Genomic DNA, 44,169 nt, shown 5'->3' with positions numbered 1-44,169 from the left:
CGCCATGCTCGGCGCACAAAGAAAAGGGGCTGATGAATCATCAGCCCCTTGTGCATTCTATAGTCTAATTACGAGTAGTATTAGATGCCGTATTGAGCGCGGTACGCTTTTACTGACTCTAGATGTGCTGCGTCTGTGCCTTTCTCTTCAAGGAAAGTCACCAAGTCAGTCAGGCTAACGATTGAGATAATCGCACAACCGAAGTCACGCTCAACTTCTTGAATCGCAGACAGTTCGCCTTTGCCCTTCTCTTGACGGTCGATAGCAACAAGCACGCCCGCTAAATCAGCGCCATTTGCTTGGATGATTTCCATCGACTCACGAATCGCAGTACCTGCAGTGATCACGTCGTCCACTAACATGATGCGACCTTCAAGCGCGCTACCGACAAGGTTGCCACCTTCACCGTGGTTTTTCGCTTCTTTGCGGTTGAAGCAGTAGGGCGTGTCTACATCGTGGTGATCCGCTAGTGCAACCGCTGTCGTCGTTGCAATTGGGATACCCTTGTATGCAGGGCCAAATAGTACATCGAACTCAATGCCAGAATCAGCCAATGCTGCTGCGTAGAAGCGACCTAAACGTGCTAGGTCACGACCTGTATTAAACAATCCAGCATTGAAGAAGTAAGGGCTCTTACGGCCAGACTTTAAAGTAAACTCACCAAACTTAAGTACTTCTTTCTCTAGTGCAAATTCAATAAATTCACGTTGATATGCTTTCATGTTTTTCCTCTACGTTTATTCAATAAAACTTAACTTACGCTCTGCACGACTCTTTCGAGTTTTACAGACAAAAAAATAGCCCCCAATGTGGGAGCTATTAAAAATGATTAGTCGGCCAACGCAGCTTTCTGCGCTTCGACGATATCAGCAATGCCCTTATTCGCCAGGGCTAAAAGCTGCATCAACTCTTCGTGGCTGAACGGTTCGCCTTCTGCGGTACCTTGAATCTCAATCATCTTACCGTCTTCCGTCATTACAACGTTCATGTCGGTATCGGCTGCTGAGTCTTCAACGTACTCAAGGTCACACAGTGCTTGTGCACCAACGATGCCCACTGAAACTGCCGCTACGTGGCCTTTCATTGGGTTCTTTTTCAGTTTGCCGCTTGCTAGTAGGCTGTTGATAGCATCAGCCATTGCAACGCTTGCACCTGAGATAGAAGCAGTACGAGTACCGCCGTCTGCTTGGATAACATCACAATCGACAGTGATCATAATTTCACCCATTACTTTCAGGTCAACAACAGCACGTAGGCTACGAGCGATCAGACGTTGGATTTCCATCGTACGACCACCTTGCTTGCCGCTCGCCGCTTCACGACGGTTACGAGTGTGCGTTGCACGTGGCAGCATGCCGTATTCAGCCGTTACCCAACCCTTTCCTTGGCCTTTTAACCAACGCGGTACGTTTTCTTCTACCGTCGCATTACATAGAACTTTAGTGTTGCCGAACTCAACTAATACAGAACCTTCAGCATAAGCTGTGTAGTTACGAGTAATTTTAATTGGACGAATTTGATCTACAGCGCGGTCATTTGGACGCATTGGTATCTACCTTATTAACAGTCTGAAGTGATTTACTATCGAAAGAGTGCATCACCTAAGAAAGGGGTGAGACAGTTTTGATTGGGGCAAGATTATATAGCAGTTTATCGTGCAAATCTATTTACCGTTCAAAGCTATTTATCACGAAAGGCTATTTACAGTGAAAAGCGACAGGCTTCGAGAGCACACCATATCGTGATACTATGCGTGCGCGTTATTTTCAGAATGATAAAAGACAGGAAAATTCGATGATTTATAGTATGACCGCGTACGCACGCAAAGAAGTAAAAGGCGATTGGGGCAGCGCAGTATGGGAAATCCGTAGTGTAAACCAACGCTACCTAGAAACTTACTTCCGTATGCCTGAACAGTTCCGTGGTTTAGAGCCAATCTTGCGTGAGCGTTTCCGTAAGCGTCTTGCACGCGGTAAGGTTGAATGTAACCTACGCTTTGAAGCAAACCCTGCTGCAAAGGGCGAACTAAGCATTAACGAAGGTTTGGCTCAGCAAGTAATCAATGCTGCGAACCAAGTAATGACAATGACAGGTGAAGACAGCCGTTTGAACCCATTCCAAGTCATGAATTGGCCTGGTGTGATGGAAACGCCAGAGCAAGACATGGATGCCATCAACAAAGACCTACTTGAAGCATTCAACGATGCTATCGCAGAGTTCATTGATGCTCGTGCTCGTGAAGGTGAGAACATGAAGGCGCTAATCGTAAAGCGCTTAGATGCAATCACTGAAGAAGTAGTGAAAGTTCGTGCACGCATGCCTGAGATCCTAGAGTGGCAACGTGAGCGTCTTCTTACCAAATTTGAAGATGCGAAAATCGAACTTGAAGGTTCTCGTGTTGAGCAAGAGCTTATCCTACTTGCGCAGAAGTCAGACGTAGCAGAAGAGCTAGACCGTCTAGATTCTCACGTGAAAGAAGCAAATGCAGTACTGAAGAAAGGTGGCGCTTGTGGCCGTAAGCTAGACTTCATGATGCAAGAGTTCAACCGTGAGTCAAACACGCTAGCGTCTAAGTCTATCAGCACAGACATCACAGCATCAGGCGTAGAGCTTAAGGTTCTTATCGAACAGATGCGTGAGCAGATCCAAAACATTGAATAACAGTCTGTAAGCTGTACACGATAAAGAATAATCAGCTTAATCAGTGTTGATTAGATCAAAATGAGCTCCTAATTTTAGGGGCTTTTTTTTATGGATACAGTAATGACAATCAGGATGCCTAAGTGAGCAGATTATTACGCAGGAGATTTACTTAGAGCAAAAGGTAGATACAGCGATAGTTAGAACGAGATAACGGACGTAAAACAGGATTTTTGAATATTTTGAGGAGGTATTGCTAGTGGAGAAGAGTGTTACGGTAAAACTGAGGGGAAAACAGATTTGAGAGAGAAAGTGACGCAAGTTGCTAATGCAACCTGCGCCGACTTAAAATCTTATAGAGCTACAACGTTTGCAGCTTGAAGACCTTTTTGGCCTTGCTCTACTTCGAAAGACACTTGTTGGCCTTCTTTAAGAGTCTTGAAACCTTCAGAAGCGATTGCACGGAAGTGTACGAATACGTCAGCGCCGCCGTTGTCTTGAGTTAGGAAACCGAAGCCTTTCTCTTCGTTAAACCATTTTACTACGCCGTTTACTTTGTTAGACATGATGTGTCCCTTATATAAAAATAAAAAATTAATCGCCAAAAGTGCGATGCGCTGAAAGCTTGAATTATTTAATGTATCTATGAAGCTAAGGGAAACACTGAGAATAACAATGAAGCAATACTAAGGGTTCTACTTTACAACTGGATGTTTCATTTAATAACCCTGAGAACAGAGCGAGGCCATTCTTGGTGATCTGAGCCTGCTTGTAAAGCGTTATTTGGACAATTTGATGTTTTTTTGTTCAACTGGCTTAAATTAAAAGCCCAACGATATCGTTGGGCTTCATTTATAAAACTTTAACCTTCAAAGTGTTACTCATCTGGCTGCTTGGTTCTAAGGTCTACATACGGCCAATAATGATGTCCAACACGAATCAACAATGTTGCCGCGGCCAAGATAAATGCCGCTAAAGATAACCAAACGATCAATACCGCATCGAGTTCTTTCATGCCCAAAGTGATGTAACGAGCAATCGCCATCATCGCGATATAGATCGGGTATCGCACTGGAATCTTACCGTTCATCACAAACTGCTGAACCATCGCCAACACTTCTAAATAGATGAACATCAGCAGAATGTCGGTCAATTGCACTCGGCGTTCAGCGAAGACATGCATGAACTCTTCGACCATCGCAAACAAGGTCGCGAGCGTGATCGCCACCAGCAATACCGCTTCCATAATGTGGAATACTTTTAAAAACGGCTTACTAAAAGATTTAGGTAAGTGAGAAGGCATAGTCACTCTTCAAAAAATAATTAATCCAGTCTCTACAATAGCATGCATCAATATAAGTCGCGTACTGTCAAAGCACCGACTTTAGGCTAACGCCATCAACTCATCGGTAACCAACATTAAGAAGCAACGGTAAAAAGCAACAAATACAAAAATGGCCCCGCATTCACTGCAGAGCCATCTGTTTGTCTTTTACTTAGCGACTTCTTAGTGGCTAATTAGCCTTAAAGCAGAATCAGGTAAGTTAAGAACACCACACACAGTCCGTAGATAAGCGGGTGTACTTCTTTGCGCTTACCTGCCACAACCATTGTGAATGCGTAGCTGATGAAGCCCATCGCCATACCGTTCGCTGGAGAGAAGCTTAGCACTGTGAACATGATGGTAAAGAAGGCTGCAATGCGTGACTCTTTCTTTTCCCAGTTGATCTGACCAAGACGACCTACCATGTAGATGCCGACTACTACCATCGCCGGTGCAACCATTGCAGCCGAGAAGATAGAGAAGATTGGGTATAGGAATAGCGAGATTAGGAACAGACCAGCCACCATGACTGCTGCCAAACCCGTTTTTGCACCTTGAGAAGAAGCGATGCCAGACTCAGAGAAAGCAGTGATCGATGTGGTACCAAGAATTGAACCAATCACAGTACCGCCCGCATCTGCTACTAGAGCCGATTTCGCGTTTGGCACCTTGCCGTCTTTATCGATGATGCCCGCATCACGGCCAACTCCGACAATCGTGCTCAAGCCATCAAAGAAATCGACAATCAGGAAGATAAGCACGATAAACAGTAGGTCGAACATTTTCTCTGGCGTGAAAGCAGAGAAATCAAAGATAGCGCCGAAGCTGCCAGCCATGCTTGGTGGCATAGCAATGAACTGCTCTGGGATTGGTGCGTTTGAAGTGCCCATGAAGACGTCAGCAAGAATCGTCAACACGATAGCAGAAACGAATGAGATGAACGTTGCTAGCTTGATGTCACGAACCATACAACCCAGTGCGATGAAGATGCTCACGTAAGCGATGATCACTTTTGGATCAGAAATGTCGCCTAAGCCTACCAATACGAATGGGTTAGAAACGATGATGCCCGCATTCTTAAGACCTAAGAAAGCAATGAACAGTCCGAGAGACACGGTAATCGCCAACTTCAAATCTTCAGGAATCGATTCAATCATCGATTTACGAATATTGGTCAATGAGAACGCAAGGTACAAAATACCAGATAGGAAGATACCGAACAGCGCTTCATTCCAAAGCACGGCAACAGATCCACTTAACAGCAGACCTTTGAAAAAGCCGTTCATACTCATGCCCGGCGCTAGCATTACAGGGTAGTTGCCCCAAATGCCCATAATTAGGGTTGCGATTGCCGCAGACAGAGCCGTTGCAGTAAACACGGCACCTTTGTCCATGCCTGGAATATCACCCAAAATTGCTGGGTTAACCGCCAGAATGTAACTCATCGCCAAGAAAGTAATGAAACCCGCATACAGCTCAGTGCCAATCGTGGTTTTTCTTTCAGTGATTTTAAACATCGAATCAAGCGAGCCAGAGGTGTTCTGGGCTTTCAGGGTGGAATCGGTACTCACAACAAAACCTATGCAATAAATTAAGAATTTGGTGATTCAAATGCTGTGAGAATAGAGAGGTCTCTACACTAAAAACTGTAGTCACCAAGGTAGGCTCGGTAGTAGAAACATCTAGTCTAGTAGGGTCTGTTGGCCCTTCGAGATGATTTTTGCAGCGAGTTGTTGGAGTTTTCTACAAGGCAGAGACTTTGATGTGTAGCTAGCCTACATAAGAAGTCGATAACGCAGTAGAAATCACCAACAAACGCTGCCCGAAGGGTTCGGCTAAAATCGTTTTATGCTTTGTTAAGGAGTCTTTACTTAGAATGCTAGGTTACAAACTCCTTGCCGCGCCTAAAACGATTTTTTCTCGAACAAAACTCCATCGCGAAAGGTCAACAGACCCTAGATATATACAGCATTTAATCGTTTGCGCGGATTGTAAGGATTGAGATTAAAACTTCAACAAATTTTGTCCAGATCACATAAAAAAGTACCGATGACGAGTCATTACATTTATACAAAGATCTTTGAGAAGATCATTTGCTGATAAATAACGATCAAGCCAGTTGTTCTCAATCATCTAAATATGCTACTCTTCGCCTCCATTTTTCTGACCTAATTTTCACCAGTTGCTTCTATTAGTTTTACTCGTTATCTCTTTATAGACGTAACCAACGGCACAATTAGTAGATGCGCCATCGGAACAAAAATTAGAGTCAGTGCTATCTTTTAAAGTGTAGGTTTATTGCCTTCACTCAATCCAACCAACAGTGGAAATATACAGATGGGCAAAGGTACTCTTTACATCGTATCTGCACCTAGTGGCGCAGGTAAGTCGAGCTTGATCTCAGCAATGCTAGAAACCAATCCAACCTACGCAATGAAGGTATCTGTTTCACACACCACTCGCGGTATGCGCCCTGGTGAAGAAAATGGTGTTCACTACCACTTCGTAGAGAAGCATCATTTTGAAGACCTTATTACTAAAGGTGAATTCCTAGAGTACGCTGAAGTGTTCGGCAACTACTACGGTACTTCACGCGTTTGGATTGAAGAAAACCTAAACCGCGGTATCGATGTATTCCTAGATATCGACTGGCAAGGTGCTCGTCAGATCCGTGAACAAATGCCTCAAGCGAAGAGTGTATTCATTCTTCCACCATCAAATGGTGAGCTAGAGCGTCGTTTGAATGTTCGCGGTCAAGACAGCGACGAAGTTATTGCGAAACGCATGAGCGAAGCAAAATCAGAGATTTCTCACTATGCAGAATATGATTATGTGATCGTGAATGACGACTTTGATGCAGCCCTAATGGACTTCAGAGCTATCATTCGTGCGGAACGCTTAAAAGAAGATAAGCAAGCAGCGAAATACAGCGGCATGCTTACTGCTTTATTAGCGGAATAATCTAGATCCCCTAGATTTTCTATTGAGATAAGTATACGGTGATCTAGAAAGTATCTAGTTAAACTTGTATACTTTCTCGTCATCAAAAATTTATTAGTTAATTACTATTTGGAGTCCTCATGGCACGCGTAACTGTTCAAGACGCTGTTGAAAAAGTTGGCAACCGTTTCGACCTAGTTCTTATTGCGGCTCGCCGCGCACGTCAAATGCAAACTGGCGGTAAAGATTCACTAGTGCCTGAAGAAAACGATAAGCCAACGGTTATCGCTCTTCGCGAAATCGAAGAAGGTCTTATCACTAAAGACGTACTAGATGCTCGTGAGCGTCAAGAGCAACAAGAGCAAGAAGCAGCTGAACTTGCAGCAGTAAGCAGCATCGCTCACACTCGTTAGCTCATATTCGCAAAAAGCGTCATTCGAACTAATTAACCTTCCGGGCCTTTAATTTGTATCTATTCGATAGCCTCAAAGACGTTGCCCAAGAATACCTAACAGAGCCTCAAATTGAGGCTCTGCGTCAATCTTATGTGGTAGCGAGAGACGCCCATGAAGGGCAAACCCGCTCAAGCGGTGAACCATACATTATCCACCCTGTAGCTGTTTCAAGAATCCTGGCAGAAATGCGTCTGGATATCGAAACCCTGCAAGCTGCTCTGCTTCATGATGTCATCGAAGACTGTGATGTCACTAAAGAAGATCTAGAGGAAAAATTTGGCAATACCGTTGCTGAATTGGTTGATGGTGTATCTAAGCTGGATAAGCTTAAATTTCGTGATCGCAAAGAAGCGCAAGCAGAGAACTTCCGCAAGATGGTTCTCGCCATGGTGCAAGACATCCGCGTTATCTTGATCAAATTAGCTGACCGTACTCACAACATGCGCACGCTTGGGGCACTTCGTCCTGACAAAAAGCGTCGTATTGCTCGTGAAACCCTAGAGATTTATTCTCCACTAGCTCACCGTCTTGGTATTCATAACATCAAGACCGAACTAGAAGAGCTGGGCTTTGAAGCCCTCTATCCTAACCGTTATCGCGTACTTAAAAACGTAGTGAAAGCTGCGCGTGGTAACCGTAAGGAAATGATCCAACGTATCCATAGCGAAATTGAAGGCCGCCTTGAAGAGGTCGGTTTGCCTGCTCGCGTACTTGGTCGTGAAAAAAACCTGTTCTCCATCTACAACAAGATGAAAACTAAAGAGCAGCGCTTCCACACCATTATGGACATCTACGCTTTCCGCGTCGTGGTTGATACCCCAGATACTTGTTATCGCGTACTTGGTCAGGCTCACAGCCTGTACAAGCCTCGCCCTGGCCGCATGAAAGATTACATTGCGGTACCAAAAGCCAACGGCTACCAATCTCTGCACACGTCAATGATCGGCCCTCACGGGGTGCCAGTTGAGGTTCAGATCCGTACTGAAGATATGGATCAAATGGCAGACAAAGGTGTCGCAGCGCACTGGTCTTACAAAGGCAACGGCTCACGCAGCAGTAATGGCACAACCGCACAGGTTAAAGCACAACGTTGGATGCAGAGCTTACTTGAGCTGCAACAAAGCGCGGGTAACTCATTCGAATTCATTGAAAACGTTAAGTCTGATCTGTTCCCAGATGAGATCTTCGTGTTCACGCCGAAGGGTCGCATTGTCGAGCTTCCGGCAGGCGCAACAGCGGTCGATTTTGCTTACGCGGTGCATACCGATGTCGGCAACATGTGTGTAGGTGCTCGTGTAGACATGAACCCTTACCCACTCAGCAAATCGCTGAAGAACGGTCAAACTATTGAGATCATCAGTGCTCCGGGCGCACGTCCGAATGCAGCATGGCTCAACTACGTAGTGACCTCACGCGCACGTACAAAGATCCGTCAGGTTCTAAAAACCATGCGTCGTGAAGAGTCGATCACGCTAGGCCGTCGTTTACTGAATCATGCACTTGGCGAACACTCTATTGCCGATATCGGCCAAGAGAATATCGACCATGTATTGTCTGACTTACGCCTAGAAAGCGTTGAAGACTTACTGGCGTCGATTGGTCTTGGTGAGCTGATGAGTATCGTAATTGCTCGTCGTCTGCTTGGTGATGCTGACGAACTGACTGAAGTAGAAAACAACAGTGACACACCGAGGAAGAAACTTCCGATCCGTGGTGCTGAAGGTCTACTACTGACGTTCGCTAACTGTTGTCACCCGATTCCAGATGATCACATCATTGCCCATGTCTCTCCAGGTCGTGGCCTTGTGGTTCACCGTGAAACGTGTCCAAACGTTCGTGGTTACCAAAAAGAACCAGACAAGTACATGGCGGTGGAATGGTCTGACGATTACGACCAAGAGTTCACAGCTGAACTTCAGGTTGATCTGCAGAACCACCAAGGTGCACTGGCTGAGTTAACTAACGTTATCTCGAAAACAGGCTCAAACATTCATGGTATTTCAACCGAAGAACGTGATGGACGCTTGTACACAGTGACAATCTTGCTGACGACCAAAGATCGTGTTCACCTTGCGAGTATTATGAAAAAGCTACGTGTGATGCCACACGCGCTGAAAGTAAGACGTCGTAAGAACTAACGTTTAAACTTGATAATAGTTTTGCCAAGAATTTAAATCCCCTTAATGCTTTATCGCTTAAGGGGATTTTTATAACCGTAATCCTAGTATTTACCGCGCTCCCTCCCATTCCTGCCTGTACAAAAATCCAGTAAAATGCTTGAATAGATTATCTCTCTTATGTTTATGAGCCTTGTTATGTCACAGCTTTTATCTGCTATCCCTCTCAACTCTTTATCTGGAGTCGGCGCAAAAGTCGCAGAGAAACTAGAGAAGGTTGGGCTTAACAATGTACAAGACCTGCTATTTCACCTGCCTTTGCGCTATGAAGATCGAACGCGTATCTATCCAATCGTAAAACTGCATGCTGGTTTATGGGCAGCAGTGCAAGGCAAGGTAATGCACGTCGATACCATTTTCGGTAAACGTAAGATGCTCGCAGTAAAGATCAGTGATGGTAATGGCACTATTACACTGCGTTTTTTCAACTTCACTGCAGGCATGAAGAATAACTTTGCCGAAGGCAAACAAGTGCATGCTTATGGTGAGATCAAGCGCGGCAATATGGGGCTTGAGATTGTCCATCCGGATTACAAATTCTTTGCTCCTAGGCAACAACCAGACGTTGAAGCCAACCTGACTCCGGTGTACCCAACCACCGAAGGGCTAAGACAAGTCACGCTGCGTAATCTTACCGATCAAGCCTTAGAGCTAATCGACAAGGCCGCAGTTAACGAGCTTCTCCCATCAGGTTTATACGACCACCAAATTACCCTCGCACAAGCACTGCATACCATTCACAGGCCGCCCCCGGGCATTGACCTAGAGCTGTTTGATGAAGGCAAGCACCCTGCGCAACTGCGCCTAATTATGGAAGAGTTACTGGCTCAAAACCTGTCTATGTTGTCTGTTCGTAGCAAAGGGCAGCAAGACAAGGCAATGCCTTTTCCTCCAGTAAACACCCTTAAAGATAAGCTACTGGCTCAGCTGCCGTTTTCACCAACCAATGCCCAAGCACGAGTGACCAAAGAGATCGAAGCTGACTTGGAAAAGCCGCATCCTATGATGCGTTTAGTGCAAGGTGATGTGGGCTCTGGTAAAACCTTAGTCGCTGCACTGGCGGCGGTTCGCGCATTGGAACACGGTCAACAAGTAGCACTTATGGCACCCACTGAACTACTCGCAGAACAACACGCGATTAACTTTGCCAACTGGTTTGAGGTAATGGGTATTCAAGTTGGATGGCTAGCAGGTAAGCTCAAAGGCAAAGCTCGTGAAACTGAACTAACACGTATTGCCAGTGGCGAAGCGCAAATGGTGGTCGGTACTCATGCCCTGTTCCAAGAGCATGTCGAGTTCAAAAACCTTGGTTTAGTGATCATTGATGAGCAACACCGATTTGGTGTCCACCAGCGATTAGAGCTACGTGAGAAAGGCGCAAAGCAAGGCTACTACCCCCATCAGTTGGTCATGACCGCTACCCCAATCCCACGAACGTTAGCAATGACGGCCTATGCCGACCTCGAAACTTCGATTATTGATGAACTGCCACCGGGACGAACCCCAATTCAAACCGTGGCAATTCCTGATACCAAGCGCGATGACATTGTTGAACGTGTGAAAAATGCGTGTCTCAATGAAGGCAAACAAGCCTACTGGGTATGTACGCTGATTGATGAATCGGAAGTACTGGAAGCTCAAGCTGCAGCTGATACAGCAGAAGAGCTACAACGCAAACTGCCTGACGTAAAAATTGGTTTAGTCCATGGCCGTATGAAACCCGCCGAGAAACAAGCGGTGATGCGCGAGTTCAAAGAGAACAAGCTGCATCTATTGGTTGCGACAACCGTGATTGAAGTGGGCGTGGATGTTCCGAATTCGAGCTTAATGATCATCGAGAACCCAGAACGTCTTGGCCTAGCGCAACTGCACCAACTGCGTGGCCGTGTCGGCCGAGGTTCGGTCGCAAGTCATTGTGTATTGTTGTATCACTCTCCGCTGTCTAAAACCGCTCAGAAACGCCTAGGTGTGCTACGTGAAAGTAACGATGGCTTTGTGATTGCACAGCGCGACTTAGAAATCCGTGGCCCCGGTGAATTGCTCGGTACCAAACAAACTGGCTTGGCTGATTTCAAGATCGCCGATCTAATTCGTGACCAACGTTTGATACCTGAAGTGCAGCGTATTGCGCGTCATATTCACGATAGCTACCCAGACAATGCTAAGGCGATCATCAACCGTTGGTTGGGTGAACGCGATGTTTACTCTAAGGCGTAGTTAACACTAAGGCATAGTTAACACTGAGACCGTATTCAAACGTAAAAAAGGCTTCCTCAAGGAAGCCTTTTTAGTGTGCGTTACTTTCATCAAGCAAGAGCGAGATTCCCTATTCGCTCGTTCCTCACGATAGGGAATGACGATCAAAGTAAACTTTCATCATCAAAGTCCATGGTTAGCAATTCGTCATCCTCGGAGAGGGAAGAATGACCGAGTCGGGGATCTCTTAACCGTTCCCCGAACCGAACTTATCGTCATCAAACGGACCGATGATAACTAGGGCTTAACCGGGAAACTGATCTGCGCTTTTAAGCCACCTTCACTACGATTATTCACGACTACCGCACCTTGATGTTGGCTGACAATACGTTTCACAATCGCTAAGCCTAAACCTGTTCCTTCGCTACCACGAGCCGTGTCACCACGCGTGAACGGTTCAAACAACTTCCCGATCTGATCCTGCGGGATACCTGGACCATTATCTTCTACCGTCACCCAAGCAAGCTTGTTATCCGCCGTCATACCAGTTGATACCTTGACCCAACCATTACCGTAACGCAGCGCATTCACCACCAAGTTGCTCACAGCACGCTTCATTGCGATCGGGTTGCCCAACGCAGGTTTCATGGTTTCTGGAATATCGGTTTCAATCTGGACCTCATAGCCACCTTCAGAGCTAGAGACTTCTCGCGCAATATCATCGACAAACACCGCTTGGAATGAGTCTCTGTCAACAGGCTTTAGGTAATCCATGAACTGACTGATGATCTCGTTACACTCTTCGGTATCACTGATGATGCCTTCCGCCAAATAGCTGTCTTCTGGCGACATCATCTCGGTTGCTAAGCGAATACGCGTTAACGGAGTACGTAAATCATGGCTGATACCCGCCATCAACAAGGCGCGGTCTTCTTCTAGCTCTTGGATGCCTTTCGACATCTGGTTAAAGGCTCGAGTTACCGAGCGAATCTCTTGTGCGCCTTGAACTGGCAATGGCGGTGGAATATCACCTCGCCCGACACCTTGCGCCGCTTTCTCTAGCGCTATCAACGGACGGTTTTGCAATCGGATAAACAGCCAACCACCTGCGACAATCAACAGCGCCATGATCAGACTGTTACGAAACAGTGGTGCAAAATCCTCTTCTTGCAGCTCTGATAACGGAATACGAATTAAAGAGTTGGGTAACTGCGCAATGTCCATCCAAAGCACATAGCTCTCTTTACCCAAGATCAGCCGCACTTCAGTTTCAGAACCCAGCTCCTTGGTCATCTCCTCACTCATCAGGTCGATTGCGACCGCATGGTAATACTCACCCGCCGCTTCGCTGTCCTTGGCGTGAACGGTTACCCCGAGCTGTTCAAGCACACGCTGACGCAATGGCGCATCGATCTCGATATCACTGCCTTGGTCCAATACCAGGTTTAGCTCGTGAGCCAAAATCTTATTAAACTGCTGCAAACTTGGCATCAACGCATAGTTAAACACCGCGTAATAAGAAAAAATTTGGCTAGCGACCAATAGCGTTAAGAAAAGCACTATCGACTGAGTAAAGGAGCTACGTATACGCATGGGGTACCCGAGATGTAGAAAGATAAAGAAAGTGTTATATGACTATAACTCTAAACCATTGTGCTGAATAGAAAACGGGCCATCGCATATTAATGAGATGACCCGTAAGATTCACAGAATCGATAAAGCTACTGTAGAGCTTATTAAGCTGAATTACACAGCTTTGCCATCTGGAACGAATACATAACCCAAGCCCCACACCGTTTGGATGTAGCGAGGTTTGCTTGGATCTTCTTCAACTAGACGACGCAGACGTGAAATCTGAACATCGATAGAACGTTCCATTGCTGAATACTCACGGCCACGAGCCATGTTCATTAGCTTATCGCGAGACATTGGCTCACGAGCATTCGTTACCAAGGACTTAAGAACCGCAAATTCACCCGAAGTAAGCGGCATTGGCTCTTCACCACGGAACATTTCACGTGTACCTAGGTTCAAGCGGAACTCACCAAAGGCAACCACAGATTCTTCTGTGCTTGGCGCTCCCGGAGCTTCAATCACTTGGCGGCGCAGTACCGCTTTGATACGAGCAAGCAGTTCACGCGGGTTAAATGGTTTTGGCAGGTAATCATCAGCACCCACTTCCAAGCCCACAATGCGATCCACTTCATCACCCTTTGCCGTCAACATAAGGATAGGCAGCGAGTTGTTTGCGTTTCGTAGACGACGACAGATCGATAGACCATCTTCGCCCGGCAACATTAAATCCAATACCATCAAGTGAAAATTTTCACGGGTTAACAGGCGGTCCATCTGCTCACTGTTTGCCACGCTACGCACTTGAAAGCCCTGCTCTGACAGATAGCGTTCTAACAGTGCACGTAAACGAGCATCGTCATCGACCACTAAAATTTTGTAGTTTTCTTGCATGTAATGGTTCCACCTATTAAAGCTTAAACCTAAGGTTAAGCATTCTTGGTAAATTGTATATTGGTATAAGACATTAAAAATGTAACATTATTGGAGAAAAAGTCGCCTAAATAATTGTTAACGTATGTTGCCTTTCTATATATTCTATCTTAGATCATCATTTCATTAAGTCAGATTTATGAAAACCAAACTTATCACCCGAGAAGGTTATAACAAACTCAAAGCAGAACATGACCACTTATGGCACGAGAAGCGTCCAGAGATCACCAAAATAGTCACTTGGGCTGCAAGCCTAGGAGATCGTTCAGAAAACGCAGATTACACCTTCAATAAGCGTCTACTTCGTCAGATCGATCGCCGAGTGCGTTTTTTAAGAAAGTTCCTACCTGATGTCACGATCGTTGATTACTCGCCACAACAAGAAGGTAAGGTATTTTTCGGTGCTTGGGTCGAAATTGAGAATGATGATGGGGAAATTAAGAAGTTTCGAATTGTCGGCCCAGAAGAGATCTACGGCGATGCTAAAGGCTATATCTCTATCGACTCACCAATGGCTAGAGCTCTGCTCAAGAAAGAAGTGGATGATGAGTTTACGGTAAAAACACCAGAAGGCGACAAAGAGTGGTTCATTAACTCAATTTGCTACGCAGACAACGAATAACCAAACCTAATAAACACCTAGCGATGAGCTGAGTGTTCAAGCAAACCCAAACTCCAGATAAAAGAAAACCCCGCAAGGCTTTCGCCTAGCGGGGTTAAGTCTCTATCGCAGCAATCCGGCTACTGTTTATCTCTTCGAGATAAGGTGCTCCCTGCATCTTTCCTTGATAGTGGCTAAATCCTTTAACCAATTTCCTTTTTGTTCATCGCCATCCTAGCGGTGTCCATTCTAGCCTGTCATCCTGACTGGCGAATCTCATCCAGAGATTATCACTTCCTTGCTGACCACTCATCCTAAGTAATCAAATCTTCATCCTGAAGATACCTAGTCCATTAGGCTTTTTCCTGTTCCTGCCAACTCCCTGTCGACAAGTTAAATATTACGGCAAATGGCCGTGTTTCCTAGATAGTCTTAAAAAACATTTCAGGTGAGAAATACGCCCACAAACACACAATCAAATAAAATCAGCAACTTAGTTTAACATCAAGACGATTTCATCGGTCTAAAGCGACTTAGTCTCACATCACTTGTAAGAGATCTCGCACAAAGCGGGTATCACAAACGGAAATTCGACTTCTGACAGGATAATTACACAGTCATAGCTAGAAAAAGCGTACGCTTACCCCCATGTATTTGTCACGATATTAAATAAGAGATTCATCGGATGAGCCAAGCTATCTGTCGACTGATTGCTGAAGAACTGAATGTTCGTTCAGAGCAAGTCATCGCCGCAGTCAACCTAATTGACGACGGTAACACCGTTCCCTTTATTGCCCGCTACCGTAAAGAAGTCACGGGTGGCTTAGACGATACCCAATTACGTAACCTTGATAGTCGCCTTTCTTACCTTCGTGAGCTTGATGATCGTCGCCAAACGATTCTTAAGTCGATTCAAGACCAAGGAAAACTCACGCCAGAACTCGAGCGTGATATCACTCAAGCCGACAGCAAGACTCGTTTAGAAGATTTATACCTACCATACAAACCAAAGCGCCGTACCAAAGGTCAGATCGCGATTGAAGCGGGCTTAGAACCACTTGCCGACACACTGTGGAATGAACCGCAGCACGATCCAGAAACGGAAGCGGCGAACTTCATCAGCAACGATAAAGGCATTGCCGATACCAAAGCTGCTCTCGATGGTGCTCGTGCGATCATCATGGAACGCATTGCGGAAGACGCAAACCTACTAGAAAAGATTCGCCAACACCTAACACGCAACTCAGAGCTAGTCGCTCGTGTAGTGACAGGTAAAGAGCAAGAAGGCGAGAAGTTCAAAGACTACTTCGAGCACAACGAAACACTCAGCAAAGTACCGTCTCACCGTGCACTTGCAATGCTACGAGGCCGAAATGAAGGCTTCCTAACACTGGCAATGAACGCAGACCCAGAGCAAGAAGAAGGTGTACGTGGTTCTTACTGCGAAAACATCATCTCTGATCACTACGGCATTACCCTAAGCAGCGCACCTGCGGATGCTTGGCGTAAGCAAGTGATTAGCTGGGCATGGCGCATCAAGGTTTCTATGCACATGGAAACTGAATTGATGGGCGCGATGAAAGAGCGTGCAGAGATCGAAGCGATTGAAGTATTCGCAACCAACCTAAAAGACCTACTCATGGCAGCGCCTGCTGGCCCTCGTGCAACTTTAGGCTTGGACCCGGGTTTACGTACCGGTTCGAAAATCGCTGTCGTGGATTCAACCGGTAAGGTTTTGGCAACAGAAACTATTTACCCTCACCCACCTCAAAAGCAATACGACAAATCGGCACACGTGGTTGAGCAGATGGTTCGTCAATTCAATGTTGATTTGATTGCGATTGGTAACGGTACGGCTTCACGCGAAACCGACAGCTTTGTCGCTGACGTAATTAAACGCGGCAACCTAAAAGCGCAAAAGATCATTGTTAGCGAAGCGGGCGCATCGGTGTATTCCGCGTCTGAACTAGCTGCAAAAGAGTTCCCGAACATGGATGTATCAATTCGTGGTGCGGTGTCTATTGCTCGTCGTCTGCAAGATCCACTGGCAGAGCTAGTGAAGATTGACCCTAAATCGATCGGTGTGGGCCAATACCAACACGATGTGAGCCAAACTATGCTCGCTAAGCGCCTAGATGCGATTGTCGAAGACTGTGTAAACGCCGTAGGCGTTGATGTGAATACAGCGTCTGCCGCGCTACTTACTCGCGTAGCCGGCCTTTCTAGCACCATCGCTCAGAACATCGTGGATTTCCGTGATGAGAATGGTCGCTTCGAAGCACGTACTACGCTAAAGAAAGTCGCTCGCTTAGGGCCAAAAGCCTTTGAACAGTGTGCTGGTTTCCTACGTATTATGGATGGTAAGAACCCGTTAGATGCATCATCGGTTCACCCAGAAGCTTACCCAGTAGTGAAAACCATTGCTGAGAAAAACCACAAAGACATCAAATCTCTGGTAGGTAACACCGACTTCTTACGTGGTTTGCACGCGGTTGATTACACCAATGAAAACTTTGGTGTTCCAACGGTCACCGACATCATCAAGGAGCTGGATAAGCCGGGACGCGACCCTCGCCCTGAGTTCAAGACTGCAACCTTCGCAGATGGCGTAAACAACGTTTCAGACCTAGAACCAGGCATGATTCTAGAAGGTGTGGTATCGAACGTGGCTAACTTTGGTGCCTTCGTTGATATTGGTGTTCACCAAGATGGCTTAGTTCATATTTCAGCACTCACCGATCGCTTTGTCTCTGACCCACGTGAAGTGGTTAAAGCGGGCGACATCGTGAAAGTGAAGGTGATGGAAGTGGATGTTCAGCGTAAACGTATTGCACTGAGCATGCGTATGAAGGACGAGCCTGGACAAGACAACCGTGCTCAACGTTCAAGTGCACCTCGTACACAAAACCGCTCGAATCAAAACTCGCAAGGTGGCCAACGCCGTCGTGAAGAGCCGCAACAAAACGCTGCAATGGGTGGAGCATTCGCTGCCGCTTTTGCTAAAGCGAAAAAGTAATCCGTTAGCTCACCTAAAAAACGGATTAGCTTAAAAACAGAAAACCTGCATCCCTTAGGGTATGCAGGTTTTTTTATTATGTGTTCAAAAAAGACATCGAAGCTTGGTTGTATTCTTCGTGTTTATACTCAAAATAATTGGAGTTGCAGCTAGGCAACCTTTTCCCTACAAAGGAATGAAGTTCAGCCCTATGAGCATAGGGGTTCTATGTGCTTAGGGCGGCCGGCGTTCCGGTGAACTTACGCAGTTAACAACGCTGCAGCTTCAAGTATGAAGAGTATAATTATAATACGACCAACATCTCTGACGGAGCATGAGGCGCAACAGCATGACCATAATGATACTTTATGACCTTACGTCGTTTCTCCATCTGTCCTTCCTGAATCGCCGCATCTAAAACATGCTTTGGCAGGCGGAAACGCATGGTATAGCCTTTGCCTTGATCAGCACTGTATGTTTTCAGTGCCAATAAGCTGAACAGCCGATCAAAAGGGTCTTGTGGCTCTTCTTGGCTAACCGAATTGGCCTCTGACTCGTTCTCCATTTCATAACCTGGATGGTCTGAAGGATCCCAAGCCGACTGCTGCCTTCGTTTATCGTCTGATTTTACCTTACGCTCTGCATTGGTTCTCGCCAATGCTACTGCGGGAGCAATAGGTTCTCGGACTCTATTATCACGCGCAACTTGCTCTGTTTGCACATTAACGGACGGGGCGATTAGTGGCACACTCACTGCAGTTGCAGGTGACACAATCATCGCGAACTCTCCTCAAGAATCGCCCATCAATATTGCCATAACACTGTTGTACCGAGAACGCACAACAGGCATAGCCCAACTTAGCGCAATCAGCTCTGGAGAGAGTTAGGTCTGAGTATCATGCAACACGTTGGTGTTATACCAATCGTAGTAAATAACTGATCATCCTAGCTTGTTAAAATGCTCGATAACGGCGTTAGATTTTTTGATTGTAGAATAACTACTTATCGAAACTACTTGTCAAAAAAAAGCTGCCTTGTTCTCAAGCCTTTTACCTACGCTATTTTTGAACACTTACTTACTGTGATTGGTATTAGCTTATATATCGACCAAGCCGGATATATATTTAGCAATTATTTTTGTGCGAAGCTGACAAGCTCACTGCAAAAGGCATCCGCTTCGGTCATAAACGGTGCATGGGACGACTGGGTAAATATGTATTGCTCGGTATGAGGCAAGGCTGTGCCTAAGTCTTTCGCAACCTTGATTGGCACCAATCCATCTAATCGACCATACAAGCGTAGCATTGGTACTGAAATCTCAGGCAGTTGTTCACGCAGATCGACATCCGACAGCATCTTTAATCCTGCCAATAATGAGTCAGGGTTCGGCAACGGGCGAGACAGCACCGCTTGCTTGAGTTGTTTTACATCTTGCCTTGCTGAAGGGCTGCCCATGGCTTGCAATGCCATAAAGCGTTCGATGGTGGTTTGGAAATCTTCAACCAGTTGCTCGGTGAATGCGCTTAATACGTTGGGCTGAATGCCTCGCCATAACACGGGCTCTTTTGCAGCGGCGAATTTGGGAGAACTGGCGACAGTCACCAGCTTGCTCACGTAATCTGAGTGATGGAGAGCCATGTGCGTTGCGACCAAGCCTCCAAGTGACCAACCCACCCAAATCGCTTGCTTTGGTGCTTCGGCCAAAAGCTGCTGAGCAATCTCTTCAAGATCTTGAGCGTGGCAGTGCGCGCTGTGTCCATACCCTGGTAAATCGACAACATGCACTCGAAAATCAGCTTGTAATGCATTAACGGTTTGTTGCCATACCGCACCGTTCATTCCCCAGCCGTGAACCAGTACTAAATCAGGCCCTTGCCCAGAAACATGCCAATATAACGCGTCACTCATTCTCAATATTCCCTACTTTTTCCATCAGCGATAATCCGCGCTTTTCAGTATGGTGAGCAAAAGGAACACCATAACCCAAAAGCATCACGAGCTATGTTATCCGATTGGCTACAAAAACACACACCACGTCTGGTCACACCTCAATGCCACCTGTGCAAACTTGATAAACTGCCCAGTGATACACATCCTCGATGGTGCAATTCTTGTCTCAAACTCTTTCAGCCAGTACCACGCTGCCAACGATGTGGTTTAAAAACACTGCTCACAGTAGAGCAGTGCGGACAGTGCTTATCTCAACCTCCACCTTGGCATCGCCTCTACTGTGTCGGCGATTACACCTTCCCTACAGCAGGTTACATTCAGCAAATAAAGTACGCTGATAAGTTTTGGTTTGCACGTGATCTATCTAAGCTATTGGCATCACGTATCGAATATCCTGCTCCGCTGATCACCAGCGTGCCGCTGCATTGGCGTCGATATACTCATCGCGGCTTTAATCAAAGTAAGCTGCTAGCCGACTACACGGCTCAAGAGCTTGGCGTTGAAAGTGATGTGCTCTTTCGTCGAATTCGCTCAACGGCTTCCCAGCAGGGGCTGACTAAATCCGTACGATTACACAATCTAAAGAGCGCTTTTGCGCTGCGAAAACAAGACGTTCAAGGAACTATCCCCTCTCACGTCGCGATAATTGATGATGTTGTAACCACCGGCAGTACTGTGTATCAATTATGCCAATTACTACTTGAAGTGGACGTTAAAAGGATTGATATTTACTGCATCTGCCGCACTCCTGAGCCCTCTGGATAAAAGCTGTGAATCACTACTTGTACAGCAATCCAACAAAAAAGGGCTGAATTACAAATCTGACAGGAGTAGAATGGCGCTAATAACCTACAAATCTACTCAGGTATTCGTCGTGTCAAATATTACTATTACAGAAACAGCTCAAACTCACTTTGCCAATCTGCTGTCACAGCAGCCTGAAGGTACAAACATTCGTGTGTTCGTGGTAAACCCAGGCACACAAAACGCTGAGTGTGGTGTTTCTTACTGCCCAACAGATGCTATCGAAGCGTCTGACACAGAGCTTAAATTCGAAGCTTTCTCTGCATACGTAGATGAGCTAAGCCTACCGTTCCTAGATGAAGCTGAAATTGACTTCGTTACTGACAAAATGGGCTCTCAGCTAACGCTTAAAGCACCAAACGCTAAGATGCGTAAAGTCGCAGACGATGCACCACTTCTAGAACGTGTTGAATACGCAATTCAAACACAAGTTAACCCACAACTTGCTGGTCACGGCGGTCACGTTAGCTTGGTAGAAATCACTGAAGACGGCGCAGCTATTGTAGCATTCGGTGGTGGTTGTAACGGTTGTTCTATGGTTGATGTAACGCTAAAAGAAGGCATCGAGAAAGAACTTCTTCAACAGTTTGAAGGTGAACTGACTGCTGTTCGTGATGCAACTGAGCACGATCGTGGTGAGCACTCTTACTACTAATCACTGATTTAGTGTTAGTTGTTATTTGAAAGGTTGATGCGCAAGCATCAACCTTTTTTGTTATGTGGATAAGCAAGTTAGGACTATCGCGTTCTCTCTATACTCTTTTGCTATACAACCATATTTTCACCTCGTTACCATCTTGAGTAAGGTATTCAAGTGATCGTAATCGATTCCTGCTTCAATAATTTTCGGATATGAAAACTCGGATCTAGGAACTCAAGGTCATTTCCCCTATATTAGAATGACTTTATAAGAAAGAATTCCAATGAGCTAAGGAGCGAGCGCAATGACGAAAAGGACCAAGCCAGAGATTTTGGCTAAACAAACTGTCGCTCAATCAAGACTATTCTCTATCGAGTCTCTCGACTTACGCTTTTCAAACGGCGAAGAGCGCACTTACGAACGCATGAAGCCCAGCGGGCGCAACGCAGTGATGATGGTTCCTATTACTGAGCAAGGCGATATTCTATTAGTACGTGAATATGCAGCGGGAACTGAACGCTACGAACTTGGCTTTCCAAAAGGGCTGATTGATCCAGGTGAGCAGCCAAACGAAGCCGCCGTTCGCGAACTCAAAGAAGAGATAGGCTTCGGTGCCAACAAGCTTACTCCGCTGAAGGAAGTGATCCTTGCACCCTCTTACTTCTCTAGCAAAATGACGCTGTTTATTGCAGAAGACCTCTACCCTGAAAAGCTAGAAGGTGATGAGCCAGAGCCTCTCGATATTGTGCGCTGGCCACTTGCTCAAGCCGAAGAACTGTTAACACATCTCGATTTCTGTGAGGCTCGGAGTATTACAGCCCTGCTTTTAAGCCTTCGTGTATTAAACAATAACTAGAACATTCAGGCTCGCTCTAAGAGTAAGAGAACATTTATGCCAATAACAAAAGATTTGTCTCACCTCCTACCCTCTGTCATTGAGATTGCTCGCTCTGCTGGTCAACTCATCTTAGAGATCTACGAGAAAAAGGATTACGAAGAGTTCATTAAGAGTGATGACACTCCAGTAACCAGTGCCGATCTTGCAGCACATAAGCTGATATTAAAAAAACTCAGTGAATTGACGCCTGATATTCCCGTATTATCCGAAGAAGACGCAGACATCAGCCTAGAGCAACGCTCTCAATGGGATCGCTACTGGTTAGTTGACCCACTGGACGGCACCCAGGAGTTCATCGCACGAAGTGGTGATTTCGCGACAATTATCGCCCTAATCGAGCATAACAAGCCAGTGATGGGCGTGGTATACGCACCCGTTTCAGGTGTGAGCTATTACGCTTACAGTGGCAAAGGCGCTTGGAAGATCCCAGACCTTAATGACAGCGTGAAAATCAAAACGCATCGTCACGAGCTGCTAAACCAGTCAATCGCCATGGCGATCAGCCGTCGCCAGGACATCAATCGCATCACTAGCCGTATGAGCTCAGCATGGAATTATGATTTGGTTCCTCTAGGCTCAGCAGCGCTTAAGGCCTGTTTAGTCGCAGAAGGCGCTGTGGATTGTTATCTGCGCCTTGGACCAACCGGAGAGTGGGATACCGCCGCAACGCAGTGCATTGTTGAAGAAGCTGGCGGACGTATCTTAAGTACTCAACTAGAACCGCTTTCGTACAATGAAAGAGAAACGCTAGAAAACCCGAACTTCATTGTACTCGGTGATGCAGATTTACCGTGGGTAGAAATTTTGCAAGGCAAAGACTAGGCGAGTTTGCTCCCTTTAACTGTCAGATATCCTCTAGATTCTCAGAACAAACAAAACGGGCACCTCAGTGAGGTGCCCGTTTTTTATATCTCGTAATTTAGTGACCCTTAGCCGTTTAGCTAAAAACGACCTTGATAAGTAAACTGGTACTTACCTTGGCTATCAGGATTACCCAACCATTTAAGCTGATTTTGCATCGTTGGCGGGAATTCAACACCCGGTTTAAACCACGCTGCAGATGTGTAGCGCTGGTTAGATGTTAGACTCGCTGAGAACTCACTGTCTACTTGAGTGCTCTTCTGAACGCCTTTGGCTGCAATTGTACTGTCTTCACAGGTTATGTCCGCAATCACAGGACCAAGGTCTAACGAACCAACAGGTGAATCGACTGCAGCACCAGACCAAGCCACAGTACCTTCACCAGACTGACACCAAGGTTGAGCATGAACCGCATGCTTGATCGTCAGCTCAACCTTTCCACCAATTGAAACCGGGACTGGAATGGCTGGGGCGTATTTCATCACGTTCATAGCAGGCATTGAGGCCACTAAGTTCTCTGCATACGCGCCACTCATGCTGTACCCGACACGCCCTTTACCTGACAAGTTCATGTCGCTGTTACGACCAAAACGAACCGCCAGTTCTGCTTTGGCTTGAAATAGCTTAGAAAACTGGAAGTCCCACTGCACTGAACCGTAATTAACACGCTGCCAGGCGATATTATTGGCGCTGCCCTGCCAAACCGTTCCTTCAACACCTTCAATATTCAAGCCACGCACAGCCGGTGCATGTTTGAGTACAAAAGAGGCCGGTAGATGCAGCAACAGACTAACCGAGAAAAAGACAATAAAGATGCCGCCAAAAAGTAAACCTAACTTCAAAGATAAACCGCGTTTCACATTAACCTCGTTTAAACTGTAGTCGGTTGACCTCAATAACCCCTGGGTTATCGGAGCGATCAATGTCCATAAACTCAACTTCGACACCCTGCTTCTCTTTCAAGTATGTCAGCCAATCTAAGAACTGATTAAAAGGCACAGGTTTCACCCAGACTTGCAGCATCTCGCCACGTGGTTGCACGCGTATTAGCTCGATATTAAAGCGACGCATAGAAGCTGGTACAGATTGATTCAGAGGCTGGCTCGCACTGATGCCACCACTGCCTCGCAACTCAACCACTTCATTGGCTTTATTGGTTACCCAAGCTAGAAGTTGCTTCTCACTTTGAATACGGCTCTGCGCAAGTTCAGCTCGCTGACTGAGTGGCTGGATTAGCCCCCAATAAACGACACCGACCACCAATAAAATTGAGCAACCAATCACTAATCGTTGCTCTCTTTGACTTATTGAAGTCCACCACGCTTGGAGTGGCTCAATCATATTTCTCATCACTGATCTCCTTACGCAGTTTATTGACGGGGTTTAAGGGTAAAGCTACCAAATACGGCATCACCATTACGATTCAATGGCCCTTGCTCAACGGTAAACTTCTCTTCAAGTTTCACTCGCGCAGTCTCGAAATATTGGAAGTCAGTACTTTTCGCTTCCAATCTCACCTCTGAGCGGTTGCCGTCGTAGCGAATACTATTCACTTCGATGGCTTTCACTTGTCCTAAAGTTTCTGGCAGTAACGCTAGCCATCCAAGTAAGGAATCACCATCACCCGAGCCACCATACTTCTTAGCTTCATCGTTCATCTGGCGCTTAAGGTAGCTGACCGTCGGAATACGTTGCTTGCCCGGAAGTACGCTTCTAAAAATACGTTCACTCTCCGTTCGGTACGCTTCGGCTTGTGCTTCGTACTGCTGAACCTTTAAGACTTGCTGAGTGACGATCACCGCCACCAGCAAACAAGCTGCGATCGCTACTTTTTGCCATACACGCCAGTACTTACTGAATGAAGATTTGGTTTTAAAGGTGCCAGTCAGTAAGTTTACGCCACTTGTAATGGCTTGTTGGCTCAGTAAAGACATCACCAGTTCAGCAGGTTTAGCTTGCCACTCAATGCCACTTTGCAGTTGAACGTCATCACTTGGCAGTGCGGTGTAGCTAAAAATCGTTGGTGATTGCTCTTCGTCATCTAAGGCAACCCAATCGCTTTGTAAGAACATCGCTAGCCACTCCTCATTGATCGACACTGCTTGATAGTTGCTTTGACGCAATAACCAATGTTGGTCGATCTGCAGCGCACTGATGCCCTGATCTTCTAAAGGCAACGCTAAGGTATCAGGCAATACTTTACGAAAGATAATGTTCGCTTCGCGGAAAGTATCCAGCGCCTGCTTAAGCCAATCACGTTCCACACCACACACTGTCGCGTGCGTTGCGTCTTTCTCTAAAATAGTCAGGTGTAAGTCTTCGATATCTTGTGCGACTTCGTCTTCTAATAAAAACGGCAGCATAGAATCGAACTGGCGAGCAGCACCTTTCGGGATCTCAACACGCTTAATTAAGCATTCATTTCCCGGCAATAAAGCGATACAGCTACGCTTTTCAGCGTAAGGCGTTAACTCATCCAGCTGCTCCCAGCTAGACAGTTCGCCACTTGCTATCACTTCTTGTTGGCTTGTCGACCAAACTAACCACTGCACAGGGCTTTGTGGTTCGCTACTCAGTCGAACGGTCAGAAACTCGCTCACTGATTCCTCCAAAACGACGGCGTACTACCGTCACTGTTTCTCGATTACTACTATAGAAAAGCGTCCGTATACGTACACGTGACTGCTCAACTAATACCTCTGCATCTAGCTCAAAATAGGCGCTATCTACAGTTAAATATGCTTTCGCTTTTTTGCTGACTTCGGCACTCACACCCACAATAGCAGGCTCAGCCATAAACGCATCCACCGTATCCCAACCATCGAATGGGCGTTTGTCTATCAGCTGTTTGGCATCCGATTCACTTAAGCCGGGGGCAAACATCGCTTCCAATAACGGCGCCTGCTTTTCCGTAAGAGTATTCACATTCAAACGGAAATCGTCGCTCGGCAGAGCACAAACAAAGGGGCGAACCTTATTCATCACCTCACCAGTGACTTGATAAACCGAGCGTAGCTCGGACTCATCGGCCATTAAGCCATTCGCTGCCAAATAAGATGGCTTCATCGCCTCATAAGTACTGTCTTCTACACCAGCTGAAGAGGTGGTTCGGGTATCACTATCAACAAATTCCCAGCTTGAATGTGCAATAACCTCGGCCTGATAAGGCTCAACATCTTGGTTTTCCAACAAGGTTTGCCAAACCGTAATTAAATAAGGTGTTTGGTTACTTGAAGTCGTCGCCACACCAGCCAACGCATTGAGATTAAAACATGCCTGAGCATCAACAATACGGCCTTTAACTTGACCATAATCCAACGGGTATACCTGTTCTTCTAACGCCCATGGTTGACTCAAGTTGACGGTATCACTGTCTTTGTAGCTTTGCCTAATGCCGTCTTGCACCAGCGCTTCGACACCAATGCTGTACCAGTAAGCCTGTTGGTAATTCAGTTGATTGCCCACGCGCTTAAATTGAGTAAACAGGCGTTCCGACATACTGCCTGCGATGGTTGCCATTATCGCCAGTAGCATCAGGATAATGATCAGCGCAACACCTCGCTGCTTGCGCCCCATGGCAGACCTTGTCAGTGCAAACTTATTAGTTCGATGAGTCATTATTCCCCTCATTACTACTTGAAGAGTCACTGTTTGAAGAATCATCGGCCTGATCTAGCGTGCCACCAGGGGTGAGATAAATACGCTCTATCTCACCATAATCTTTCAAGGTTAGCTTTAACCTTACCGCTTTCGGTAGCGATTTGTCGGCTTGCCACTCTTTCCCCCAGCGGCTTCCGTCATAAAACTCGAATTCCAAGCTTTCAACATCATCAAGCAAAGGCGTAATCACACCTTCTTGTCCTGCAGGAGTATCGGGGTAGCGCCACCACACACGCTCAAGCGTTTCTTCTTTAATGCGGTAACCCACTTTGGTGACTTCTCCGCGAGGAAACTGCTGCTGTGGGTTATGCCAGCCAAGGCGAGTAAACATGATGCCAACGCTGTCGGAATCCAGTAAATACTCTTTAATTAAGATCAGCTTAGATGATGCTTCTTCACCGTTGGTACGAAATTGTCGCACCGCCATCTGGCGAAAATCATTATCTAAAATGACTAAGCTACGTTGCAGTTGATTTAAACGAGCACTGCGCTCGATTGAAAGCTCGTTGCTGCGCTGAACCTGATTGACTACCTGATAAGCCGCCATGCTTAACGTGGCAAAGATAGCGATCGAGACCAAAACCTCAATTAAGGTAAAGCCTCTCCCTTTCGAAGATAGTCCTTGTTTACGAGGCACACGCTTATTGGCGGACATGCTCTTACTTAGCGACTTGCTCTGAGCTAACGACACGCTTTTACTTGACCACATAGCTGCGCACCGTGACCACTGGAGAAGCTTGTTTACTGGTTGCCACACTCACATCAAACGCCTTTAATAAATCATCGCTAGTATCGATTGGCGTGACCTTCCAAAACCACTCTCTCTCGGCCAACTCTTGTGTGCCCTGCGCTTTTTTTAGCTTCTCAGGATGCAGCATCACCAAAGCCATTTGATTATCAACGACCATAGCCGCGAAGGTTTTTTCTTCGAGATAACTGAGGGTATTGATGTGCTGAGTAACAGCACGAATCACACTGATCGCCGCAGTCGCAAAGATAGCGAGCGCAACCAATACCTCAAGCAGCGTCATTCCTCGAGAACCAAGGGGCATACCACGAAAACGATAAGGAGAACGGTTATTCCTCTTCATCTTCTTCTCCCGGTTCTAGCAGTCGAATCACACCATTGTCCAATACTCGAATACGCCAACCATCTTGTATGGTGTCTCCGGTATTTGGATAAAACGACAATACAAATGGCGTCATTTCAGCACTCGACAAGATGTAGATCTGTGGTGGTTTCGGCTTCTTTTCCTCTTCAAGATCAGCAAACATATCTTCATCAAACAAGCTTCCTGGGTTGAACAACCGATCATCGTCTTCCCATGCGCCACCACCTAAGGTCAGTGACAATGCGAGTTCTTCCGGTAGTTCAGTTAAAGAGGGGATTTTTTCAAAATCGACTTCTTGCCAGCCTTCAGACTTAAGCGCCATCAGTACATAGGTCGATTTCTTTTCATCAACTCGAACGCCAAAATCTAAGCCGCTCAAAATAGCCTCTTCATTGAGTAATTGAACTCGCTGATAAAAGCTTTGAGCGTATTTTTTAGCAACATCTTTGCTATTGGTAGGAATGGTCGCGATCACCGCAACCGCCGTTACTGACAGTAGTACCAACACCAAGAGAATCTCAATCAAGGTGAAACCTGGCTGTGTTTGCTTAGTTTTCACCTTTAGACTCCATCTGTTTACGTCCTACCATCAATAACGTATCAAGCATCAATAACGTATCAAGCATCAATAACGAATCAAACAATAAGCTGAAGCTTATTGGAAATCCTGCATGTTCCAGTTGCCGATATCCGCCGCAATACCTTCACCACCTTCTTGGCCATCAGCACCAAGAGTGAAAATATCAATAGTGCCGTTATCACCAGGGCTTAGGTATTGGTACTCGTTACCCCATGGGTCGTTTGGCAGACGCTTGATGTAGCCACCGTCGCGGTAGTTACGAGGCTCTGGGCTGCTTGGCTTAGAAACCAATGCATCAAGACCTTGATCCGTTGTTGGGTAAACGCTGTTATCCAGTTTGTACATATCTAGCGCGTTCTCTAGCGCCACAATATCAGTGATGGCTTTTTGTTGGTCAGCCTTCTCTTTGTTACCCAATAGGTTAGGTACAACAAAGCTCGCCAATACGCCAAGGATAACCACAACAACCATCACTTCTAATAGGGTAAAGCCTGATTGTTTCTTCATTCTGTTTTTCATTATTTTCTCCAAATTACAGACAGCGAGTTGAAGGTAATAATGTCCTTCTTCTCGTTAATCCAAAAACTAACGTCTTATGAGCAGTTGATTAACCACTCATCAAATTATTCATTTCAAGCATCGGCATCAGAGTCGCCATCACAATGAACAGTACTAAGCCTGCCATCAAAGCGATAAGTGCTGGCGTAAAGATACCTAATGCGATATTCACGGTAGATTCAAAGCTTTGGTCTTGGTTGTCCGCCGCTCTTGTCAGCATCTGTTCCAACTGACCACTCTGCTCACCACTGGCGATCATATGCAGCATCATTGGAGGGAAGAGTTTGGTTTGATCGAGCGCTTTACGCAGGCTTGCCCCTTCTCTAACACTGTCTGACGCCTGCAGTACTTGTTGCTTCACATGGTGATTCGACATTACATCAACCGCAACCTTCATCCCCTCAAGGATAGGAATCGCACTCGAGGTACAGATAGAGAGTGTTCGTGCAAAACGAGAGGTATTAATTCCTTTCGCGATCTTGCCGATCAGTGGAATGCTTAATAGCTTGCGATCCCAACTCATGCGAACACCCGGCTTTTTCAGAGCGGTCTTAATCAACACAATCACACCGATGATCAACAACAGTAATTGGATGCCCCAATTCTGGATAAATTCACTCGATGCCAATAAAAATTGTGTCGATTGAGGAAGTTCTTGGCCCATTTGGATAATCGGTTCAACGATCTTAGGTACCACGGTTGCCAGCAGGAACGAAACAATCGTCACCGCAAACACCACCAGCACCACAGGGTAGATCATCGCTTGCAGCAACTTAGAGCGCATCTTCTGACGGTTTTCTGCGTAATCAGCCAGTCGCTCCAATACCGCATCTAAGTGACCCGATTTCTCACCAGCCGCGACCATGGCTCTAAACAGTTCATCAAAGATATGTGGGTAATCAGCCAAGCTATCGGCTAGCGAATAACCTTCCGTTACCTTCGAACGAACCGCCAGTAACATGGTTCGAATACGTGGCTTTTCAGATTGCTCCGCCACGGCTTTCAAGCACTCTTCTAGCGGCATGCCTGATTGCACCAAGGTGGAAATTTGGCGAGTAATCAAAGCAAGGTCTGGCGTGCTGATACCACGCTTAAAGCTGGTCGAAGGCTGTGCACCTTTCGTCGTTTTAGCTTTAGCTTCGGTCATCTCAACCGGCATCAAGCCTTGTTCTTTGATTCTTTGGCGAGCCTGACGAGCATTATCTGCTTCAATTGAGCCCTTTTTGCTCTTACCCTTGGCATCCAGCGCTTTGTATTCAAATGCCGCCATACTAGACTTCCTTGGTCACACGCATCACTTCTTCTAAGGACGTTACCCCTTTCAGAACTTTGCTCAAGCCATCATCTCGAATACTTGGTGTTGTGCCACGAATTGCTTTCTCAATCGCCTGTTCGCCAGCCTCACTGTGAATCAGTTCTTGTACCGAATCGTCAATCATCAATAGCTCATGAATACCAGTACGACCTCGATAACCCTTATGGCCACACTCTTCACAACCTTTGGCATGGTAAAGCGTCAGGCTTTCTTTCTTCTTCAACCCAAACAGTTTCTTCTGCTCTTTATCGGCTTCATAAGGTTCTTTACATTCGTTACATAAAGTACGAACCAGGCGCTGAGCCAAAACACCCAGCAGCGAAGAAGAGATCAAGAAGGGTTCGATGCCCATATCACGCAGACGCGTAATTGCACCGATTGCCGTATTGGTGTGAAGGGTCGACATCACTAAGTGACCGGTCAAAGAGGCTTGAACAGCGATCTCTGCGGTCTCTAAGTCACGTATCTCACCAATCATTACCACATCGGGATCTTGACGAAGAATCGCACGTAAACCACGCGCAAAGGTCATATCAACCTTAGGGTTCACTTGTGTTTGACCAATGCCATCAATATCAAATTCAATTGGGTCTTCAACGGTAAGGATGTTGCGTTCGTTGCTGTTAAGCTCTTGCAGGCCAGCGTACAAAGTGGTTGATTTACCTGAGCCTGTCGGGCCAGTCACCAAGATAATGCCATGTGGGCGCTGAATCAGCTTACGGAAGTTTTCATGGTTTTCTGCTGTCATACCTAAACTGTGCAAGTCTAGACGAGTGGCGTTTTTGTCCAACAGACGCATTACCACACGCTCACCGTGCGAAGAAGGCATGGTTGAAACACGAACATCAACCGCTCGGCCACCAATACGCAGAGAGATACGGCCATCTTGTGGCACGCGTTTTTCCGCAATATCCAGTTTAGCCATAACCTTGACACGTGAAACCAATAGCGGAGCCAGTTTACGGCTTGGCGCTAGAACATCACGCAGCACACCATCAACTCGGAAACGGATACAAAGTGACTTTTCAAAGGTTTCGATATGAATATCCGAAGCACCTTCTTTGATCGCCTCACCCAGCATCGCATTGATTAACTTGATGATTGGCGCGTCGTCTTCTGATTCAAGTAAGTCTTCGTCTTGAGGCAGTTCTTCCGCTAGTGAGAAGAAGTCATCACTATCAGCACCAATGTCTTCCATGAGCTGACGAGCTTCTGACGAGTCACGCTGATAAGCATCGGTCAGTTTTTTATCAAACTCATCGAGAGTAATCGCTTGTGGCGTGAAACCATTTTTCACCACTCGACTCACTTCAATGATCGCCGCCGATTTCAGTGGCTCAACATAATAAAGTATCGGTGCGCGCTCTGGATGTTGATACTCCAACACCATCTTATAGCGATTCGCAAAGCTAAACGGCAAGCGCTGATAAGTACGTGCCGCCCCTACCAATTCAGCCATTATTCTGTTTCCATCTGATCAATGAAGGCTTGAAGTTCAGCCGGGTAATTCATGCTTTCGCCAAATTTAGGCAGTACCGGGATGTTATCGTCTGCCATTAATTTCAGTCCTTGCTCAGCCTTGTACAACTGCTCAGCACGGATGAAGTTGTATTTACGCTGCGTGATACCATCGGCTGTCATACCATCACGAATAATGGTTGGTTTGATGAAGACCATTAGGTTCTTTTTCTCAACCTGAGTACTGGTTGATTTGAACAGGTGTCCTAGAACAGGGATATCGCCCAAGAACGGCACCTTAGATTCACTTTCCAGCGCTCGCTCGTCAATCAAGCCACCCAGCACCAGCATTTGACCGTCTTGAACAATCACTGACGTATTTAGCTGACGCTTAGCAAAACGAACATCTACTGCCCCGTTTGCGCCTAATACGTTCGATACTTCTTGTTCTATTTGCAACTGAACTGAGTCACCTTCATTGATTTGTGGCACGACTTTTAGCTTGATACCCACTTCTTTACGTTCAACCGTTTGGAATGGGTTATCGTTACTTGAGCCTGCGGTCGAGCCAGTTAAAACAGGCACCTCTTCGCCCACAATGAACGACGCTTCGCCGTTATCCATCACGGTGATACTTGGAGAAGATAGGATATTTGAATTTGAATCGGTCGCTACTGCACTGATCAAGGCAGTCCAGTCACCCATCACTACGCTCATTGCCGCGCCATTAACGCCAGAAAGAGCAGAAGCTAACGTTGAGTAGTCACCGGATTCTGTGGTCGTTTCATTACGCAAAAAGGCGCCATTATCATCATAGACTGCGGTGGTCGTTTCAGTGTCTTTCGCTTCTTCTAAACCAACCATTACGCCACCGATTGACGCACCTGTGTTGCCATACTGAATCACAGCACCAGTATCAAGGTTACCCCATTGCACACCAAGGTTAATGCCATCACCCTCTGCCATCTCGACAATTAGGGCTTCAATCAATACTTGAGCACGACGAATATCCAACTGTGCGATCACATCTTGCAGCGCGTTCATGATGTCTGGTTGGGCGGTAATAACCAAAGAGTTGGTATCACTGTGAGCTGAGATCACCACTTTGTCACGTTGAGATGAGCTACCTTTAGTTGATGTTTGCTTCTCTGATTGCAGGTTGTCCGACACGCCTTTCAGCACATCGACTAAATCTTCTGCTTTGGCGTATTTAAGGTAAATTACTTGGTTGTTGCCCTTGGTTGCCATTTCCACATCAAGCTGTTCAATCAACCTTCTTAAACGGCTACGTACCTTAGGGTCACCTGAGATAAGGATCGCATTGGTACGTTCATCGGCAACTAATTTAGGTTGTAGGAAGGCTGGTGTGTTTTGGGCATCTGTGGTTTTGCTTAGTGCATCAACGATACGTACCATTTCTGCCGCAGAAGCATTCTTTAGCTCAACGACTTCAATCTCTTTATCACCCGCTTGGTCAACACGCTTGATGATTTCAGCTAAACGGTTTACTACCGCCGCTCGGCCTGTAATAAGGATGATGTTGGCTGGGTCGTAGTGCACAACGTTACCCGCGCCTGCATTGTCGTTTAGTTGACGAAGCAGAGGAGAAAGTTCACGAACCGATACATTACGAACCGTCACTACACGCGTCACTACGCTATCACCAGTGATTGAATCACGGTCACCAACAACGGGGATCGCCGAAGTTTTAGAGTCTTTGGCTTTGATGATCTTAAGAACACCCGAGTCCATTTCAACGACTGCGTAGCCATACACCTCTAGTACGTTTAAGAAGAAGCTGTAATATTGCTCTTCATTGAGTACATCATAACTGCGCACATCAATTTTCCCGCGTACCGAAGGGTCAACGATGATCGTCTTCTCTAAGTTGCGGCCAACAATATTAATAAACTCTTGAATGTCAGTGCCCTTAAAGCTGGCACTAAAATCACTCGCGATGGCTGCGGGTGTGCAGATCAAGCTTCCTGCCAATAACCATGCACTTTTCTTAAACCAATGCTTCACGTACTTCTCCTACACTTTCGTCCTTCGTTAGACGCAAAGTTTTAAAATTCAATAAACACTTCATGTTGTTGACCATCTCTCTCGACCACCAGATTTAGCTCTGTTAGTTCTGAGATGGAACGGAATATGTTGCCCATAGCAGCAGGGTCTGTCAGGTCTTGTCCATTTAACTGAGTGGCAATATCTCCGTTTTGGAGCCCAACAGAGTTAAAAAGTTCTGAATCTTTGCCAGGGCTCACACGATAACCGATCACTTTATCGTCACGCTTCACCTGAGACAGTCGAACATATTGGAAGATTTGTTGCGGATCTTTCATTATCTTCGCTTTAATTTCATCAAGCTTCTCTTCTGCTGAAGCCGGATTATTACCACGAACCGAAGAAGAGCTACGAGGTGGCGCAGGCGCTGATACAGCCAAACGCTTGTACTCAATACCTTCAAGCATCAAGGTTTCGTCTCGTCCTGAGTTATCAATGATAACGCGGTCGATTAATACCGCTTTTAACTTGGCTCGAGTGCCTTCAATCTCTTCATTAATTCCGTAGGTCGCTTGCGTGCCGCGATTGGCGATCACCGCTAAGCTCAGTTTTGGATTCGAGCTCGCGACTGCACCCACTAAAACGAGGTTTAATCGCGTCTTAGGCGCATCTTGGATAACTTGCTGTTCAACCACAGCGGGCGTGCTTGGGTTGTAAACACCAAACATGTTGCTCTGCTGCAAAGAAGAAATATCAAGGGTCGATTGAGGTGCTGAAGATGATGAAGCCGTTGCAGCCCAAGGCGCGACAGTTTGCTCAGCAGGTTCGATAAACCATGCAAGCTGTCCTATGATCCATGCGGAAGCTGCAATCAATACACAACAGGTCGCTAAGCTTAGTTTCTGCTGAAGTACAAATCCATTCTCTAATAAGCGGCTCAACATAGGAGAATTCCCTACGCGATTTTTGAGCTCTAAAAAGTTCACTTTCCTAGTCCCTTTTCATGACGACAAACGCTGCAAATCATTAAACTTTCAGCTTTTTTATTCATTCGTTCGATACCAAGCTTATTTAAGCAATAAGATCCTGAACTATATCATAGCAAATCGATAAATCGGCATAACATGGCTATTTTGTATTATGACTTGAAAAAAATGCCAACCGCCTCCACTTTAAGCTTCTACTTAATGTGATAAGCATCATCAAAAACATGTTGCGCACTGTTCGTTACAGTTAAACCGCATTCATTTCTCACTTAATAAGGCACAGCCCTATATGAAAACTGCTAATGAAGCTGTCAGACTCGATAAATGGTTGTGGGCAGCTCGTTTTTACAAAACCCGGTCTATTGCTCGCAACATGGTCGATGGTGGCAAAGTCCACTATAATGGTCAGCGCAGCAAGCCAAGTAAAATTGTCGAACTTGGGGCTGTGATTACACTGCGCCAAGGTAATGAAGAAAAGACGGTAACGATCGAGAAAATCTCAGCCCATCGTGGTGGAGCCCCGATCGCTCAAACCCTCTATGAAGAAACCACCGAAAGCTTGGCAAAAAGAGAAGAGTTTGCACAACAGCGCAAGCTAAATGCTCATAGCCCAGCACCAGAACGTCGTCCAGATAAAAAGCAACGTCGTGACATCATCAAGTTCAAGACTCAATAAGCTAGAAGGAATAGCCAAATGGCAGACCCAATGTCTACAAGTAATGTTTTAAATCGCTACCTATTTGAAGACCTATCAGTACGTGGTGAATTGGTACAGATGGACGAAGCGTACCAACAGATTATTTCTAGCAAGGAATACCCAGCTCCAGTACAAAAGCTGTTGGGTGAGCTACTGGTTTCAACGACGCTACTAACGGCGACCCTAAAGTTTGAAGGTTCTATCACGATGCAGCTGCAAGGTGACGGCCCAGTATCTCTAGCAGTTATCAATGGCGATCACGATCAGAAGATCCGTGGTGTTGCTCGCTTTGAAGGCGATATCGCAGACGACGCAGGTCTACACGCCCTAATGGGTAAAGGTCATCTAGTGATCACTATCGATCCTAAGAAAGGTGAGCGTTACCAAGGTATCGTTGGTCTTGAAGGTGACACGCTTGCACAAGTTCTTGAAGGCTACTTCGCTAACTCTGAACAGCTTAAGACTCGTCTATGGCTGCGCACTGGCGAGCATGAAGGCAAAGCACACGCTGCAGGTATGTTGCTACAAGTAATGCCTGACGGCACCGGTACTCCAGACGACTTCGAGCACCTAGAGCAACTAACAGACACCGTGAAAAACGAAGAGCTATTCACTCTAGAAGCGAACGAACTGCTTTACCGTTTGTACAACCAAGAGAAAGTACAGCTATTCACACCACAACCGGTTGAGTTCTTCTGTGGCTGTTCACGCGATCGAAGTGCAGCAGCAATCATTACTGTTGCTCAAGAAGAGATCTACGACATCCTAAGCACCGAAGGAAGCGTTGGTCTACACTGCGATTACTGTGGCACAAACTACTCGTTCGACAAGAATGATGTTGATGCACTGTACGCAGAAGCAGCAGATAAAGGCAGCAATACGGTTCATTAATTTACGGCGTACCAAAAACACGTAATTTACCCCAAAAAGGTCAGCACTCAGCTGGCCTTTTTTGTGATCAAAATAGCGCAAACTCCGTAACATCTCGTAATAAAATCACCGCTTAATTTTAATCAATTAATAATGTTCTCGCCCCTAGCGCAAAGGTTTGCGTACAGGATAGACTAGTTGGGCCAATATGTGACGAGACGCTTAAAACCCCATGGCTAATATGGATATTTTTTGAGCTATATCCCTGTTTCCCCCGAGCCTCGTTGCTAGCATGGTGAGCAGATAACAATAAAAAATTATTACAAAATCCCTACAAAATATCCTACAAGGAGCACCTATGACCGTTATGGAACATACTAAGGCTGCACAAATTGATCTAACTAAGCACGGACTGACTGGCGTTACCGAAGTTCTTCGTAATCCTAGCTACGAGCAGTTATTCGTTGAAGAAACACTGCCGGGTCTAGAAGGCTACGAAAAAGGCGTAGTAACGGAACTAGGCTCCGTTGCGGTTGATACTGGTATCTTTACTGGCCGCTCACCAAAAGATAAGTACATTGTTAAAGATGACACAACACGCGATACCATGTGGTGGTCAGATCAAGGCAAAAATGACAACAAACCGATTACCACTGAAGTATGGGACGAGCTGAAAGAGCTTGTAACAACTCAGCTATCTGGCAAGCGTCTGTTTGTCATCGACGGTTATTGTGGTGCTAACCCAGATACGCGTTTAAGTGTGCGTATTATCACTGAAGTAGCGTGGCAAGCGCACTTCGTTAAGAACATGTTCATTCGTCCAACCGACGAAGAACTAGCAACGTTCGAACCTGATTTCGTGGTAATGAACGGTGCTAAAACAACTAACCCTAACTGGGAAAAGCAGGGTCTAAACTCTGAAAACTTCGTTGCTTTCAACCTAACAGAGCGCGTTCAAATCATCGGTGGTACTTGGTACGGCGGTGAGATGAAGAAAGGCATGTTCGCAATGATGAACTACCTGCTTCCTCTGCAAGGCATTGCTTCAATGCACTGTAGTGCAAACGTCGGCGAGAAAGGCGATGTAGCCATCTTCTTCGGTCTATCTGGTACAGGTAAAACTACGCTTTCAACCGATCCTAAGCGTGAGCTAATCGGTGATGATGAGCACGGTTGGGATGACGATGGTATCTTCAACTTCGAAGGTGGTTGTTACGCGAAGACGATTCGTCTATCTAAAGAAGCAGAACCTGAAATCTACAATGCAATCCGTCGTGATGCACTACTAGAAAACGTAACGGTTCGTGGTGATGGTTCTATCGATTTTGATGACGGTTCAAAAACTGAGAACACTCGTGTTTCTTACCCGATTCACCACATCGATAACATCGTTAAACCAGTATCAAAAGCCGGTCACGCTCAAAAGGTTATCTTCCTGACTGCTGATGCATTCGGTGTACTGCCACCCGTTTCTAAACTGACTCCAGAACAAACGAAGTACCACTTCCTATCTGGCTTCACTGCAAAACTAGCGGGCACTGAGCGTGGTATTACTGAGCCAACGCCAACGTTCTCTGCGGCATTTGGTGCGGCATTCTTAACTCTCCACCCAACTCAGTACGCTGAAGTGCTTGTGAAGCGTATGGAAGCAGCTGGCGCTGAAGCTTACCTAGTGAACACAGGTTGGAACGGTACTGGTAAACGTATCTCTATCCAAGATACGCGAGGCATCATCGACGCTATCCTAGATGGCTCAATCGACAACGCTGAAACTAAGGTTATCCCTATGTTTAACCTAGAAGTGCCACTAGCGCTGCACGATGTTGACCCAGCGATCCTTGACCCACGCGATACGTACACTGACCCTCTACAATGGGAAAGCAAAGCGAAAGATCTAGCCGAGCGCTTCATCAACAACTTTGATAAGTACACAGACAACGCTGAAGGTAAGTCACTGGTTGCAGCTGGTCCTCAACTGGACTAATCCAACCATCTGCTCGGGCTTAGCCAAAAGCAAACGCCCAATTTAAAATGATATTTTTGTAGCAAGCCCCTCTTTTGAGGGGCTTTTTTGTTGATGCTTGACCCTTTTTGTTCCACTCTGTTTTAAGACTATTGAAATTTAAGGCTTTCAGGGAATGAAAAAGGTATTCATGGTGTTCGGCATTGTGTTGGCTATCGCCGTTGCAACTATCGCAGCGCTGCTATTAAGCCTGCAGACCCAATACCGTGCGGATGTTGCCAACTTTTTTATCAAACATACGATTGAACAACCTGTATTCATTGAAGATGTTGAGTATCAGGCGCCTTATCACATCACCTTAATGGGCATTACCCAAAGCCTACCAGAAAAGCAAACACCTCTGTATATCGACAAGATCGATCTTTGGTTCAGCCCCAGCTCGATGACAGAGGCCAAACTGGTCTTTGAATCTGTTTTGATCAGCGGCCTACAATTAGAGGCAGACGATCTAAAAACACTGACTTCTTTATTTACCAAGCTAAACATCAAGCTCCACCAGCTGGCCATCAACAATCTCGACTTTTCGACGCCAGAGTTTAATGCGCGAGGCATCGACCTGCAGATCTCCGCCCCAAAATGGAACAACGACAACTCACTTCTCCCTTATGGAAAAACCCAACTCTCTGCCTCACAACTGTATTGGCAAGGTGAAGCATTCGATAATCTGTTGATTGACCTAGACTTAAAACCTAGCGATAGCACGCTTTATGGTGCTTCATTTGACTGGCGTGGCGCCAAGATTTCCGGTCAAGCAGAGCAGTATCAACAAGATTGGTCGTTGGTGAACGTGACCGTCGATGGATTACGACTCAATCAGAAGCAGACCCAAAACCTACTAAGCAAAGAATGGGATGTGGCAGGTATTCAGATCAATCACATCAATAGCTTAGATATTCTACGCAGCGACGTAGAGTGGCAAGATGGCCACCTCGCTGCCTTTGATGCCTCATTAGAAAATATCCAACTGCCTTTTGAAATCTGGAAACAACAGAAAGCCATTTTTTCTCTACAGGCAGAAGGAGTGACCATTGATGATGACATGTTCATCGAGCCAAGCCTCAAGCTCAACCTAGAAGCAAACCGGATTCTGATTGAGGATTTCTATACTCAATTCCTGCAGGGCACTGTTCAGCTCAATGGCGAAGTCGCCCCTAGCAGCATTCAATTGGCGCAGCTCGACCTGCAAGGCATCAAGTGGATTACCGAAAACCAAGATAGCCCTCTACCGGCCGCTCGCCTATTGCCTTGGCTCACACAGCTCCAGAACGTCGAGATTAACCGACTTAATATAGAACGCAGCCAACTTATCCAACTAGCACAAACGCCTTACTGGCAGGTCTCTGGATTACATGTCGAGGGGCATCAAGTTCAACTGCTGCAAGATAGAAAACTGGGCTTGTGGCAAGGGAAGCTGATGGCGAGCGCCAATGATGCCAGCTACCAAAATATTCTCAGCGCACAGCCTGTGGTTGAGATGAATAGCGAACAAGGAAAATGGACGCTGACTCGTCTGTTTGCACCACTCAGGAATGGCTACATTGAAGCCAATGCAACGCTCGATTTTAACCAAATCAGCAAGCCATGGAGCTTAGATATTTCTGCCGATGGGTTACCCATTGCGCCTATGCTGCAGCGACTTGAATTACCACTCGATGCAACCGGCTATGGCGAGTTTGAACTTCAAGCCGCAGGTTTATATGGCGACTCACTGATGCTCGGTTACTCAACCACAGGGCAACTCACTGGCAGCGTTCGCCAGGGTGTGATGACCTTTAATGACAAGCTTTCTGAAACATCGACTGATAACGTGTTTGAAATTCCAGAGCTTAATGCGCATTTTGACCGTGGGCGCTTCACTCTCGAACCGATGCACATTATTGGTACGTCAGCAGCAGAGCAAGGCGAACAAAGGGTTCAAACGCTCAATGGCGAGGCTTCTGGAGAACTCGACTTGCTTAAAGCCGAGCAACACACCCTCTCGATTACCCTATCGGACCCATGTCATCAAATCTCAGGAAAGCTCACCCAAGCTGAGTATTCGGAGATTAACGACTGCCAACAAAAAAGCGCCACTCCTCAGGAGTAGCGCTTTCAGTCAATCTTTACAGTATTACCGGTGTTAGCTATTCGCTCCCATTTGAATCTGTCGAAAGTATCTTTTTATAGTCAGGGATCAGCATATAGGTTCCCGTAAACTCTACCGCTTCCACATCGCCGCTATGAATGGTCACGTGAATGATGATACGCGCCTTTCTTCCTGACGCAAGGCGGTCCAAGTCACCACTGATCCCATCCAATGAAGTAGAGGCAACAGGGTTTTGCTCAACTGGGTGACGATAACGAATATTACTGTCTGCCAGTACGATATCACCGGTCAACCCACGCTCTTTCATCAATAGCCAAGTCATACCCCAACCAGTTAAGGTCGCTAAGGTAAAGGCAGAGCCTGCAAACATGGTATTATGCGGGTTCAAGTTGGGATTCAGCTGAGCACTACACTCAAATTGGTAACCCGTGTATTGGTTGATCTTGATGCCCATCTTGTCACTGATCGGGATCTGATGTTCCCAGCGCTGCTGAAGCTCATTACACCACTCAGGCTTACGCAGAACGTCTGCCATTGGGTCAAGATGCTTAACCATCTGTTGGTGACGCACAGGGCCACGTTGATCGTTAATCTCACCGCGACGTTCAAATTCATTCTTCTCATAGAATGAGATCGCATCTTCACGTGCATTACACACCAAGCGCTTAGCACCTTCTTGGCGAGCCAATGACTCAAGTGCGACTAGAATCAACGAACCCATGCCTTTACTTTGGCGAGATTTCTTCACCGCCATATAGCGGATCTGACCTTCCAGATCTGGGGTGATATACAGACGACCAATCGCCATTGGGCGACCACGACCATCAACAATCATGCGATGGTGACTCATTGGGTCATATTCATCGCGCTCGGAACCTACCGGCATTCGCCAAGGTTCACGCAGCATCTGCCAACGAAAATGGTAATACTTGTTCAGTTGATTTTCGGTGGTCGGTGTTATCAGTTTAAACATGCTTATTCCTTTAAGCCTAAACCTGCAGCCAGAATGTCACTGGGCCATCATTAACCAAAGACACTTTCATGTCGGCTGCGAATCGGCCACGTTCCGTTGGTAACACTGATTCACACTGGTCAGAGAAATAGTTATAAAGACGCTCCGCATCTTCTGGGTGAGCACCACGAGAGAACCCTGCTCGAGTCCCTTTCTTGGTATCGGCCGGCAGAGTGAATTGAGACACCACTAATACCTTACCTTCTACTTGCTTCACGTTGAGGTTCATTTTATCGTCTTCGTCTCCAAAGACACGATAAGTGGTCACTCGTTCCATCAAACGTTTGGCTTTGGCTTCGTCGTCACCTTTTTCTACGCCTAACAAAACTAATAAGCCTTGTTCAATCTCACCAACTACTTCGCCATCAACACGGACGGCAGCTTCACTTACTCTCTGGATCAGTGCTATCACTGTTGTTTCCTTGCTCTGTGATTTTGTCTTTATCCGACGAGTGTACCATTTCTTTCGAGTCACTCCACTGTTCCTGCTCACCCAATGCAGCGGTCACCTCAGCACCCACCAGCACAATCAACCAGCACAAATAAACCCAGACAAAAAGAATGGGAATCGCCGCTAATGCGCCATAAATCAATTGGTAAGAAGGGAATTGAGTAATGTAAGCCGCGAAGCCTTTCTTACTGAGTTCGAACAACAGAGCCGCAACCAGAGAGCCCGCCGCCGCATGAGAAAAGTGTATCTTTTTGTTGGGAACCAACAGGTACAGACCGAAAAACGCAAAGAAAGAGAGAATCAAAGGAAGTTTGCGAATCACGGTGTTAAAGGCGCCAGACACCACTTCGTTTTGCAACAAGCTCAATGATGTCACATAAGAAGTGGCTGCAATGCTCGCCCCAACTAAAATAGGTCCAAGCGTGAGCACCATCCAGTACATAGAGAAAGACAGCACCGCTCGTCGCTTCTCATCGACACGCCAGATGTAGTTTAAGTTCTTATCAATATTCGAGATCAGCATCAGCGCTGCAATGAATAAGAACACACTACCTACCGCTGTCATTTTGCCAGTATTGGCGACAAACTCTAACAAGGCACCATGCACCGCATCCCCAGACGCAGGAACAAAGTTGGTAATAACGAAGTTTTGAATCACGAGCCCAACATCAGCAAAAATTGAGAATGACGACAAAATAGAGAGCAGAACCGTCAACATCGGCACAATTGAGAGCAAAGTAATGTACGCCAAGTACCCGGCATTCACGTTGACTCTATCATGCGTCATTCGCGCCAAAAGATAGCGAGAAAACTGAATACTGAGTGTGGCGACCTTTTTTATCTTCAACTTGTAACTCCCTTGTAACTCGTTCATAGTCCTAATTATTATTCCGATATATCAATCACAGTGAATAAGTGTTCAAAAATAGCGTAGGAAAAAGGCTTGAGAACAAGGCAGAGTTTTTTGACAAGTAGTTATTCTACAATCAAAAATTCTAACGCCGTTATCGAGCATTTTAACAAGCTAGGTTGAGCGGTTATTTACTACGATTGATATTATTTAACTATAGGAAACTAGGATGCCTTATTTAATAGTTATAGTCCTCTCTATTTTTACTCTTACTGGATGCCAGTCAGCTTATTACTCCGCCATGGAGCAAGTGGGCTATCACAAGCGTGACATTATGGTCGATAGAGTGGAAGACGCTAAAGAGTCGCAGCAGGATGCTCAGGAAGAGTTTACCAGCGCACTTGAAGCCTTGAGTAGCCTGACTAATTTCAGTGGCGGCGACCTTGAAGACATGTACAACCAAATCAACGATAAATACCAAGACAGCGAGAAAGCCGCGCAAAATGTCAGTGACCGCATTGCTGCGATTGAAGATGTGTCGGATGCGCTGTTTGAAGAGTGGCAGAGTGAGTTAGATCTCTACACCAGTGATTCACTGCGCCGCTCGAGCGAGCAAAAGCTTCGTGAAACTAAATCGTCTTACCAAAAGATGCTGTCAGCAATGAAGCGCGCCGAGAAGAAAATGGACCCCGTGCTCAATACCCTTCGCGACAACACGCTTTACTTGAAGCACAACCTCAATGCGAGCGCTGTCGGTTCACTGCAAGGTGAGTTTATGAGCTTAGAAAAAGACATCGCCTATGCAATAGAGCAGATGAATGCAGCGATTGCCGAATCGGATAAGTTCCTTGCTCAACTAAACCAGAAATAACGCCCGTAGGCACAAATAAAGATAAGCCCGTATGAACCCAATCATTATTACTGGCGGCCCTGGCGCCGGAAAAACCACATTGATCAATGCTTTGGGTGATGCGGGTTACCCCACCTTCGCTGAGTCCTCTCGCCAGTTAATCGAACAGCAGAGTCAACTTGAGAACGGTATCTTACCTTGGGTAGACCTTCCCGGCTTTGCTCGCCTATGTTTAACCGTCATGAGCGAACACAAAGACCAAGCCAGTCAGCATCCTGTTGCCTTTCTCGATCGCGCCATTCCAGATATCTGTGGCTACTTGGCTCAGGCGAAACTAGAGACAAACACAACCTACCGAGAAGCGAGCCAAGGTTATCACCCCCAAGTGTTGTTCTGTCGCCCTGAGGCTTCAATTTATGTACAAGATGATGTGAGACCTTATCCGTTTGAGGAGGCGTTAGAGATTCACCACGCGTTAGAAAGAGTCTACCAAGAACTTGGTTATGAGGTGGTTGAAGTGCCGTTTATGCCAGTCGAAGAACGGCTTCAATTCGTTGAGCGTTACTTAGGTATCAAAAGCTAGATCCCCAACTCGGTCGTTCCTCCCTCTTGAGGATGACGAAATCTCGTTTAACCGTATCTAAACAAACTAAAAATCGAGTAGGAGGAGG

At 46.3% G+C, this 44,169-nt stretch carries 41 protein-coding genes; 17 read left to right on the top strand and 24 right to left on the bottom strand.

Annotation, left to right across the window (positions count from 1 at the left end; genetic code table 11):
* Positions 1-80: 80 nt before the first annotated feature.
* Together pyrE and rph are read right to left on the bottom strand one after the other, a co-directional pair.
* Positions 81-722, bottom strand: a complete 642-nt coding sequence (pyrE, locus tag AB4583_RS14440; protein ID WP_017059267.1) for an orotate phosphoribosyltransferase — start codon at positions 720-722, stop codon at positions 81-83.
* A 107-nt stretch (positions 723-829) separates the two neighbouring features.
* Entirely contained in the window at positions 830-1,546 is a 717-nt protein-coding gene (gene rph / locus AB4583_RS14435) for a ribonuclease PH (RefSeq protein WP_009847983.1), read from the bottom strand.
* A gap of 248 nt (positions 1,547-1,794) precedes the next feature.
* On the opposite strand from rph, the gene AB4583_RS14430 reads away from it, so the two are divergent.
* Positions 1,795-2,661 (top strand): YicC/YloC family endoribonuclease, encoded by an 867-nt coding sequence (locus tag AB4583_RS14430; protein WP_017069239.1) that lies wholly within the window; start codon positions 1,795-1,797, stop codon positions 2,659-2,661.
* Positions 2,662-2,993: 332 nt separating this feature from the next.
* On the opposite strand, the gene AB4583_RS14425 is transcribed toward AB4583_RS14430, so the two are convergent.
* The 3 genes from AB4583_RS14425 to AB4583_RS14415 form a co-directional block, all read right to left on the bottom strand.
* Positions 2,994-3,206, bottom strand: a complete 213-nt coding sequence (locus AB4583_RS14425; RefSeq protein WP_017071067.1) for a cold-shock protein — start codon at positions 3,204-3,206, stop codon at positions 2,994-2,996.
* A 311-nt stretch (positions 3,207-3,517) separates the two neighbouring features.
* Positions 3,518-3,943, bottom strand: a complete 426-nt coding sequence (locus tag AB4583_RS14420; protein WP_017062464.1) for a phosphate-starvation-inducible protein PsiE — start codon at positions 3,941-3,943, stop codon at positions 3,518-3,520.
* A gap of 221 nt (positions 3,944-4,164) precedes the next feature.
* Positions 4,165-5,535, bottom strand: coding sequence for an NCS2 family permease (locus AB4583_RS14415; RefSeq protein WP_017062465.1), 1,371 nt, complete (start codon positions 5,533-5,535; stop codon positions 4,165-4,167).
* 766 nt (positions 5,536-6,301) lie between these two features.
* Between AB4583_RS14415 and gmk the strand changes: the two genes are divergently transcribed.
* The 4 genes from gmk to recG all read left to right on the top strand — a co-directional run bounded on the left by gmk (position 6,302) and on the right by recG (position 11,753).
* The gene (gmk, locus tag AB4583_RS14410; protein WP_017062466.1) at positions 6,302-6,925 is read left to right on the top strand and encodes a guanylate kinase; all 624 of its coding nucleotides are present in this window, start codon (positions 6,302-6,304) and stop codon (positions 6,923-6,925) included.
* Positions 6,926-7,044: 119 nt separating this feature from the next.
* Positions 7,045-7,317: a DNA-directed RNA polymerase subunit omega gene (gene rpoZ / locus AB4583_RS14405; RefSeq protein WP_009848003.1), complete on the top strand. Its 273-nt coding sequence runs from the start codon at positions 7,045-7,047 to the stop codon at positions 7,315-7,317.
* 53 nt (positions 7,318-7,370) lie between these two features.
* Entirely contained in the window at positions 7,371-9,497 is a 2,127-nt protein-coding gene (spoT, locus tag AB4583_RS14400; RefSeq protein WP_017063083.1) for a bifunctional GTP diphosphokinase/guanosine-3',5'-bis pyrophosphate 3'-pyrophosphohydrolase, read from the top strand.
* Between the two features lie 177 nt (positions 9,498-9,674).
* Positions 9,675-11,753, top strand: a complete 2,079-nt coding sequence (gene recG / locus AB4583_RS14395; protein WP_372090293.1) for an ATP-dependent DNA helicase RecG — start codon at positions 9,675-9,677, stop codon at positions 11,751-11,753.
* Positions 11,754-12,029: 276 nt separating this feature from the next.
* On the opposite strand, the gene envZ is transcribed toward recG, so the two are convergent.
* Both envZ and ompR read right to left on the bottom strand, forming a co-directional pair.
* The gene (gene envZ / locus AB4583_RS14390; protein WP_017062469.1) at positions 12,030-13,325 is read right to left on the bottom strand and encodes a two-component system sensor histidine kinase EnvZ; all 1,296 of its coding nucleotides are present in this window, start codon (positions 13,323-13,325) and stop codon (positions 12,030-12,032) included.
* Positions 13,326-13,478: 153 nt separating this feature from the next.
* Positions 13,479-14,198: a two-component system response regulator OmpR gene (gene ompR, locus AB4583_RS14385; RefSeq protein WP_017068942.1), complete on the bottom strand. Its 720-nt coding sequence runs from the start codon at positions 14,196-14,198 to the stop codon at positions 13,479-13,481.
* Between the two features lie 178 nt (positions 14,199-14,376).
* On the opposite strand from ompR, the gene greB reads away from it, so the two are divergent.
* Both greB and AB4583_RS14375 read left to right on the top strand, forming a co-directional pair.
* The gene (greB, locus tag AB4583_RS14380; RefSeq protein ID WP_017063080.1) at positions 14,377-14,859 is read left to right on the top strand and encodes a transcription elongation factor GreB; all 483 of its coding nucleotides are present in this window, start codon (positions 14,377-14,379) and stop codon (positions 14,857-14,859) included.
* Positions 14,860-15,523: 664 nt separating this feature from the next.
* Entirely contained in the window at positions 15,524-17,854 is a 2,331-nt protein-coding gene (locus AB4583_RS14375; protein ID WP_372117923.1) for a Tex family protein, read from the top strand.
* Between the two features lie 283 nt (positions 17,855-18,137).
* Here AB4583_RS14375 and AB4583_RS14370 read toward each other — a convergent pair whose 3' ends face one another.
* Positions 18,138-18,611 (bottom strand): hypothetical protein, encoded by a 474-nt coding sequence (locus AB4583_RS14370; RefSeq protein WP_017066129.1) that lies wholly within the window; start codon positions 18,609-18,611, stop codon positions 18,138-18,140.
* A 353-nt stretch (positions 18,612-18,964) separates the two neighbouring features.
* On the bottom strand, positions 18,965-19,741 hold the full coding sequence (gene bioH, locus AB4583_RS14365; protein WP_017063077.1) for a pimeloyl-ACP methyl ester esterase BioH: 777 nt from the start codon (positions 19,739-19,741) through the stop codon (positions 18,965-18,967).
* Positions 19,742-19,834: 93 nt separating this feature from the next.
* On the opposite strand from bioH, the gene AB4583_RS14360 reads away from it, so the two are divergent.
* The 4 genes from AB4583_RS14360 (at position 19,835) to cysQ (ending at position 22,947) form a co-directional block, all read left to right on the top strand.
* Positions 19,835-20,548: a ComF family protein gene (locus tag AB4583_RS14360; RefSeq protein ID WP_372117920.1), complete on the top strand. Its 714-nt coding sequence runs from the start codon at positions 19,835-19,837 to the stop codon at positions 20,546-20,548.
* 109 nt (positions 20,549-20,657) lie between these two features.
* Positions 20,658-21,242, top strand: coding sequence for a Fe-S biogenesis protein NfuA (gene nfuA / locus AB4583_RS14355; RefSeq protein ID WP_004741449.1), 585 nt, complete (start codon positions 20,658-20,660; stop codon positions 21,240-21,242).
* A gap of 289 nt (positions 21,243-21,531) precedes the next feature.
* On the top strand, positions 21,532-22,083 hold the full coding sequence (nudE, locus tag AB4583_RS14350; protein WP_017062476.1) for an ADP compounds hydrolase NudE: 552 nt from the start codon (positions 21,532-21,534) through the stop codon (positions 22,081-22,083).
* A 36-nt stretch (positions 22,084-22,119) separates the two neighbouring features.
* Entirely contained in the window at positions 22,120-22,947 is an 828-nt protein-coding gene (cysQ, locus tag AB4583_RS14345; protein ID WP_372117916.1) for a 3'(2'),5'-bisphosphate nucleotidase CysQ, read from the top strand.
* A gap of 119 nt (positions 22,948-23,066) precedes the next feature.
* On the opposite strand, the gene AB4583_RS14340 is transcribed toward cysQ, so the two are convergent.
* The 12 genes from AB4583_RS14340 to gspC form a co-directional block, all read right to left on the bottom strand.
* Positions 23,067-23,846 carry a type II secretion system protein N gene (locus AB4583_RS14340; protein WP_017063075.1) on the bottom strand — a complete coding sequence of 260 codons (780 nt, stop codon included), beginning with the start codon at positions 23,844-23,846 and terminating at the stop codon, positions 23,067-23,069.
* Between the two features lies 1 nt (position 23,847).
* A complete protein-coding gene (locus AB4583_RS14335) occupies positions 23,848-24,336 on the bottom strand; it encodes a type II secretion system protein M (RefSeq protein WP_017070117.1) in 489 nt (162 codons plus the stop codon).
* A 20-nt stretch (positions 24,337-24,356) separates the two neighbouring features.
* The gene (gene gspL / locus AB4583_RS14330; protein ID WP_372117912.1) at positions 24,357-25,586 is read right to left on the bottom strand and encodes a type II secretion system protein GspL; all 1,230 of its coding nucleotides are present in this window, start codon (positions 25,584-25,586) and stop codon (positions 24,357-24,359) included.
* Positions 25,555-26,604 (bottom strand): type II secretion system minor pseudopilin GspK, encoded by a 1,050-nt coding sequence (gspK, locus tag AB4583_RS14325; RefSeq protein WP_017062481.1) that lies wholly within the window; start codon positions 26,602-26,604, stop codon positions 25,555-25,557. Before gspK ends, gspL begins: the two co-directional genes overlap by 32 nt.
* The gene (gene gspJ / locus AB4583_RS14320) at positions 26,588-27,355 is read right to left on the bottom strand and encodes a type II secretion system minor pseudopilin GspJ (protein WP_017063073.1); all 768 of its coding nucleotides are present in this window, start codon (positions 27,353-27,355) and stop codon (positions 26,588-26,590) included. Before gspJ ends, gspK begins: the two co-directional genes overlap by 17 nt.
* Positions 27,342-27,737, bottom strand: a complete 396-nt coding sequence (gene gspI, locus AB4583_RS14315; RefSeq protein WP_017062483.1) for a type II secretion system minor pseudopilin GspI — start codon at positions 27,735-27,737, stop codon at positions 27,342-27,344. The genes gspJ and gspI overlap by 14 nt, the downstream gene beginning before the upstream one ends.
* Positions 27,724-28,317 (bottom strand): type II secretion system minor pseudopilin GspH, encoded by a 594-nt coding sequence (gene gspH, locus AB4583_RS14310; protein WP_017062484.1) that lies wholly within the window; start codon positions 28,315-28,317, stop codon positions 27,724-27,726. Before gspH ends, gspI begins: the two co-directional genes overlap by 14 nt.
* A 96-nt stretch (positions 28,318-28,413) precedes the next feature.
* Positions 28,414-28,857 (bottom strand): type II secretion system major pseudopilin GspG, encoded by a 444-nt coding sequence (gene gspG / locus AB4583_RS14305; RefSeq protein WP_017062485.1) that lies wholly within the window; start codon positions 28,855-28,857, stop codon positions 28,414-28,416.
* A gap of 88 nt (positions 28,858-28,945) precedes the next feature.
* Positions 28,946-30,166 carry a type II secretion system inner membrane protein GspF gene (gspF, locus tag AB4583_RS14300; protein WP_017070113.1) on the bottom strand — a complete coding sequence of 407 codons (1,221 nt, stop codon included), beginning with the start codon at positions 30,164-30,166 and terminating at the stop codon, positions 28,946-28,948.
* Position 30,167: 1 nt separating this feature from the next.
* On the bottom strand, positions 30,168-31,670 hold the full coding sequence (gspE, locus tag AB4583_RS14295) for a type II secretion system ATPase GspE (protein ID WP_372117909.1): 1,503 nt from the start codon (positions 31,668-31,670) through the stop codon (positions 30,168-30,170).
* Complete coding sequence (gspD, locus tag AB4583_RS14290; RefSeq protein WP_372117906.1) at positions 31,670-33,694, bottom strand: type II secretion system secretin GspD; 2,025 nt, start codon at positions 33,692-33,694, stop codon at positions 31,670-31,672. Before gspD ends, gspE begins: the two co-directional genes overlap by 1 nt.
* Positions 33,695-33,735: 41 nt before the next feature.
* Entirely contained in the window at positions 33,736-34,617 is an 882-nt protein-coding gene (gspC, locus tag AB4583_RS14285) for a type II secretion system protein GspC (RefSeq protein WP_372117903.1), read from the bottom strand.
* 331 nt (positions 34,618-34,948) lie between these two features.
* Between gspC and hslR the strand changes: the two genes are divergently transcribed.
* The 4 genes from hslR (at position 34,949) to AB4583_RS14265 (ending at position 40,335) form a co-directional block, all read left to right on the top strand.
* Positions 34,949-35,335, top strand: coding sequence for a ribosome-associated heat shock protein Hsp15 (gene hslR / locus AB4583_RS14280; RefSeq protein WP_017062490.1), 387 nt, complete (start codon positions 34,949-34,951; stop codon positions 35,333-35,335).
* An 18-nt stretch (positions 35,336-35,353) separates the two neighbouring features.
* Positions 35,354-36,247, top strand: coding sequence for an Hsp33 family molecular chaperone HslO (gene hslO, locus AB4583_RS14275; RefSeq protein WP_017063067.1), 894 nt, complete (start codon positions 35,354-35,356; stop codon positions 36,245-36,247).
* 337 nt (positions 36,248-36,584) lie between these two features.
* Positions 36,585-38,210, top strand: coding sequence for a phosphoenolpyruvate carboxykinase (ATP) (gene pckA / locus AB4583_RS14270; RefSeq protein ID WP_136977385.1), 1,626 nt, complete (start codon positions 36,585-36,587; stop codon positions 38,208-38,210).
* A 154-nt stretch (positions 38,211-38,364) separates the two neighbouring features.
* Positions 38,365-40,335 carry an AsmA family protein gene (locus AB4583_RS14265; protein ID WP_372117899.1) on the top strand — a complete coding sequence of 657 codons (1,971 nt, stop codon included), beginning with the start codon at positions 38,365-38,367 and terminating at the stop codon, positions 40,333-40,335.
* A 37-nt stretch (positions 40,336-40,372) separates the two neighbouring features.
* Here AB4583_RS14265 and AB4583_RS14260 read toward each other — a convergent pair whose 3' ends face one another.
* From AB4583_RS14260 to AB4583_RS14250, 3 genes are read right to left on the bottom strand one after another with little or no spacing between them, the layout of a single operon-like run.
* Positions 40,373-41,308, bottom strand: coding sequence for a YiiD C-terminal domain-containing protein (locus AB4583_RS14260; protein ID WP_372117896.1), 936 nt, complete (start codon positions 41,306-41,308; stop codon positions 40,373-40,375).
* 16 nt (positions 41,309-41,324) lie between these two features.
* Positions 41,325-41,759, bottom strand: coding sequence for a D-aminoacyl-tRNA deacylase (dtd, locus tag AB4583_RS14255; protein ID WP_004735590.1), 435 nt, complete (start codon positions 41,757-41,759; stop codon positions 41,325-41,327).
* Positions 41,731-42,672: a virulence factor BrkB family protein gene (locus AB4583_RS14250; RefSeq protein WP_372117893.1), complete on the bottom strand. Its 942-nt coding sequence runs from the start codon at positions 42,670-42,672 to the stop codon at positions 41,731-41,733. The genes dtd and AB4583_RS14250 overlap by 29 nt, the downstream gene beginning before the upstream one ends.
* Before the next feature lie 205 nt (positions 42,673-42,877).
* Between AB4583_RS14250 and AB4583_RS14245 the strand changes: the two genes are divergently transcribed.
* Entirely contained in the window at positions 42,878-43,519 is a 642-nt protein-coding gene (locus AB4583_RS14245) for a DUF2959 domain-containing protein (RefSeq protein WP_029235679.1), read from the top strand.
* 31 nt (positions 43,520-43,550) lie between these two features.
* Positions 43,551-44,081 carry an AAA family ATPase gene (locus tag AB4583_RS14240; RefSeq protein WP_372117889.1) on the top strand — a complete coding sequence of 177 codons (531 nt, stop codon included), beginning with the start codon at positions 43,551-43,553 and terminating at the stop codon, positions 44,079-44,081.
* The last annotated feature ends 88 nt before the right edge of the window (positions 44,082-44,169 follow it).

It is taken from the genome of Vibrio sp. 10N.222.49.C12 (assembly GCF_041475025.1).
GTDB classification, from domain to species: Bacteria; Pseudomonadota; Gammaproteobacteria; order Enterobacterales; family Vibrionaceae; genus Vibrio; species Vibrio crassostreae_C.
This window is presented reverse-complemented; position numbering and strand designations above follow the sequence as displayed.

Bases quoted from the DNA above. Each gene is read 5' to 3' on its own strand.
- AB4583_RS14375 (WP_372117923.1), top strand. From the start codon at position 15,524: ATGAGCCAAGCTATCTGTCGACTGATTGCTGAAGAACTGAATGTTCGT.
- AB4583_RS14240 (WP_372117889.1), top strand. From the start codon at position 43,551: ATGAACCCAATCATTATTACTGGCGGCCCTGGCGCCGGAAAAACCACA.
- AB4583_RS14250 (WP_372117893.1), bottom strand. From the start codon at position 42,672: ATGAACGAGTTACAAGGGAGTTACAAGTTGAAGATAAAAAAGGTCGCC.
- gmk (WP_017062466.1), top strand. From the start codon at position 6,302: ATGGGCAAAGGTACTCTTTACATCGTATCTGCACCTAGTGGCGCAGGT.
- AB4583_RS14370 (WP_017066129.1), bottom strand. From the start codon at position 18,611: ATGATTGTGTCACCTGCAACTGCAGTGAGTGTGCCACTAATCGCCCCG.
- gspJ (WP_017063073.1), bottom strand. From the start codon at position 27,355: ATGTGGTCAAGTAAAAGCGTGTCGTTAGCTCAGAGCAAGTCGCTAAGT.
- gspI (WP_017062483.1), bottom strand. From the start codon at position 27,737: ATGAAGAGGAATAACCGTTCTCCTTATCGTTTTCGTGGTATGCCCCTT.
- bioH (WP_017063077.1), bottom strand. From the start codon at position 19,741: ATGAGTGACGCGTTATATTGGCATGTTTCTGGGCAAGGGCCTGATTTA.
- ompR (WP_017068942.1), bottom strand. From the start codon at position 14,198: ATGCAAGAAAACTACAAAATTTTAGTGGTCGATGACGATGCTCGTTTA.
- AB4583_RS14360 (WP_372117920.1), top strand. From the start codon at position 19,835: ATGTTATCCGATTGGCTACAAAAACACACACCACGTCTGGTCACACCT.
- envZ (WP_017062469.1), bottom strand. From the start codon at position 13,325: ATGCGTATACGTAGCTCCTTTACTCAGTCGATAGTGCTTTTCTTAACG.
- gspC (WP_372117903.1), bottom strand. From the start codon at position 34,617: ATGTTGAGCCGCTTATTAGAGAATGGATTTGTACTTCAGCAGAAACTA.
- gspE (WP_372117909.1), bottom strand. From the start codon at position 31,670: ATGGCTGAATTGGTAGGGGCGGCACGTACTTATCAGCGCTTGCCGTTT.
- gspF (WP_017070113.1), bottom strand. From the start codon at position 30,166: ATGGCGGCATTTGAATACAAAGCGCTGGATGCCAAGGGTAAGAGCAAA.
- pyrE (WP_017059267.1), bottom strand. From the start codon at position 722: ATGAAAGCATATCAACGTGAATTTATTGAATTTGCACTAGAGAAAGAA.
- pckA (WP_136977385.1), top strand. From the start codon at position 36,585: ATGACCGTTATGGAACATACTAAGGCTGCACAAATTGATCTAACTAAG.
- AB4583_RS14425 (WP_017071067.1), bottom strand. From the start codon at position 3,206: ATGTCTAACAAAGTAAACGGCGTAGTAAAATGGTTTAACGAAGAGAAA.
- hslR (WP_017062490.1), top strand. From the start codon at position 34,949: ATGAAAACTGCTAATGAAGCTGTCAGACTCGATAAATGGTTGTGGGCA.
- AB4583_RS14335 (WP_017070117.1), bottom strand. From the start codon at position 24,336: ATGAGAAATATGATTGAGCCACTCCAAGCGTGGTGGACTTCAATAAGT.
- gspK (WP_017062481.1), bottom strand. From the start codon at position 26,604: ATGACTCATCGAACTAATAAGTTTGCACTGACAAGGTCTGCCATGGGG.
- rpoZ (WP_009848003.1), top strand. From the start codon at position 7,045: ATGGCACGCGTAACTGTTCAAGACGCTGTTGAAAAAGTTGGCAACCGT.
- hslO (WP_017063067.1), top strand. From the start codon at position 35,354: ATGGCAGACCCAATGTCTACAAGTAATGTTTTAAATCGCTACCTATTT.
- AB4583_RS14430 (WP_017069239.1), top strand. From the start codon at position 1,795: ATGATTTATAGTATGACCGCGTACGCACGCAAAGAAGTAAAAGGCGAT.
- gspG (WP_017062485.1), bottom strand. From the start codon at position 28,857: ATGAAAAACAGAATGAAGAAACAATCAGGCTTTACCCTATTAGAAGTG.
- greB (WP_017063080.1), top strand. From the start codon at position 14,377: ATGAAAACCAAACTTATCACCCGAGAAGGTTATAACAAACTCAAAGCA.
- AB4583_RS14420 (WP_017062464.1), bottom strand. From the start codon at position 3,943: ATGCCTTCTCACTTACCTAAATCTTTTAGTAAGCCGTTTTTAAAAGTA.
- rph (WP_009847983.1), bottom strand. From the start codon at position 1,546: ATGCGTCCAAATGACCGCGCTGTAGATCAAATTCGTCCAATTAAAATT.
- recG (WP_372090293.1), top strand. From the start codon at position 9,675: ATGTCACAGCTTTTATCTGCTATCCCTCTCAACTCTTTATCTGGAGTC.
- cysQ (WP_372117916.1), top strand. From the start codon at position 22,120: ATGCCAATAACAAAAGATTTGTCTCACCTCCTACCCTCTGTCATTGAG.
- AB4583_RS14260 (WP_372117896.1), bottom strand. From the start codon at position 41,308: ATGTTTAAACTGATAACACCGACCACCGAAAATCAACTGAACAAGTAT.
- nudE (WP_017062476.1), top strand. From the start codon at position 21,532: ATGACGAAAAGGACCAAGCCAGAGATTTTGGCTAAACAAACTGTCGCT.
- AB4583_RS14265 (WP_372117899.1), top strand. From the start codon at position 38,365: ATGAAAAAGGTATTCATGGTGTTCGGCATTGTGTTGGCTATCGCCGTT.
- AB4583_RS14245 (WP_029235679.1), top strand. From the start codon at position 42,878: ATGCCTTATTTAATAGTTATAGTCCTCTCTATTTTTACTCTTACTGGA.